General features: G+C 35.8%; 60 protein-coding genes, 4 tRNA genes, 3 rRNA genes, 1 pseudogene and 1 other annotated feature (2 of these 69 cut by a window edge). Of the genes and pseudogenes, 14 read left to right on the top strand and 54 right to left on the bottom strand.

Translation table 11 applies throughout. The features are described 5' to 3' along the window. From J0J69_RS13390 to J0J69_RS13285, 22 genes are all read right to left on the bottom strand, one after another. Window positions 1–940, bottom strand: the 5' portion of a protein-coding gene (locus tag J0J69_RS13390) for a phosphotransferase enzyme family protein (RefSeq protein ID WP_212726173.1). 50 nt of this gene lie to the left of the window's left edge; only the first 940 of its 990 coding nucleotides appear in the window; the start codon lies at window positions 938–940; its stop codon lies off the left edge, out of view. A 68-nt stretch (window positions 941–1,008) separates the two neighbouring features. Beyond that, window positions 1,009–1,731, bottom strand: coding sequence for an amino acid ABC transporter ATP-binding protein (locus J0J69_RS13385; RefSeq protein ID WP_055244650.1), 723 nt, complete (start codon window positions 1,729–1,731; stop codon window positions 1,009–1,011). Continuing rightward, window positions 1,724–2,407, bottom strand: coding sequence for an amino acid ABC transporter permease (locus J0J69_RS13380; RefSeq protein WP_055244647.1), 684 nt, complete (start codon window positions 2,405–2,407; stop codon window positions 1,724–1,726). The genes J0J69_RS13385 and J0J69_RS13380 overlap by 8 nt, the downstream gene beginning before the upstream one ends. A gap of 25 nt (window positions 2,408–2,432) precedes the next feature. After that, the gene (locus J0J69_RS13375; protein WP_055305839.1) at window positions 2,433–3,206 is read right to left on the bottom strand and encodes a transporter substrate-binding domain-containing protein; all 774 of its coding nucleotides are present in this window, start codon (window positions 3,204–3,206) and stop codon (window positions 2,433–2,435) included. A gap of 174 nt (window positions 3,207–3,380) precedes the next feature. Beyond that, window positions 3,381–3,605, bottom strand: a binding site (T-box leader). 387 nt (window positions 3,606–3,992) lie between these two features. Continuing rightward, window positions 3,993–4,589, bottom strand: a complete 597-nt coding sequence (locus tag J0J69_RS13370; RefSeq protein ID WP_212726172.1) for a precorrin-2 dehydrogenase/sirohydrochlorin ferrochelatase family protein — start codon at window positions 4,587–4,589, stop codon at window positions 3,993–3,995. Between the two features lie 77 nt (window positions 4,590–4,666). After that, window positions 4,667–5,644, bottom strand: coding sequence for a porphobilinogen synthase (gene hemB / locus J0J69_RS13365; protein ID WP_212725073.1), 978 nt, complete (start codon window positions 5,642–5,644; stop codon window positions 4,667–4,669). A 16-nt stretch (window positions 5,645–5,660) separates the two neighbouring features. After that, window positions 5,661–7,166 (bottom strand): uroporphyrinogen-III C-methyltransferase, encoded by a 1,506-nt coding sequence (gene cobA / locus J0J69_RS13360; RefSeq protein WP_212725072.1) that lies wholly within the window; start codon window positions 7,164–7,166, stop codon window positions 5,661–5,663. Further along, window positions 7,156–8,061 (bottom strand): hydroxymethylbilane synthase, encoded by a 906-nt coding sequence (gene hemC, locus J0J69_RS13355; RefSeq protein ID WP_055305843.1) that lies wholly within the window; start codon window positions 8,059–8,061, stop codon window positions 7,156–7,158. The genes cobA and hemC overlap by 11 nt, the downstream gene beginning before the upstream one ends. A gap of 80 nt (window positions 8,062–8,141) precedes the next feature. Continuing rightward, the gene (locus J0J69_RS13350) at window positions 8,142–8,933 is read right to left on the bottom strand and encodes a sirohydrochlorin cobaltochelatase (protein ID WP_212726171.1); all 792 of its coding nucleotides are present in this window, start codon (window positions 8,931–8,933) and stop codon (window positions 8,142–8,144) included. Between the two features lie 199 nt (window positions 8,934–9,132). Then, window positions 9,133–10,428, bottom strand: coding sequence for a glutamate-1-semialdehyde 2,1-aminomutase (gene hemL, locus J0J69_RS13345; RefSeq protein ID WP_055275882.1), 1,296 nt, complete (start codon window positions 10,426–10,428; stop codon window positions 9,133–9,135). Window positions 10,429–10,445: 17 nt separating this feature from the next. After that, complete coding sequence (gene hemA / locus J0J69_RS13340; RefSeq protein WP_055275884.1) at window positions 10,446–11,681, bottom strand: glutamyl-tRNA reductase; 1,236 nt, start codon at window positions 11,679–11,681, stop codon at window positions 10,446–10,448. 229 nt (window positions 11,682–11,910) lie between these two features. Then, a tRNA-Gly gene (locus tag J0J69_RS13335) sits at window positions 11,911–11,984 on the bottom strand. Between the two features lie 11 nt (window positions 11,985–11,995). Then, a 5S ribosomal RNA gene (gene rrf / locus J0J69_RS13330) occupies window positions 11,996–12,104 on the bottom strand. 52 nt (window positions 12,105–12,156) lie between these two features. Continuing rightward, window positions 12,157–15,047 (bottom strand): 23S ribosomal RNA (locus J0J69_RS13325). 108 nt (window positions 15,048–15,155) lie between these two features. Then, window positions 15,156–16,672: ribosomal RNA gene (locus tag J0J69_RS13320) — 16S ribosomal RNA — on the bottom strand. The 16S, 23S and 5S rRNA genes sit together here with 4 tRNA genes alongside, the layout of an rRNA operon. A 166-nt stretch (window positions 16,673–16,838) precedes the next feature. Next, window positions 16,839–16,915 (bottom strand) — tRNA-Arg (locus J0J69_RS13315). Between the two features lie 78 nt (window positions 16,916–16,993). Next, window positions 16,994–17,070: transfer RNA gene (locus J0J69_RS13310), tRNA-Arg, on the bottom strand. Between the two features lie 79 nt (window positions 17,071–17,149). Next, a tRNA-Arg gene (locus tag J0J69_RS13305) sits at window positions 17,150–17,226 on the bottom strand. A gap of 180 nt (window positions 17,227–17,406) precedes the next feature. Next, the gene (locus tag J0J69_RS13300; RefSeq protein ID WP_238580575.1) at window positions 17,407–17,649 is read right to left on the bottom strand and encodes a KH domain-containing protein; all 243 of its coding nucleotides are present in this window, start codon (window positions 17,647–17,649) and stop codon (window positions 17,407–17,409) included. Between the two features lie 14 nt (window positions 17,650–17,663). Then, entirely contained in the window at window positions 17,664–17,933 is a 270-nt protein-coding gene (gene rpsP / locus J0J69_RS13295; protein ID WP_237252827.1) for a 30S ribosomal protein S16, read from the bottom strand. A gap of 120 nt (window positions 17,934–18,053) precedes the next feature. Continuing rightward, entirely contained in the window at window positions 18,054–18,275 is a 222-nt protein-coding gene (locus J0J69_RS13290) for a DUF2129 domain-containing protein (RefSeq protein WP_055241088.1), read from the bottom strand. A 19-nt stretch (window positions 18,276–18,294) separates the two neighbouring features. Continuing rightward, the gene (locus tag J0J69_RS13285; RefSeq protein WP_055241091.1) at window positions 18,295–18,696 is read right to left on the bottom strand and encodes a YlbF/YmcA family competence regulator; all 402 of its coding nucleotides are present in this window, start codon (window positions 18,694–18,696) and stop codon (window positions 18,295–18,297) included. Window positions 18,697–18,967: 271 nt separating this feature from the next. Here J0J69_RS13285 and J0J69_RS13280 point away from each other — a divergent pair, with 271 nt between their 5' ends. After that, entirely contained in the window at window positions 18,968–20,272 is a 1,305-nt protein-coding gene (locus tag J0J69_RS13280) for an ISL3 family transposase (RefSeq protein ID WP_070100304.1), read from the top strand. A 146-nt stretch (window positions 20,273–20,418) separates the two neighbouring features. Here J0J69_RS13280 and J0J69_RS13275 read toward each other — a convergent pair whose 3' ends face one another. The 3 genes from J0J69_RS13275 to J0J69_RS13265 form a co-directional block, all read right to left on the bottom strand. Beyond that, window positions 20,419–20,640, bottom strand: coding sequence for a YlbE-like family protein (locus J0J69_RS13275; protein ID WP_055241093.1), 222 nt, complete (start codon window positions 20,638–20,640; stop codon window positions 20,419–20,421). 11 nt (window positions 20,641–20,651) lie between these two features. After that, window positions 20,652–21,116: a spore coat protein YlbD gene (gene ylbD / locus J0J69_RS13270; protein WP_055276400.1), complete on the bottom strand. Its 465-nt coding sequence runs from the start codon at window positions 21,114–21,116 to the stop codon at window positions 20,652–20,654. Between the two features lie 152 nt (window positions 21,117–21,268). Then, window positions 21,269–22,549: an FtsW/RodA/SpoVE family cell cycle protein gene (locus tag J0J69_RS13265; protein ID WP_055241097.1), complete on the bottom strand. Its 1,281-nt coding sequence runs from the start codon at window positions 22,547–22,549 to the stop codon at window positions 21,269–21,271. 169 nt (window positions 22,550–22,718) lie between these two features. On the opposite strand from J0J69_RS13265, the gene J0J69_RS13260 reads away from it, so the two are divergent. From J0J69_RS13260 to def, 6 genes are all read left to right on the top strand, one after another. Next, window positions 22,719–22,934, top strand: coding sequence for a YjcZ family sporulation protein (locus J0J69_RS13260; RefSeq protein ID WP_272875221.1), 216 nt, complete (start codon window positions 22,719–22,721; stop codon window positions 22,932–22,934). 113 nt (window positions 22,935–23,047) lie between these two features. Continuing rightward, a complete protein-coding gene (gene yjcZ, locus J0J69_RS13445) occupies window positions 23,048–23,242 on the top strand; it encodes a sporulation protein YjcZ (protein ID WP_055241101.1) in 195 nt (64 codons plus the stop codon). Window positions 23,243–23,414: 172 nt separating this feature from the next. Next, entirely contained in the window at window positions 23,415–23,609 is a 195-nt protein-coding gene (locus tag J0J69_RS13250; RefSeq protein WP_055241103.1) for a sporulation protein YjcZ, read from the top strand. Between the two features lie 144 nt (window positions 23,610–23,753). Then, window positions 23,754–23,969 carry a hypothetical protein gene (locus J0J69_RS13245; RefSeq protein ID WP_055304983.1) on the top strand — a complete coding sequence of 72 codons (216 nt, stop codon included), beginning with the start codon at window positions 23,754–23,756 and terminating at the stop codon, window positions 23,967–23,969. 96 nt (window positions 23,970–24,065) lie between these two features. Next, window positions 24,066–24,161: a YjcZ family sporulation protein gene (locus J0J69_RS13240; RefSeq protein ID WP_082411225.1), complete on the top strand. Its 96-nt coding sequence runs from the start codon at window positions 24,066–24,068 to the stop codon at window positions 24,159–24,161. A gap of 159 nt (window positions 24,162–24,320) precedes the next feature. Beyond that, entirely contained in the window at window positions 24,321–24,875 is a 555-nt protein-coding gene (gene def, locus J0J69_RS13235) for a peptide deformylase (RefSeq protein WP_055304985.1), read from the top strand. 29 nt (window positions 24,876–24,904) lie between these two features. Here the strand turns inward: def and J0J69_RS13230 are convergent, their stop codons facing one another. Both J0J69_RS13230 and J0J69_RS13225 read right to left on the bottom strand, forming a co-directional pair. After that, window positions 24,905–26,242, bottom strand: coding sequence for a tetratricopeptide repeat protein (locus J0J69_RS13230; protein ID WP_055241110.1), 1,338 nt, complete (start codon window positions 26,240–26,242; stop codon window positions 24,905–24,907). 35 nt (window positions 26,243–26,277) lie between these two features. Next, a complete protein-coding gene (locus J0J69_RS13225) occupies window positions 26,278–27,048 on the bottom strand; it encodes a Cof-type HAD-IIB family hydrolase (protein WP_212725760.1) in 771 nt (256 codons plus the stop codon). A 323-nt stretch (window positions 27,049–27,371) separates the two neighbouring features. Here J0J69_RS13225 and rnjA point away from each other — a divergent pair, with 323 nt between their 5' ends. After that, complete coding sequence (gene rnjA, locus J0J69_RS13220; protein WP_055241114.1) at window positions 27,372–29,066, top strand: ribonuclease J1; 1,695 nt, start codon at window positions 27,372–27,374, stop codon at window positions 29,064–29,066. 96 nt (window positions 29,067–29,162) lie between these two features. Here the strand turns inward: rnjA and J0J69_RS13215 are convergent, their stop codons facing one another. The 3 genes from J0J69_RS13215 to J0J69_RS13205 all read right to left on the bottom strand — a co-directional run bounded on the left by J0J69_RS13215 (window position 29,163) and on the right by J0J69_RS13205 (window position 31,924). Then, window positions 29,163–29,777, bottom strand: a complete 615-nt coding sequence (locus tag J0J69_RS13215) for a hypothetical protein (RefSeq protein ID WP_055241116.1) — start codon at window positions 29,775–29,777, stop codon at window positions 29,163–29,165. Between the two features lie 372 nt (window positions 29,778–30,149). After that, window positions 30,150–30,818 carry a potassium channel family protein gene (locus tag J0J69_RS13210; RefSeq protein ID WP_055241118.1) on the bottom strand — a complete coding sequence of 223 codons (669 nt, stop codon included), beginning with the start codon at window positions 30,816–30,818 and terminating at the stop codon, window positions 30,150–30,152. A gap of 437 nt (window positions 30,819–31,255) precedes the next feature. After that, the gene (locus J0J69_RS13205; RefSeq protein WP_055241120.1) at window positions 31,256–31,924 is read right to left on the bottom strand and encodes a potassium channel family protein; all 669 of its coding nucleotides are present in this window, start codon (window positions 31,922–31,924) and stop codon (window positions 31,256–31,258) included. A 125-nt stretch (window positions 31,925–32,049) separates the two neighbouring features. Between J0J69_RS13205 and pgeF the strand changes: the two genes are divergently transcribed. Further along, the gene (gene pgeF, locus J0J69_RS13200; protein ID WP_055304987.1) at window positions 32,050–32,865 is read left to right on the top strand and encodes a peptidoglycan editing factor PgeF; all 816 of its coding nucleotides are present in this window, start codon (window positions 32,050–32,052) and stop codon (window positions 32,863–32,865) included. Between the two features lie 246 nt (window positions 32,866–33,111). Here the strand turns inward: pgeF and J0J69_RS13195 are convergent, their stop codons facing one another. The 23 genes and pseudogenes from J0J69_RS13195 to J0J69_RS13090 all read right to left on the bottom strand — a co-directional run bounded on the left by J0J69_RS13195 (window position 33,112) and on the right by J0J69_RS13090 (window position 52,004). Then, window positions 33,112–33,450, bottom strand: a complete 339-nt coding sequence (locus tag J0J69_RS13195) for a hypothetical protein (RefSeq protein WP_212724400.1) — start codon at window positions 33,448–33,450, stop codon at window positions 33,112–33,114. Between the two features lie 15 nt (window positions 33,451–33,465). Further along, entirely contained in the window at window positions 33,466–34,032 is a 567-nt protein-coding gene (locus tag J0J69_RS13190; RefSeq protein ID WP_212725759.1) for a GNAT family N-acetyltransferase, read from the bottom strand. 83 nt (window positions 34,033–34,115) lie between these two features. Then, window positions 34,116–34,604, bottom strand: coding sequence for an NUDIX hydrolase (locus J0J69_RS13185; RefSeq protein WP_212725758.1), 489 nt, complete (start codon window positions 34,602–34,604; stop codon window positions 34,116–34,118). Window positions 34,605–34,899: 295 nt separating this feature from the next. Beyond that, window positions 34,900–35,007 (bottom strand): annotated as a pseudogene (locus tag J0J69_RS13580) (GNAT family N-acetyltransferase); the annotation flags it as partial. Window positions 35,008–35,058: 51 nt separating this feature from the next. Next, complete coding sequence (locus J0J69_RS13180; RefSeq protein ID WP_237252530.1) at window positions 35,059–35,202, bottom strand: hypothetical protein; 144 nt, start codon at window positions 35,200–35,202, stop codon at window positions 35,059–35,061. A 120-nt stretch (window positions 35,203–35,322) separates the two neighbouring features. Continuing rightward, window positions 35,323–36,249, bottom strand: a complete 927-nt coding sequence (locus J0J69_RS13175) for a tetratricopeptide repeat protein (protein WP_212725757.1) — start codon at window positions 36,247–36,249, stop codon at window positions 35,323–35,325. 20 nt (window positions 36,250–36,269) lie between these two features. After that, on the bottom strand, window positions 36,270–36,779 hold the full coding sequence (locus J0J69_RS13170) for a YfcE family phosphodiesterase (protein WP_055276379.1): 510 nt from the start codon (window positions 36,777–36,779) through the stop codon (window positions 36,270–36,272). Window positions 36,780–36,790: 11 nt separating this feature from the next. Beyond that, window positions 36,791–37,384 (bottom strand): XTP/dITP diphosphatase, encoded by a 594-nt coding sequence (locus J0J69_RS13165; RefSeq protein WP_055241137.1) that lies wholly within the window; start codon window positions 37,382–37,384, stop codon window positions 36,791–36,793. A 12-nt stretch (window positions 37,385–37,396) separates the two neighbouring features. Further along, complete coding sequence (gene rph, locus J0J69_RS13160) at window positions 37,397–38,107, bottom strand: ribonuclease PH (protein WP_055241139.1); 711 nt, start codon at window positions 38,105–38,107, stop codon at window positions 37,397–37,399. Between the two features lie 56 nt (window positions 38,108–38,163). After that, a complete protein-coding gene (locus tag J0J69_RS13155) occupies window positions 38,164–39,165 on the bottom strand; it encodes a GerMN domain-containing protein (RefSeq protein ID WP_212725756.1) in 1,002 nt (333 codons plus the stop codon). A 144-nt stretch (window positions 39,166–39,309) separates the two neighbouring features. Beyond that, window positions 39,310–40,401, bottom strand: a complete 1,092-nt coding sequence (locus J0J69_RS13150; RefSeq protein ID WP_055276375.1) for a 3'-5' exonuclease — start codon at window positions 40,399–40,401, stop codon at window positions 39,310–39,312. A gap of 574 nt (window positions 40,402–40,975) precedes the next feature. Further along, the gene (locus tag J0J69_RS13145) at window positions 40,976–41,173 is read right to left on the bottom strand and encodes a hypothetical protein (RefSeq protein WP_055241145.1); all 198 of its coding nucleotides are present in this window, start codon (window positions 41,171–41,173) and stop codon (window positions 40,976–40,978) included. A 125-nt stretch (window positions 41,174–41,298) separates the two neighbouring features. Further along, window positions 41,299–41,511 carry a helix-turn-helix domain-containing protein gene (locus tag J0J69_RS13140; RefSeq protein WP_055241147.1) on the bottom strand — a complete coding sequence of 71 codons (213 nt, stop codon included), beginning with the start codon at window positions 41,509–41,511 and terminating at the stop codon, window positions 41,299–41,301. Window positions 41,512–41,643: 132 nt separating this feature from the next. Next, window positions 41,644–43,446, bottom strand: coding sequence for an excinuclease ABC subunit UvrC (gene uvrC, locus J0J69_RS13135; RefSeq protein ID WP_237297082.1), 1,803 nt, complete (start codon window positions 43,444–43,446; stop codon window positions 41,644–41,646). A gap of 105 nt (window positions 43,447–43,551) precedes the next feature. After that, window positions 43,552–44,004 (bottom strand): DUF4362 domain-containing protein, encoded by a 453-nt coding sequence (locus tag J0J69_RS13130; RefSeq protein ID WP_237297080.1) that lies wholly within the window; start codon window positions 44,002–44,004, stop codon window positions 43,552–43,554. 90 nt (window positions 44,005–44,094) lie between these two features. Beyond that, entirely contained in the window at window positions 44,095–45,927 is a 1,833-nt protein-coding gene (locus J0J69_RS13125) for an LTA synthase family protein (RefSeq protein ID WP_212725755.1), read from the bottom strand. 500 nt (window positions 45,928–46,427) lie between these two features. Beyond that, window positions 46,428–46,781, bottom strand: a complete 354-nt coding sequence (gene rbfA / locus J0J69_RS13120) for a 30S ribosome-binding factor RbfA (RefSeq protein WP_055241154.1) — start codon at window positions 46,779–46,781, stop codon at window positions 46,428–46,430. 33 nt (window positions 46,782–46,814) lie between these two features. Continuing rightward, window positions 46,815–48,908 (bottom strand): translation initiation factor IF-2, encoded by a 2,094-nt coding sequence (gene infB / locus J0J69_RS13115; RefSeq protein WP_055276369.1) that lies wholly within the window; start codon window positions 48,906–48,908, stop codon window positions 46,815–46,817. Between the two features lie 26 nt (window positions 48,909–48,934). Beyond that, a complete protein-coding gene (locus J0J69_RS13110; RefSeq protein ID WP_055276367.1) occupies window positions 48,935–49,237 on the bottom strand; it encodes a L7Ae/L30e/S12e/Gadd45 family ribosomal protein in 303 nt (100 codons plus the stop codon). A 9-nt stretch (window positions 49,238–49,246) separates the two neighbouring features. Continuing rightward, complete coding sequence (gene rnpM, locus J0J69_RS13105; RefSeq protein WP_055304997.1) at window positions 49,247–49,519, bottom strand: RNase P modulator RnpM; 273 nt, start codon at window positions 49,517–49,519, stop codon at window positions 49,247–49,249. A gap of 28 nt (window positions 49,520–49,547) precedes the next feature. After that, on the bottom strand, window positions 49,548–50,603 hold the full coding sequence (gene nusA, locus J0J69_RS13100) for a transcription termination factor NusA (RefSeq protein WP_055241162.1): 1,056 nt from the start codon (window positions 50,601–50,603) through the stop codon (window positions 49,548–49,550). 15 nt (window positions 50,604–50,618) lie between these two features. Continuing rightward, window positions 50,619–51,086 (bottom strand): ribosome maturation factor RimP, encoded by a 468-nt coding sequence (gene rimP / locus J0J69_RS13095; protein ID WP_055304999.1) that lies wholly within the window; start codon window positions 51,084–51,086, stop codon window positions 50,619–50,621. A gap of 171 nt (window positions 51,087–51,257) precedes the next feature. Further along, window positions 51,258–52,004, bottom strand: coding sequence for a TrmH family RNA methyltransferase (locus J0J69_RS13090; RefSeq protein ID WP_055241166.1), 747 nt, complete (start codon window positions 52,002–52,004; stop codon window positions 51,258–51,260). Between the two features lie 136 nt (window positions 52,005–52,140). On the opposite strand from J0J69_RS13090, the gene J0J69_RS13085 reads away from it, so the two are divergent. The 5 genes from J0J69_RS13085 (at window position 52,141) to J0J69_RS13065 (ending at window position 53,643) form a co-directional block, all read left to right on the top strand. Then, window positions 52,141–52,338, top strand: coding sequence for an alpha/beta-type small acid-soluble spore protein (locus J0J69_RS13085; protein WP_055241168.1), 198 nt, complete (start codon window positions 52,141–52,143; stop codon window positions 52,336–52,338). A 195-nt stretch (window positions 52,339–52,533) separates the two neighbouring features. Beyond that, entirely contained in the window at window positions 52,534–52,731 is a 198-nt protein-coding gene (locus J0J69_RS13080) for an alpha/beta-type small acid-soluble spore protein (RefSeq protein ID WP_055241169.1), read from the top strand. A 113-nt stretch (window positions 52,732–52,844) separates the two neighbouring features. Continuing rightward, window positions 52,845–53,030 (top strand): alpha/beta-type small acid-soluble spore protein, encoded by a 186-nt coding sequence (locus J0J69_RS13075; protein ID WP_055241172.1) that lies wholly within the window; start codon window positions 52,845–52,847, stop codon window positions 53,028–53,030. A 74-nt stretch (window positions 53,031–53,104) separates the two neighbouring features. After that, on the top strand, window positions 53,105–53,302 hold the full coding sequence (locus tag J0J69_RS13070) for an alpha/beta-type small acid-soluble spore protein (RefSeq protein ID WP_055241174.1): 198 nt from the start codon (window positions 53,105–53,107) through the stop codon (window positions 53,300–53,302). Window positions 53,303–53,427: 125 nt separating this feature from the next. Then, on the top strand, window positions 53,428–53,643 hold the full coding sequence (locus tag J0J69_RS13065; RefSeq protein ID WP_212724393.1) for an alpha/beta-type small acid-soluble spore protein: 216 nt from the start codon (window positions 53,428–53,430) through the stop codon (window positions 53,641–53,643). Window positions 53,644–55,083: 1,440 nt separating this feature from the next. Here the strand turns inward: J0J69_RS13065 and adhE are convergent. Continuing rightward, window positions 55,084–57,671, bottom strand: partial view of a bifunctional acetaldehyde-CoA/alcohol dehydrogenase gene (gene adhE, locus J0J69_RS13060; protein ID WP_212725754.1) — the 3' portion only. The gene runs 10 nt beyond the window's last position; only the last 2,588 of its 2,598 coding nucleotides appear in the window; its start codon lies beyond the right edge, outside the window; its stop codon occupies window positions 55,084–55,086.

Genomic DNA, 57,671 nt, shown 5'->3' with positions numbered 1-57,671 from the left:
TCCAACTCGATTGCTCAACAAGTTTTACAATCTGCTTACTTAAAAATTCACCTTTTCCTACAATTTCCGAGGAAATATTACGTCGATAACGTACGATAAAATGCATGACAACATCTAGTCGACGAAGTAAAATTAATGACGGTAAAACCTCAGTCTCTTCCTTCGTTAATTGCAATGATTGTTTTAATCCTTCGATAAACGCTTCTAACCTCGGCCAAACTTCATCCTGACCTTCAGATAAAATCTCAGACAAACAAATCGCAATCTCCATCGCTCGTAAATCTTTCGTCACAAATTCAAAATCTAAAATGCGTGAAATCATTCCCGCTTCATCCATCAACAAATTTGACGAGTTAATATCCCCATGAATAAGTTGTTGAGGTAACGTCTTAAATCTCTCACTTAAGTTCATTAAGTCCTCATAAACTCTCTCAACCACTTTTAACTCCTCATGTAATGATTCAAACTCTTCGTATGGATGTTGACAAAACTCACAGATTTGATGGTTAGGATATGCCTCATCTAACTCATAATACGGTGAATAGCCCTCTTTATCAACCTCTAACTTTCCTAACGCGCGACTTAGCTTTCCAATCATTTCACCATAATTTTTGTATTGATCCAGCCTCTCTAATTTTAAATCAACCCCCTCCTGATACTCAAATAGTACCGCAATCTTATCATACAAGCGTACTAAATAATCCCCTCTCATTGTCGGCACTAAAACAGGAACTGGGACTCCTTTAATCCTTTTTAAAATCTCTTGCTCGACTTGAACCAAGTTTTCATCACTATGATTTTGATACACACGTAACACATATTTTTTTCCTTCATGTTCAATGAATCGAGTCAAATTATTCATACCCGATGCACCCTGATGAATCTGACAGTCACTTAGAAAATAACAAGCTAAAATCTCTTTTAATTGATTTAATTCCATGACTTCTCCTCCTAAAATATCTTCATTATAACATAGAAAAAATCACTAGTTAAACTAGTGATTTTTGTTTATAAAACTTTCGCTAAAAACTCTTTTGTACGTTCATGTTTTGGAGCAGTAAATAACTGTTCAGGCGTCGTATCTTCAAGCACTTGTCCTTGATCAATAAAGATTGCACGTGTCGCCACTTGACGAGCAAATCCCATCTCATGCGTCACAATGACCATCGTCATGCCACCTTCTCCTAACTCCTTCATCACATCTAAAACTTCTTTCACCATCTCAGGATCTAATGCCGAAGTTGGTTCATCAAATAACATTAACTTTGGATTTAATGCTAGTGAACGAGCGATGGCCACACGTTGCTTTTGTCCCCCTGATAACTTCGATGGATACACATCTATTTTATCGGCTAAGCCTACACGTGTTAATAAATTAAACGCAATTTCCTTAGCTGATTGATCATCCATTTTCTTCAGAAGTTTTAAAGCTAACGTAATATTTTCACCAACCGTTTTATTCGGAAATAGGTTAAAATTTTGGAACACCATCCCGATATGCTCACGAATTTCATTTAAATTCGTTTTGGGGTCTAACAAATTAGTTCCTTCAAACAAAACCTCTCCCGCTTCTGGAACTTCTAACAAATTCATACAACGTAATAAAGTCGATTTTCCCGATCCAGATGGTCCAATAATCGTTACAATTTCCCCTTCTTTAATTTCTAAATCAATCGAATGCAAAACTTGTTTTCCGTGGAAATATTTTGATAATTGATTAATCTTAAGCATCTTGGTCTAATCTCCTTTCAAATACTGATACTAGCTTTGAGCATACTGATGTTAAAATGAAATAAATGAATGCAGCTACAATATAAACCCCAAATGCATTATAAGTTGCTGCCGTCACCTTATCCGCATTATACATTAAATCTGCCAACCCAATCACTGAAACAATTGCTGACTCTTTAATAATGACAACAAACTCATTTCCAAGCGCCGGCAAAATATTTTTAATCGCTTGTGGTAAAATGATGTGCTTTAACGTCTGTTTCTCACTTAATCCAAGTGATCGTCCTGCTTCCATTTGTCCTTTATCAACGGCTTGAATTCCAGCTCTGAAAATTTCTGCCACATATGCCCCTGAGTTAATGGCTAATGCAATAGCTCCAATAATAAACTCTGCTGGAATTGGTCCCACAGGTTTTAGCCTAATATGGAACAACTGAGGAATTCCAAACCAGAAAATAAATAACTGAATCATTAACGGTGTTCCACGGAAAAAGGCAATATAAACATCAGCTAACTTATTTAAGATTTTCCCAAAAAATCCTTTATTATTAAATCTTGTAATGGAAACTAACACTCCTATCAATGTTCCAAAAAGCACTGTTAATAAGGCTAATAAAATAGTGACTCCTGTTCCTTTTAAAAACATAGGATAATAATCAATAATAAAATCAAACATCTCTTCACCTACTTCATTTCTTTAATTATTCATTCGCAATTTTCATTGCTTCTTCTAACATTTCTCCAAGTGTCCCATCTGCTTTTAACTTCGCAATGACTTCATTGACTTTTGCTGTTAACTCATCTGATCCTTTCGGAAGAGCAACAGCCATTGCCTCTTCTGAAGAAATTGTGACATCTGAAACAACAACATTATCAAACTCTTCAGCGTAACGATCTGCAATATCTTTTCCTAGAATAACAGCATCTACATTTCCATTACTTAACTCTAAGACAATTGATTGAGTCGTAGCTAATTCTTTGACACTTGATGTAAATGACTCTGCAATTGGGGTTTGAATACTTCCTAACTGAGTTCCAATTTTAATATCTTTTAAATCAGATTCTGTTTGATACTTAGCTACATCATCTTCTCTAACTAATACTGCATTCTCACCAGTGTAATAGAAATCTGAAAAATCAACTTGTTTAAGACGTGTTTCATTTGGAGACATTCCTGAAATCACCATATCCACTTGCCCTGACTGTAAAGCACCAATTAACGAGTTAAAATCCATGTTTTTAAATTCTACTTCTACCCCTAATTCCTCTGCAATTTTTTCAGCTAACATCACATCAAAACCAACTAATGTCTCTTTTCCATCAATCATTTTGTAGAACTCAAATGGAGGATAATCTCCTGATAATCCAACTAATAACGTTCCCTCTTTTTCGATATCTTCAATTGAGATTCCCTGTTGACCACAACCAACAACGCCCACTAACATTAGCATTAAAACCATTAACATCTTTTTCATAATTTTTCTCCTCCTTATTTTCTCTTTCATTTAATTTGACCCTTTTCGACAAACAAAAAAGACCGCCTCTTTAATCAAGAGGCGATCTTTTACCGCGGTACCACTCTTATTGATACATTCTATTACATCAATTAAAATGGCATATGTTTATAAAAAAAGTCATCTCTTATAAACATAAGAGACGACCTACTGACCGCGTTACCACTCTAATTGATACAACAAACTTGTATCCACTCTGCTCTGTAAGGGGAGTACCCAATTATCATACTCTATACTCATGTATATTTGTGATAATTTCCATAGAAGGGCGTTTCACACATAAGAACTGGCTAGACTCTCACCAACACTAGCTCGCTTGGCAGTTGACCTTATTGCTACTTTCTTCGTCAAAGGATTTATTCAAATCAAATTGTTAGTTACATTTTAAGGCACGATATTTAAAAAATCAAGAGCTTTTTTTAAAATTTTTTTCTGGAGCCTTCTAAGAAATTTTACCACATACTTCCTATTAACCATAAAAATCTTACAACCTTAACATCACTTAAAAGCGTTGTCATTATGATAAAAACAATGATTGTATCCCCACCACAAATCTCTTCTTTTACCTTCGAAAAAAGAGACATCATGCCTCTTTTTCACCCTTAAAATATTTTTTATGTTTGATTATTAACGTCTCTTATTTGCTTTCGTTAGATGAGTTAAAAATATAAATTTTTCCATATCTCATAAGAAGGATGGTCAGAAATCTATAATAATATGACTGCGTAAATTCCAAATCATTGGAGTCTATTCCCCCTCTGACATATACTTTCTACCTTCTTCTTTAAGTGCATCTAAATCGAGTTTAATCAGTTCTTGAATCAACCTTCGTCTGACCTTCACATCCTCATACTGCTCAATAATCTGTTGCCTCACCACACCTAACAGATGCACATATTCCTCATAACTATCATCATATTTTTTTTCCAACTCCATCCGAATCTTTTTTGACAATGATGGACTTTTACCGCCGGTTGAGACACTTAAAAGTAAATCGCCTCTTTTCACATATGATGGTACTGTGTAGTTAGAAAGACTAACACTATCAACTACATTCACAAGTTTTTGATGGAGATGACAATACTCCCCAATAGCTTGATTAATCACTTGATTATCCGTTGCTGCCACTACCATCTGAGCATGTTGAATATATTCTTCTTTATAACTATCCCAGATTAATTCCACATTTTCTAGTTCATAAAATAATTCAATAAATGATGGTGCCACAACCTTAACCGATTTATTAAACTCGCTAAAGTTTTTACACTTTCGATAGGCTACTTCTCCTCCACCAATCACCACAATTTCAACATGATTCAACTCTAAATTAATTGGATAAAGCATCGTAAAAACCTCCCTCCTAACAGACTTAAAAAAGCTGACTACCATTTATCGTAATCAGCTTTTTTTATGCCATACACTTATTTCATCTCTTTTAACATCTTCGCTAAATCTTTTGCAAAATAAGTAATGATAATATCTGCTCCGGCGCGCTTGATTGACATCACTGATTCATAAATCGCCCCTTCAGCTAAAATCCCGTTTTTCACTGCTGATTTTAGCATCGCATATTCACCACTCACATTATACGCTGCCAATGGTAAATCAAAATGATCTTTCACACGTCTAATGACGTCTAAATAAGAAAGAGCTGGTTTGACCATTAAAATGTCTGCCCCTTCTAAGACATCTAACTCTGCTTCTATTAAAGCTTCATTCGAATTAGCAGGGTCCATTTGATACGTTTTACGATCCCCAAACGCTGGTGCTGAATTTGCCGCTTCTCGGAATGGTCCATAGAACGTTGATGCATATTTTACACTATATGACATAATTCCGATATTTTCAAATCCCGCCTCATCTAATCCATCACGAAGTGCCTTAATTCGACCATCCATCATATCTGAAGGTGCCACCATATCAGCCCCTGCTTTCGCATGACTAATCGCAATTTTAGTTAGATAGTCTAAAGTCACATCATTTTTGACATAACCTTGTTCATTTAAAATTCCACAATGGCCATGACTCGTATACTCACACATGCAAACATCCGTAATCACATTCATCTCTGGATCCACTTCTTTAATACGGCGAACGGCACGTTGAATCACACCATTCTCATTAAACCCTTCACTCCCACACTCATCTTTTTCATGATCATGAGGAATCCCAAATAAGATGACGTGCTCAAGACCTAATTCTCTTAACTCCTTAATCTCATCTTCTAACCTATCAACTGAAAAATGATACACATCAGGTAGTGATGAAATTTCTCGTTTAATTCCTTCACCTTCAACAATAAATAGTGGGTAAATAAAATCTTCTACATTTAACTTCGTTTCTCTCACTAAATTTCTAATTGCCTTATTTGCTCTTAAGCGTCGTGGTCTTCTTAACATAATTCAAACCTCCAAATTACTCAACTACAATGGCTTCCACAATCTTCTCAATTGTTGCCTTTTCTGCTTCCTTATATACATCAACATTCAAATCTCTCGCTGTTTTTGATGTGACAGGACCAATCGAAATCACCTTAGAATTTTTAATTTTATCTAAATTTTCTTCTCCAATAATCTCTACAAAATTTTTCACCGTTGAAGAACTTGCAAATGTAATATAATCCACACGTTCTTGATTTAAAATCTCTAAGATTTCATCCTTCTTACTGAGATCAATCACACTCTCATACGTATGAACTTCTTTAACTTCACAAATTTCTCTTAATTTTTCCACTAAGAAATCACGAGCATTCTTCGCTCTTGGAATTAAAATTTTATCTTCAGACGTTAGCTGTTCTTTTAATGCTTCATATAACTCTTCTGCAACAAAACGCTTCGGTATAACATCCGCTCTAATTCCTCTTGCTTTAATCTCTCTTGCTGTTGCCGCTCCAATCGCACAAACCTTTACATGAGCAAGGGCTCTTGCATCCAACTCCATCTCATCTAATTTATCAAAGAAAATATCAACCGCATTCTTACTCGTTAACACTAAATACGTATAATCCTTTAATTCACGGATTTCTTGCTCTAATGCCACATTATTTTCAATCTTTTCAATCTTAATCGTTGGAATCTCAATTGGGTTCCCGCCTAAATCCATAATCTTCTCAACTAATGAACTACTTTGTGTACGACTTCTTGTTATCATGATATTTTTCCCAAACAACGGCTTATTCTCAAAGAAATTCAACGTCTCTCGTAAATTCACAACCGATCCCACCACAATTAATGTCGGTGGCTTTACCTTTTCTCTTACCGCTGTTTCATGAACCTCATCAAGCGTTGAAATAATCACTCTTTGATTTGGTCGCGTCGCCCAACTAATTAAAGCCACTGGCGTATCTTTCGGCTTCCCTTCTTTAATGAGGTTCTCACTAATCTTTTTCAAATTAGCCACTCCCATTAAAAATACAAGCGTCCCTCCCGTATTCGCTAAAGCATTCCAATTAATTTCAGGATTTTCTTTATCATCCGCTCTTAAATGACCAGTAACGACATGAAAAGATGACGCATGGTCTCGGTGGGTAATTGGAATTCCAGCATAGCAAAGCCCACCAATCGCAGACGTAATTCCCGGAACCACTTCAAAATCGATACCTTCAGCTTTTAAAACTTCACCTTCTTCTCCACCTCGACCAAATACATAAGGATCTCCCCCTTTAAGGCGTGTGACAATCTTTCCTTCCTTCGCTTTATCGGCAATGATGCGATTAATCTCTTCTTGGGGAAGTGTATGCTGACTTGATGCCTTCCCAACATAAATAAACTCACAGTTTGATTTTGCCTCTTTTAAATAATTAACATTAGCTAATCGATCATAAACAATAACATCTGCTTCCCTGATACAGTCTAACCCTTTTAACGTTAATAATTTATAATCACCAGGACCTGCCCCTACAAGGTATACTTTACCCTTCATAATTCTCATACTCCTTTAAGACTAATTGGGCTAACTCAACTCCAAGATCAATCGGAGATTCTATACTTCCTTCTAATGTTTTAATAACCAATTTACTTCCCTCTTCATTTCCATACAACCCTGTTAATTTCAACTGATCACCAACAATCTCACAATAAGCTCCCATAGGAACATGGCAACTTCCATTAACACCAATTAAAAAACCTCGTTCAGCAGCTACTCGAACTTGTGTCACTTCATCTTTAATACTATTAACTAAACTCTCAATTTCTAAATCATTCTCACGAATCTCAATGGCTAGTGCTCCTTGTGCAGGGGCTGGAACCATTAAATCAACAGGGAAATAGTAACTGATTTGTTCAGTCATTCCTGCTCGAATCATCCCTGCTGCTGCAAGGACGATTCCATCTAAATTTTCATCTTTAATCTTTTGAATACGTGTATCAATATTCCCTCGAATTGGAACAATCTCTAAATCTGGTCGATACTTTAATAATTGATACTTTCGTCGCTTACTACCTGTCCCAATTTTAGCACCTCGTGGCAAATCATCAATATTCTTGTAACCCTCTTTTAAAATTAAAACATCACGTGGATCTTCTCTTTCAGGCGTTCCAGCAAATCTCAACCCCGCAGGTAAAGTGGAAGGCATATCCTTCATACTATGTACCGCAATATCGATTTCTTTATCTAAAAGTTGTTGCTCAATTTCTTTAACAAATAATCCTTTATCGCCAATTTTATCTAAAGATAAATGTTGAATTAAATCACCTTTCGTTTTAATAATCTTTACTTCAAATTCAACCTGTGGGTTTCGCTCTTTTAATTGATCAATGACCCAATTTGTTTGTGTAAGAGCCAACTTACTTCCTCTTGTTCCAACAACTACTTTCATCATAAATCTCCTTGTATATCGATCTTCTGTACTAATTTCTTTACTATAAGTATATCACTGTTTCATAAACTCATATTTAACTAATTGATAATATTTAATGATTCCAGACATTTCAGCGCACGCTTCACAAATATCTCTTGTATCTTAATATTTTCTCCTAATCCTTGAAGATGAACTTCAACCTCAAATCCTTCTCTTTCCAATACATTCTTCCAAGAATCTTTTTTATCACCAGTCATATCCTTGACCGCATGATAGCCCGCAACTAACATAAGTGGCATTAAATGAACTCTTCTTATATTCTGACAATGCAAATTCTCAATCACCTGTTCTAACTTTAAGTCCCCTTCTAACGTTGCTACATAAGCATTGATTCCATGACCTATTATCATAGACTCTATTTTTGAATACTGTTCATTTGATTGAGTCATCGTACCGTGTCCCATAAATACTAACGCTTCATTTTCTTTCAAATCAGGTAGCTGATCCTCAATCGCCTCTACAACCTCATCATAATTTTCATGATCTACTAGTAAAGGCTTCCCTAAAACAATCTTCTGGAATTTAGATTTATATTGTCTGACCACTTCGCTTAACTCCTGATACTCCTCCCCACAAAGAATATGAAGTGATTGAACAATTACCTCTTGGTACCCCTTTTTATATAAATTTTCTAAAGATTGCTTTGGGGTATCGATATGGATTCCATCCTTGATTTTTATCTTTTCAATGATCTTATCTGAAGTATAAGCATGATAAAAATCATAATCACTTAAACAGTCATGTATTTTCTTTTCACATGCTCTAATGGTTTTATCTCGTGTTTCTTTATAACTTGTTCCAAAACTTACGACGAGTACTGCTTTGTTCATACTTAACCTCCTTATTCATCATCTATTTACTACCTTACTTAGTCTATCTAAATAAAATCGAATTTATTTTTGAGAAAAAAATTAACCTAGCCAAATGGCTAGGTTTTTTTTTGTTATACTTATTCTCAAATGTTTTATGATAAATCTCTTTAAATGATGTAAAATAGAGGATTTTATTTCGTTTAATATTATTCTGCTATTATAAATTATGTGCAACTTTTAATGCTTCATAATTAGCTGCGATTGTTTTTTCAATATCTTCGTCAGTATGAGCATTCGATAAGAACATTGCTTCATATTGACTAGGACCAATTAAAATCCCTCGCTTTAGTAGCTGGGCAAAATACTTATTAAACTTTTCTATATCACATTTTTTTGCATCATCATAGTTCTCAATAGGACCTTTAGCAAAGAATAAGCATACTAGAGAACCTGCTCTAGTCACAGTATAATCTAAATCTAATTTTTCTAAATTAGTATTTATTCCATCCTCTAATTTTTTAGCTTTTCTCTCTAATTCAGTATATATTTGAGGATTATCTCTTAAGATTTCTAAATTCTTTTTCCCCATATACATCGCTAATGGATTCCCAGATAGAGTTCCTGCTTGATAAACAGGCCCAATAGGAGAAACGACACTCATGATTTCTTTTTTTCCACCGTATGCTCCAACAGGAAGACCAGCACCTATAATTTTCCCAAAGCAAACCATATCTGGATTAACACCAAAATAGGCTGGAGAACTATTATAACTTAATCTAAATCCAGTAATAACTTCATCAAATATTAAAACTGCCCCATACTCAGTACATACTTCTCGTAGTAATTCAATAAATTCTTGTTTACCTTTAACTAATCCCATATTTCCAGAGATAGTTTCCACGATGACTGCCGCAATCTCATTCCCTTCTTCTTTAAAAATTTCTCTTACGGCATCTAAGTCATTATACTTACAAACTAATGTATGTTTAACAACATCATCTGGTACACCTGGACTTGTTGGAACCCCATAAGTAATCGTTCCTGAACCTGATTGGACTAGTAGAGAATCGGAATGACCATGATAGCATCCTTCAAACTTTAATATTTTGTTTCTTCCAGTATATCCTCTTGCCACTCGTAATGCACTCATAGTTGCTTCTGTCCCAGAGTTAACCATACGAACTTGATCAATGGCCGGATAAGCCTCAACAATTATTTTTGCCATATCAACTTCTATTTGAGTAGGAACTCCATAGCTTGTTCCCTTTTTGATAACCTCTTCTATTCCCTCACTTAATTCTTTTGGAGAATGGCCTAACATCAGAGGCCCCCATGAACAGATATAATCAATATATTCATTACCATCTACATCATAAATCTTACTTCCATGTGCATGATCAACGAAAATAGGACTTAAACCTACTGATTTAAATGCTCGAACGGGGCTATTAACACCGCCCGGAATATACTCAACCGCTTCTTTGTAAATTTGTTCTGACTTTTCATTTATCATATAGGTACCTCCACAGGTTAAACTTCAAATAATTCTTCGATTAATTTAATATACTCGTCTCTTTTTCCTTTATCTTTAACTTGCTTTAATTTAACAATGGGCTCTCTAATTAATCGCTTAAGAGCAGACTCCATCATGCGATCAACTAATTTCTGTTCTCTTACATCAAGATTTAATTTTCTAAATAAATATTCTAATGAATCTTCTTTAATTTCAAGACATTTTTCATTTAATGACTTAATAGTAGGATCAATGTTCGCTGATTCTAACCATTCTATAAATTCATCAATTTTTTCATGAATTATTTGATATCCTATACCTGCTAATTCATTTCTTTTGACATCATTTTCATCATGAATTTTCTTTAAATCATCTATATCATAAACTACCACATGGTCAAGGGTATTAATATTAGGATCAATATCCCGTGGGAGTGCAATATCCATCATATATATCCTATGATTTAATGTTGGCATTTTATCTAATTTTAATACTGTATGAGGAGCAGCAGTAGCACTAACAACGATATCAACATTTTGTAAGACTTCATACCTTTCATCATATTGAATAGGTATGACATTTTGAAATTGATCGCTTATGTTACTAACTTTACCGTGACTTCTATTAGCTAGGTATATATTTCCTATTCTTTCTTCTTGAAGATAAGTCATTGTTAGTCGACTCATTTTACCATATCCAATTATCAATGCATTTTTATTTTGTAAGCATCCAATTTTTTCTTTTAAAAGTTTCACACCAATGTAACTAATAGAGAGTGGCTGTTCAGAAATCTTTGTTGTCGTTTTAATCTCTTTTGCAGTAGTAACCGCCTCTCTAAAAAGTTTATTAAAAACCTTTTTACTTGAACCCAATTGCATAGCAAATTCATGTGCTTTTTTTACTTGTCCTAAAATTTGATCCTCACCCAATACAATGGAGTCTAAGCCAGCTGTAACCTCGAAAATATGACTGACTGCGTCTCTTCCTATCTTTGAAAATAAATAGTTCTTAATTTCTTTCTCATCAAAAAAATCTTCATAAAAATTAGCTAGAAGATTTATTTTTTCCTGTATATTTTCACATCTAACATAGATTTCACTTCGATTGCATGTAGATAGTATAACAATTTCACTTATATCTTTATCTAATAAGGAGTTTATAGCCTCTATCTTTTTTGTATCTGTAAATGATACTTTTTCTCTTACACTAATGGGTGCCGAATTATGATTGACTCCTATAACTCCTATATTCATAGCTGACCTCCAACAATAATTCTTGATTTATTATCCCATAATAGTATACCCCAATTAAAGTTCATTTGTAAATTTGCATATAGAAAGTTCATGATATTAATTCTAAACATCTAGAAATTTTAATTTCTAAATAATCGAGTTTAAAATACCTCTAGATAACAAAAAAAATGCTCTTTAAGCATCTTCATAAATTATAAAAAAAGCACTCTAAGAGTGCGACTATTCGAATTGGAGCGGGTGAAGAGAATCGAACTCTCACAGTCAGCTTGGAAGGCTGAAGTTCTACCATTAAACTACACCCGCATATAGGTTTGGCCCAGCGACGTCCTACTCTCGCACTTGCGTACTACCCTCGGCGCTAAGGAGCTTAACTTCTGTGTTCGGTATGGGAACAGGTGTGCCCTCCTTGCCATCATCACTAGACCATTGAAAGATGTTGTTAATCTTCCAAAACTAGATATCTTCTTCAGTTTCTTTGGTTAAGTCCTCGATCGATTAGTATCAGTCCGCTCCATGTGTCACCACACTTCCACTCCTGACCTATCAACCTCGTCGTCTTCAAGGGATCTTACTTCTTTCGAATGGGAAATCTCATCTTGAGGGGGGCTTCACGCTTAGATGCTTTCAGCGTTTATCCCGTCCACACGTAGCTACCCAGCTATGCTCCTGGCAGAACAACTGGTACACCAGCGGTGTGTCCATCCCGGTCCTCTCGTACTAAGGACAGCTCCTCTCAAATTTCCTACGCCCACGACGGATAGGGACCGAACTGTCTCACGACGTTCTGAACCCAGCTCGCGTACCGCTTTAATGGGCGAACAGCCCAACCCTTGGGACCGACTACAGCCCCAGGATGCGATGAGCCGACATCGAGGTGCCAAACCTCCCCGTCGATGTGAACTCTTGGGGGAGATCAGCCTGTTATCCCCGGGGTAGCTTTTATCCGTTGAGCGACGGCCCTTCCATTCGGTACCGCCGGATCACTAAGCCCGACTTTCGTCCCTGCTCGACTTGTAGGTCTCGCAGTCAAGCTCCCTTCTGCCTTTACACTCTTCGAATGATTTCCAACCATTCTGAGGGAACCTTTGGGCGCCTCCGTTACTCTTTGGGAGGCGACCGCCCCAGTCAAACTGCCCACCTGACACTGTTCCCTGACCCGATAAGGGCCACGGGTTAGAACCCCAGTGACACAAGGGTAGTATCCCAACAGCGACTCCACCAAGACTGGCGTCCTGGTTTCTTCGTCTCCTACCTATCCTGTACATGTGCCACCAGTGCTCAATATCAAGCTACAGTAAAGCTCCACGGGGTCTTTCCGTCCTGTCGCGGGTAACCTGCATCTTCACAGGTACTATGATTTCACCGAGTCTCTTGTTGAGACAGCGCCCAGATCGTTACGCCTTTCGTGCGGGTCGGAACTTACCCGACAAGGAATTTCGCTACCTTAGGACCGTTATAGTTACGGCCGCCGTTTACTGGGGCTTCAATTCAAAGCTTCGCTTGCGCTAACCTCTCCTCTTAACCTTCCAGCACCGGGCAGGCGTCAGCCCCTATACATCACCTTGCGGTTTAGCAGAGACCTGTGTTTTTGATAAACAGTCGCCTGGGCCTATTCACTGCGGCTTGCTTTCACAAGCACCCCTTCTCCCGAAGTTACGGGGTCATTTTGCCGAGTTCCTTAACAAGAGTTCTCTCGCTCATCTTAGGATTCTCTCCTCGCCTACCTGTGTCGGTTATCGGTACGGGCACTTATTAAATTAACCCTAGAAGCTTTTCTTGGAAGCGTGACGTCAGTTGACTTCGCCATTCGGCTTCGGCATCACAGCTCAATGTTATGCCATGCGGATTTGCCTACATGACCACCTCACTGCTTACACGTGAATCCAATCACACGCTCAACTTAGCCTTCTCCGTCACTCCATCAGTTTAATAAGTGGTACAGGAATATCAACCTGTTGTCCATCGGCTACGCCTTTCGGCCTCACCTTAGGTCCCGACTTACCCAGGGCGGACGAGCCTTCCCCTGGAAACCTTAGGCTTTCGATGGATAGGATTCTCACCTATCTTTCGCTACTCACACCGGCATTCTCACTTCTAACCGCTCCACAGCTCCTTCCGGTACTGCTTCACCGCTGTTAGAACGCTCTCCTACCACTGACTCTAAAGTCAATCCGCAGCTTCGGCGGTCCGTTTAGCCCCGGTACATTTTCGGCGCAGAGTCACTCGACTAGTGAGCTATTACGCACTCTTTAAAGGATGGCTGCTTCTAAGCCAACCTCCTAGTTGTCTGTGCATCTCCACATCCTTTTCCACTTAACGGACACTTGGGGGCCTTAGCTGGCGGTCTGGGCTCTTTCCCTTTTGACCATGGACCTTATCACCCACAGTCTGACTCCCGATTATATCTATCTGGCATTCGGAGTTTGATTGAGATCAGTACCCCGAGGTGGGGCCATCACCCATTCAGTGCTCTACCTCCAGTAGACTTAACATCGAGGCTAGCCCTAAAGCTATTTCGGAGAGAACCAGCTATATCCGTGTTCGATTGGAATTTCACCCCTAGCCACAAGTCATCCAAGCACTTTTCAACGTGCCCTGGTTCGGCCCTCCAGTCAGTGTTACCTGACCTTCAGCCTGCTCATGGCTAGCTCACACGGTTTCGGGTCTACAACATCGTACTCTTCGCCCTATTCAGACTCGCTTTCGCTACGGCTCCGCATCTTCTGCTTAACCTCGCACGATATCGTAACTCGCCGGTTCATTCTACAAAAGGCACGCCATCACCCATTAACGGGCTCTGACTATTTGTAGGCACACGGTTTCAGGTTCTCTTTCACTCCCCTTCCGGGGTTCTTTTCACCTTTCCCTCACGGTACTGGTTCACTATCGGTCACTAGGTAGTATTTAGCCTTACGAGATGGTCCTCGTTGATTCCGACGGGATTCCACGTGTCCCGCCGTACTCAGGATTCCTTCCATGCATCTCACAATTTCACCTACGGGACTCTCACCCCCTACGGTTGGCCTTCCCAGACCATTCGGCTATCATGATTTGTCAATTATGAAGGTCCTACAACCCCGGATAAATCCGGTTTGGGCTCTTCCCACTTCGCTCGCCGCTACTACGGGAATCGATTTTTCTTTCTTTTCCTCCAGGTACTTAGATGTTTCAGTTCCCTGGGTCTGTCTCCTATATGGCTATGTATTCACCATATGGTGCTAGCGTATAACCACTAGCGGGTTTCCCCATTCGGATACCCCCGGATCAATGCTCACTTACAGCTCCCCGAGGCGTTTCGCCGTTTGTCGCGTCCTTCTTCGACTCCTAGTGCCAAGGCATCCTCCGTGCGCCCTTATTCACTTAACCTAAATCAAATCTATTGTTTGTTTCTTCTGAATGAAGATATCTAGTTTTCAAAGATCAACTTTGGAAGAAATTCTTCCAAAACTAAACAGAACGTCTCTTTCTCCATAGAAAGGAGGTGATCCATCCCCACCTTCCGGTAGGGATACCTTGTTACGACTTCACCCCAATCATCTACCCCACCTTAGGCAGCTCCCTCCTTGCGGTTAGGCCACTGACTTCGGGTGTTGTAAACTCTCGTGGTGTGACGGGCGGTGTGTACAAGACCCGGGAACGTATTCACCGCGACATTCTGATTCGCGATTACTAGCGATTCCAACTTCATGTAGGCGAGTTGCAGCCTACAATCCGAACTGAGATTGGCTTTATGAGGTTTGCTCCACGTCACCGCTTCGCTTCTCTTTGTACCAACCATTGTAGCACGTGTGTAGCCCAGGTCATAAGGGGCATGATGATTTGACGTCATCCCCACCTTCCTCCAGTTTGTCACTGGCAGTCTCGTTAGAGTCCCCAACTGAATGCTGGCAACTAACGACAGGGGTTGCGCTCGTTGCGGGACTTAACCCAACATCTCACGACACGAGCTGACGACAACCATGCACCACCTGTATCCATTGTCCCCGAAGGGAAAATCCTATCTCTAGAACGGTCAATGGTATGTCAAGACCTGGTAAGGTTCTTCGCGTTGCTTCGAATTAAACCACATGCTCCACCGCTTGTGCGGGTCCCCGTCAATTCCTTTGAGTTTCAGTCTTGCGACCGTACTCCCCAGGCGGAGTGCTTAATGCGTTAACTTCAGCACTGAGGTTCGACCCCCAACACTTAGCACTCATCGTTTACGGCGTGGACTACCAGGGTATCTAATCCTGTTTGCTCCCCACGCTTTCGCGCCTCAGTGTCAGTTACAGACCAGGAAGCCGCCTTCGCCACTGGTGTTCCTCCATATCTCTACGCATTTCACCGCTACACATGGAATTCCACTTCCCTCTTCTGCACTCAAGTCGACCAGTTTCCAATGACCCTCCACGGTTAAGCCGTGGGCTTTCACATCAGACTTAATCAACCACCTGCGCGCTCTTTACGCCCAATAATTCCGGATAACGCTCGCCACCTACGTATTACCGCGGCTGCTGGCACGTAGTTAGCCGTGGCTTTCTCATAAGGTACCGTCACACTCTAGCCATTTCCTACTAAAGTCGTTCTTCCCTTATAACAGAATTTTACAACCCGAAGGCCTTCATCATTCACGCGGCGTTGCTCGGTCAGGCTTTCGCCCATTGCCGAAGATTCCCTACTGCTGCCTCCCGTAGGAGTCTGGGCCGTGTCTCAGTCCCAGTGTGGCCGTTCACCCTCTCAGGTCGGCTACGCATCGTCGCCTTGGTAGGCCTTTACCCTACCAACTAGCTAATGCGCCGCAGGCTCATCCATCAGCGGTGCCAGAAGCACCTTTAAACTTTCGTCCTATCCGGTATTAGCGATCGTTTCCAATCGTTGTCCCCGTCTGATGGGCAGATCACCTACGTGTTACTCACCCGTTCGCCGCTCACCACCGAAGTGGTTCGCTCGACTTGCATGTATTAGGCACGCCGCCAGCGTTCATCCTGAGCCAGGATCAAACTCTCCATAATTAAATGTTTGTTTTTATCCTAAGCTTCCTTAAGAAACTTAATTCTTAAATAAATGTTTGTTGACGTTCTGTTTAGTTTTCAAAGAACTTCGTGTCACCTTGTTTTGGCGACTTTATTAGTTTATCATGTCTGTCTCTTTCTGTCAAACACTTTTTAAACTTTTTTATGGCGCGCCCAAGAGGAGTCGAACCCCTAACCTTTTGATCCGTAGTCAAACGCTCTATCCAATTGAGCTATGGGCGCTTATTCAATTTGTCTCATCGACTTGTATTAGTTTATCATTATTGTCGAACCTTGTCAAACACTTTTTTAAACTTTTTATGGCGCACCCAAGAGGAGTCGAACCCCTAACCTTTTGATCCGTAGTCAAACGCTCTATCCAATTGAGCTATGGGCGCTTATTCAATTTGTCTCATCGACTTGTATTAGTTTATCACTGTTGTCGAACCTTGTCAAACACTTTTCAAACTTTTTTTATGGCGCGCCCAAGAGGAGTCGAACTCCTAACCTTTTGATCCGTAGTCAAACGCTCTATCCAATTGAGCTATGGGCGCTTATTTAATTTGTCTCATCGACTTGTATTAGTAGTTTATCACTGTCGTTGAATTTTGTTAAAGCTTTTTCCTCAATCTATTATTGGCACTTTTATAAATCTTATACCACCTATTATTTATTATTACTATTTTCATAATAAAAAAACACTCTAAGAATAGTTATCCTTAGAGTGGTAGCTATTAATAAGAATCAAAATTGATTTTTATCTTTTTATGTTGTTGAGATCCCGCTGCATAAGCAATTGTACGAACTGCATTTGCTATCTTTCCTTGTTTACCAATAACACGTCCTAAATCTTCTTCATTAACCATGACTTGAAATAAAATGTATTCTGCCTCACTTGGAAATTCTTTTATACGTAGATCCTCTTGATGTTGAATAAGCGGGCGAATCAAGTTTTCAATTAATGAAATATAGTTCACCGTTGCTTTCATCATTATTTAGAGTATTTTTCGTTGTGGAATTTAGTCATAATTCCTTCAGCTGAGAATAAAGCACGAACTGTATCAGTTGGTTGTGCTCCATTACGTAACCATTTCATTGCTAATTCTTCGTTGATTGAAACGATAGCTGGTTGGGCAACTGGGTTATATGTCCCGATTACTTCGATGAAACGTCCGTCACGTGGACTTACTGAGTTAGATGCTACGATACGGTAGAAAGGTTTTTTCTTAGAACCCATACGAGTTAAACGTAATTTTACCATTATATATTCCTCCAATTATATTCAAATTTATACTGTTAAGCATTTTCCCTTAACACGACATTTATGATTATAACAGGATGAAAAAAAAGTGTCAAGTTTTTTTACTTAACACCTTTAAATTTATTTTATTGCTTCTAAAACCTCAGGTCCTAGTTCAATTTTCTGAATGCCATGAAGATTTTTAATTTTAGATATAATGCTATCTTTTTGTTTTTCATTAATATATAAGCACACATAATTCATCTTTTTCGACACATAAACTACATGCCCAAATTGCGATAATTTCTGTTGTACACTTGATTTTCTTGTATACACAATAACTTGAATTCGTCTTTGATCCAATTCCTTTTCCTCCTAAAGTTTAGCGTGAACAATTCCCGCTACCACATCCACATGCCTTATTCTTCTTTTCAATTTTGAATTCTATTGTTTGAGAGATATGTTTTGCTATTTCATCTAAAATTGATTGAATCTCTTTCTCACATGCTTTAAATGCTTTAATAGAAGGATTTTGAAACAAGTTAGATTTCGCCTCAATCAACCTTTCTGAAACGTCTTTATAGTCAGGATGATATTTACCTCCATATCTTTCTACATCTGCATAACTTACTTTTGCTTTTTCAAATTCGTTTATTAATTGAAGAATCTCTAGATTATTGTTTATTTCATGTTGTAGTTTTTTATAGGTTTGACAAATTGGAAGTGATAAGATTTCATCACCTATTGCTTCACATAATTCTATGTATTCACTATTATTTAACAATTTAACCACCGTCTTTAATTATATCATAACCCTATTATATTGACTAATTAATTGTATTTTACTAATCATCTCTTTTAAATGTGAAATCTAAAAACAAAAAATCATGTTAATTAATGAATCACTTATACAAAAAACGGTTCTATAATATTTGGTGTGGGTGATTCCCACACTTCTTTTATTTGGAATAAAAAATAAGTATAAAAAAAGAGACATCACGTCCCAAATTCTATACCATGTAATTGACCAAAAAAAACACGAAAGGATTGGGTTTATGTCTCACAATAATTGTATCTTAACTTTACTCGATTTAAAAGATAAAAATATTACTTTTTCAGAAAATTGGATGGAAGATGTTCAGATTAACGGGATCCGCTCTAAGGTCATTTCTGGTATCCTCTCTTTTCAACCGACCCATTGTTACAACTGTGGTCATCTCTTTGACTCACAAATCATTAAACACGGCTTCAAAACCTCTCGTATTAAGATGATGAAACTCTCTGGCTTTGATACCTATCTCGATTTAAAAAAGCAACGCTATAAATGCCGTCATTGTGATCGTACCTTTACGCTTAAAACCTCTCTCGTAGAATCTAATTGTTACCTTTCTAATCCCCTTAAACAAGCCATTTTCCTAGAGGCTAGCCATAAAAAATCCGAGTCAGATATTGCCCGTGAACTCAACGTATCCCATTCAACGGTCAATCGGATCATTCATACATCGTACGAGGAACAACCCCTTCATTTTAACTCTCTTCCAAAGGTGCTTTGTTTTGATGAGTTTAAGTCGGTCAAATCAGCGGAAGGGGCTATGTCATTCATTTTTTGTGATGCTTCTAATGGGAAGTTAATTGATATCGTTGAAGACCGTCGTCTAAGCACTTTAAAACCTTATTTCATGCGATTTTCTAAGGAGGCCCGTGAAGGTGTAACTCACGTTGTTATTGATATGTATGCTCCGTATATGACACTCATTAAAGAGGTGTTTCCCAACGCTAAAATTGTTTTAGATAAGTTCCACGTCGTTCAACTTTTATCTCGTGCCCTCAATAAAACTCGTATTCGCTTCATGAACCAAAACAAAGAATTCTACAATAAATTCAAACATTATTGGCGCCTTTTATTAAAAGCCCAAGAGGATATCCATTCTACCCACTACTTCTATTCTAACTGTTTCAAAAAGCAGATTTCTCAACAAGAAATCATCGACTTTTTACTCGCTTTAGATCCGGAATTAAAAGCCACTTATGACTTCTATCAAACCATCAAACAGGCCATCAAACTTCGCAACTTTGATGCTTTTCATCATGCCATTCAAAACCCCTCTGACTTACTTTCACCTGAAATGAAAACAGCTTTAAAAACATTAACTAACTACCAAGATTATATCAAAAATACGATTGAAACATCTTATACCAATGGAGTGCTTGAAGGGATTAATAACAAGATTAAAGTGATTAAACGCATGGCCTTTGGATACCGTAGTTTCTATCATTTCAAAGCTAGAATTTTGATTATCCATAAGTACACCTTTGAACAAAAAAATAAAAGGAATCAAACTGCTCAACGAGCAGCTTAATCCCTCACGATTACAGGTATAAAATTTCTTCACCCACACCAGTTGACAAAGAGCCCAAAAAACGTCTAATTAAAAATTAGACGTTTTTTGTATACTTTGCTTCCCTTATCCTCGTCCCAAATGTGTTGCTGGAATTTCCTAAATATCTATTTATTATTAATCATTTTCAACATAAATTGTGCAAAATTAAGTTGTTTTTCAAATTTTTGAAGCCTAGTTGGTTGAGATTGTTTTTTTATTGTTTCAATCTCATTCACAAATTCTTGATATCTCTCCGGATTACGATTTAACTCCTTATACCATAACGGATACATTCGAATATAGTCTCGTTGTTCAATATTATTTACAATCTGATACATAATATCCATATCTTCATCTCCTAATCATCAAACTTTGAAAATAATCCAGGGAATGATTGTCTTTGACTTGCTGCTGCGCCTAAAGATGCACCAGCTCCTCCACTGTTACCACCTTGTAATGACTGGAAGATTTGTATAAATTTTTGAACGGTGCCCATTGTTTGTTGAACTTTATTCATATCCATTTTTTGAAGATATTGAAAAGCCTGTGTCATCATCTCTGCACCGGTCATCGTACTATTACCGGATGATTTTGTTTCGGTGTTTGTTTTTGCGTTGTTACTATTATTATTCGTAGCTGGCGTTGTCGAGTTACTAGATTCATTCGGAACTTCTTTGTATTTTTCCCACTGGCTATCTTCTTCGCCGTATAGATACCATTCTTCATAGATTGATTGCCATGTAGCTTTTCCATTTCGAACATCATATTTTAATCCTGGATATTTACGCACGAATTGTTTAAATTCATCTAATTGACTGTCCACTTTATTTCACCTCGCTACACTTAGTCACTATATTATATATAGTTTAACAATTATTAAGTGACTGTAATTTGATTATTCTTAAGAACAATCGCCTCCTCTTACCATTATCATATGAAAAAAGCCTTAGTCTGTGACTAAGGCAATTAAGATATTTAAGCTTTAGGAAAAGGAACAACTTTCATTTTTAAATCGTGTTGCTTTTTCTCTTTTAATTTTTTTTCTTTAGCAGCTCTTTCCATTGAAATATTCAGGTAAATACCAATTCCTATGAAAAGAGAAACTAAACTGGAACCTCCATAACTAATAAATGGCAAGGTTACCCCAGTTAATGGAAATGCTCCACTTGCTCCACCTAAGTTAATAAGGGGTTGTACTAAGAAAATAGCTCCAATACCAATACTTGCAATTGAGCCATAGAGCTCTTTACACTTGATAGCTGTGAAGAAGCAACGCATCGCAATGAAAAAATAAATGACCATAACGACTAAAATCATCCATACCCCTAATTCTTCTGCTAAGATGGTTGAGATCATATCATTGTGAGGTTCTAACACATAACCATATTTCTGTGTACTATTTCCAACCCCTACGCCGGTCATTCCACCTAAAGCAATCGCTGTATATCCCATGACATTTTGGAACCCTTTAGCATGATTAAATGGATCTTTCCAGACAGCAAAACGCTCTAATTGATAAGGAAATACTTTTGACATGATGATAAATCCTATTACTAATAAACATACTCCGAAGTAAAAGATAGGTTTAAACGCTTTCCATTTAACCCCTGTCGATAAAAACATAATCAGGCCTATAAATCCAATAATAAGAGCTGATCCGAAATCTGGTTGAATTAAGACTAAACCAGTACATAATCCAATGTAACAGATGACAAAAATAAAGCTTTGCCAAGTAATAGACCAATTAATCCCTTTACACGTTTTTAAATAATAGGTTCCTTTTCTCACACGATGATCTACTAACCAAGCGACTGCCATGATCATACCAATCTTTACAAATTCTGCAGGTTGTAATTTGAAGGATCCAATTTGGAACCAACTCTTTACATCTGAATTCTCAGATCCTCCTGCAAATAAAAAAGTCACGACTAAAATAAGTGGACAGAAAATAGCTGCCAATATACTTAAATTTTTCAAAGTACGATATGGAATCGCTATAACACATAACATTGCTATCATTCCTGCAATCCCCATAATTAATGTTTTTATAAATAAATTAGAGGGATCGCCCTTTACTCCGTTATAGATAGAAATACTCGTAATACTATATACCATGATTAGACCTATTCCAAATAAGATGGCGACTAGAATTAAGGTGATTCGATCTATTCCCTTTATACGTTCAAAGAAATCAGTACTATAATCCTTTAATATTTGAAGTGGCTTTTTTTTAATTCTATTTTTTTTAAAATTCATCCAACCTCTCCTCCTAATGTAAATAACTACATATGCTGTAATAATATTCTATCACGATTAGGGCTTTAAAAAAACTTTATCTTTCGACAACAATTAGGTATTTAGCATGAACCAACTTTGAATTCGAGCGTATAATACAGTGTAATCAGTAATGAAGGAGGGATAAATGATGTACAATTACGGAACAGGATGTACCTATAACTACGGAGGATATATTGGTGGATATGGTTATGGTGGATATGCACCTGTTGCTTATCAAGTACCTACTACTAATGGAAGAGGTCACAATTTTGCTCTTATCCTCGTATTATTCATTCTATTAGCGATCATCGGATGTTGTGGTGGATTCGGTGGAAACAATACTGGCTGCGGTTTTGGATTCTAAATCATCCTTTGTAAACTGATTGAATCGTCAAAAATGATTAATAAAAAATATTAACCATTTTGAGGGTATTACGTATGATATATTGAGGTAATCATCTAAAGGAGGAAATTTAAATGTATAATTATGGATATAACTGCTATACACCTTGCTATTCTGGAGTTAACTATGGTGGAGGTGCTGGATATGGCGGAGGTTGCGGTTTCGCTTTCATCTTAGTATTATTCATCTTATTAGCAATCATTTGTAGCTGTGGTGGATTTGGATTCGGTGGAGGTTGCGGAAACGGCGGATGCGGTTGTGGATGCTAATCCATCCAATTCACTGAGTTAAATGACATATAGTGGGGTAAAGGCTCTCTTCCGAGAGCCTTTTTATTTTTATCAATGATTAAAAATATGTCTTTTTCCTAAAATTTATTAACCACTGTCGACATTTTTGCGTATGATATCTTGAAGTCAACAGAATGAAAGGAGAATATATATGTATAATTATGGATATAATTGCTATGCACCTTGTGCTCCAGTAGCACCAGTGTTAAATAACTGTGGTAGAGGTTGTGGCGGATTTGCCTTCATCTTAGTGTTATTCATCTTGTTAGCGATCATCTGTGGTTGTGGATGCTTCAACGGCGGAGGTTGCGATGGATTTAATAACAACTGTGGTTGTGGGTGCTAATTAAGTGCCCCTCCCTCTTTTAGAGGGGCATGTAGCGACTTGGTCCGTTTAATCATTTTTATTTGAATGATTTAGTTTGCACTAACCTTTTACTTCCTCTTACGTATGATATAGTGAGCCCTAAATAAAAAGGAGGAATTACTCATGTATTACAATGGAGTAGGTTATGGCTGTGCTCAACCTTGCGTACCTGTCGTACCAGTTGCAGGATATGGAGGAGGATGTAGTGGAGGTTGCGGTTTCGGTGGATGTTGCTGTGCTTTCATTTTAGTTCTCTTTATTCTAATCATCCTCTGTGGTTGCGGATGTGGCTTCGGATGTGGTGGCTGTGGTTGCGGCGGATGCGGTTGTGGCTATTAATTCATAAATGAATCATTCTAATTCATTAGAAATGATGAACGAAATTAATCAAACAGCGTATTATATATTAGGTGTACAAACAAGGAGGTATGTAAAATGTGCTGTGGAGAAAATAATTTTGGTAATGGATGTGCATTTTTCCTAGTTCTCTTTATTTTACTTGTTATTATCGGATGCTGCTGCTGCCGTTAATTTCTTAATAGTGTGAGTAAGGGAAAAGATAATTAATTATGATAAATAAGAGGTGTTTCGGCACCTCTTTTGTTTTATTTTAATTTCCTTTTTTGTCCCATTAGCCAAATAACTATTTGTTTGTTATAATAGAAACTAAGTTAGAATGGAGGGTTCTTAATGATCACTATGAAAGACATTATTCGCGAGGGACATCCAACATTAGCAAAAGTAGCTACTGAAGTACCAATCCCGTTAAGCAAAGAAGATGTTAAATTAATGAATGACATGCTACAATTTATTATTAACAGTCAAACACCTGAGATTGCTGAAAAGTATCAATTACGTGAAAGTGTTGGTTTAGCAGCACCTCAGTTAAACTTAGATAAGCGTATTATTGCTGTGCATACAGAAGATGAAAAAGGAAAACTTTATTCATTAGCATTAGCTAATCCTAAAATCGTTAGCTACTCAGAAGAAATGACTTATTTACCAATGGGTGAAGGATGTTTATCTGTTGACCGCGAGGTTGAAGGATTAGTTCCTCGTTACCGCCGCATCACTATTCAAGGGTATAATGCGAAAGGTCAACTAATTAAATTCCGTTTACGTGATTATGTGTCAATTGTCTTCCAACATGAAATTGATCACTTAAATGGTCATTTATTCATTGATCGTATTAATCAAGATCAACCTTTAGCACCAATCCCAAATGCAAAACCATTAGAATTCTAAAAAAAAGACCGATGAAGAATCGGTCTTTTTTAATGTACACGTTGTGGTTTCTTTACGTATAATGTCATTAGTTTTTTCTCAGCATTTTTATCTTTTCCATATGAGACTGCTTTTTCATAAGCCTCCATCGCATGATAGTCATCTGCTAAGTAATTTTCATAAATTACCCCCAGGTTATAATATAATTCACCGGCATATTTCACTGGGGTTCCTCGTTTTTCAATCAAGGCGTCTGCTTTTAAGTAATACAATTTAGCAGATTTATAGTCTGATAAGTGATAGAAGTAAAGATGGCCAATATTCACATAAGTACTTGGTGTTTGATCATCAATTTCTAACACGCGAAGATAGTAATCTAAAGCCGCTAAATAATTTTTAAAAATTTCTACATTTAAATAAGCGAGTGCATTTAGCGCTAAAAGGTTATTCGGGTTAATCTCTAAGACGCGTTCATAGTAGTGAACAGCTTGTTTATGGTTATCTAATTCAAAATCATAGATATTGGCGATTTCTAATACAAGCCCTTCTTCATTTTTAAAATAAGGTAAGGCTGAAATCAGGACTTCTACCCCACTCTTTGGATCGTGTAAGTCATGGGCATATAACGAGCGTAACCCATGATAAGAAACTAAAGAGTATGGATCGAGTTTAATCGCTTGTCGATAATATTCAATAGCTTCTTCATAAGCTTTGAAATGATGTCTTAAAATATGGGCATAGTTATGACAAACGAGTGTATTGTCTGGCTCTAATCGAAGTGATTCTTCATACGCTTCTTTCGCGTCATCAAATCGATCAGCACGAACGTAAGCATCCGCTAAGTTGGCCAGTGCTGTAGCGGGATTCGTTGATAAGCTCACTGATTTTTCAAAGTATGGAATAGCAGTTTCTGCATCTTGCTTATATTTAATATAAAGACAGCCTAAGTTATTTAAGTTACGTGCATGATCGGGCTCAAGCTCCTCTACTTTTTCGCTACATTTAAAAGCTAGTTCAACATCATCATTTAAATCAATGCAAAGTTCAGCTAAATTGAGATAGGCATCTACATACTTCGGGTCGAGGTCAATCGCTTTTTCATAACATGTGATGGCCTCTAACGGCTGATTTAAAAATTGTTCATATAAAATTGCTAGATTAAAATATAGCGTCGGTGAATCTTCATGATAGGTAATCGCTTGACGATAATACTTCTCTGCTCGTCTGTAATCTTGATACGATTCAATAGAAATAATGGCTAACGCATTATAGACAGCGGCTAGGTTTGTTTGACGATCGAGTTGCTCGAGAAGCAGGGATTCTGCTTCATCAAAGCGTTGTTCGTCTAATAGTTGTTCAATGTATTCTAATGGCGTCGGTTCACTCATGATGAATTGCCCTCTTCTTTCCTTATTATATAGTATTAAAATAAACCTAGTGTTTCACAGGCATAATAGATTCCATTTTCATCGATTCTTTTTGTGACAAAGTCAGCATGCGCTTTAACTTCATCGCTTGCATTTCCCATCGCTACTCCGATGTCAGCTAGTTGTAACATTTCGATGTCGTTATGACCATCGCCAAAAGCAATGATTTGTTCTGGCTTCTCTGATAAATGGTTGATTAATTGTTTAATTCCTTCAGCTTTTGATCCATTTAGTGGCACAATATCAGCTCCAAAACTTAACCAAGGAACGAAACGAAGGTCGTTTTTGAATGTTTCAGGTAGATGCTTGAAATCATCTGAGAAGTACCATGCTTGAAGAATAGCCTCTTTCTGATGAATGTTTTCAATGATTTCGGGTAATGGCATTGAAACCCGTTTAAACGATTCAATCACATCATCATTCATTCCTGTGACAGTTGATCGAGTGGCTGATAATAATCCAATGACCATCTCTAATTTATTTGTTTCTTGAATTAAATTTTCAACAACTTCAGTTGGAATGGCATTTTCATAAACGACTTCCCCATGATGTGTAATATGTTGTCCATTGGCCGTCACAAATGTACTAAACGGTAACTGTCTAATACGTTCGTCTACTAAAAATAAAGCACGTCCTGTAGCAACGGCTAATTCATGTCCTGCTTCTTTTAATTTTTGGATGGCCTCAATCGTGCTCACTGGAATTTGATTGATGTCACTTTGTAAGAGTGTACCATCGATATCAAATAAAATTAAACTTTTCTTCATCTTATCTCACATCCTTCATGTTAGTATGTCAAAATTTTGTACTGTTTCATTCATCATAGTAAATTTATTACATAATTTCAAGTCCTAATCTGTTATATTGACCCGATGTAATGGTATAATAAGTAATGTTGGTTGTAGACTTTAATAAGATTTTGATTTGAAGATTATTTTTTCGACCTTTTATGAATCTCGTGTTATAATGTTAGCAGGATGTCCAAACTAAGTTAAGGACCAGAGACGTTTTAGGGAACTATTAATTTGCGTAAAAATGGATTAATTTTTTTGAAGAAATAACAATTACATTTAATGAGAGGGCGTGTACTATGAGTCAACGTAAAAAGAGCTCTCACTTTAAGCCAAATGATGTGGCAATTTTCGCACTTGGTGGTTTAGGTGAAGTTGGGAAAAATATGTACTGTGTTCAGTACAAAGATGAAATTTGTATTATTGATGCGGGAATCAAGTTCCCTGAAGATTATTTATTAGGAGTCGATTACGTGATTCCAGATTATCAATATTTAATTGATAATCAAGATAAAATTGTCGGTTTATTTATTACTCATGGTCATGAAGATCATATCGGTGGGATCCCATTTTTATTACGTCAATTAAAACTTCCTAAAATTTATGCTGGTAAATTAGCAATCGGACTTATTAAAAATAAATTAGAAGAACGTAAATTATTGCGTCAAGCCAACATTGTTGAGTTTAATTCTGAAACGGTCATTAAATCAAAACACTTTACATTTGAATTCTTCCGCACGAATCATAGTATTCCAGATTCTTACGGGATTGCGATTAAAACACCTCATGGAACCATCGTTCATACAGGAGATTTTAAATTCGACTTTACCCCAATCGGACCACCAGCAGATTATGCTAAAATGGCACGTTTAGGTGAAGAAGGTGTCCTATGTCTTTTATCAGATAGTACGAATAGTGAATTACCAATTTTCACGATTTCTGAACGTCGTGTTGGAGAGAATTTAGGAGATACGTTTAAAAAGATTAAAGGGCGTATTATTATTGCGACCTTTGCATCAAACGTTCACCGTGTTCAACAGATTGTTGAGGCTTGTGTGGCTACGAATCGTAAAATTGCCATTTTCGGTCGTAGTATGGAAGCCACAATTAAAATCGGTTTAGAATATGGTTATATTCATTGTCCAGAAGATACGTTTATCTCAGCTAATGAAATTAAGCATTTACCACAAGAGGAAGTCACAATTTTATGTACTGGTTCTCAAGGGGAGCCTTTAGCTGCACTTTCTCGTATTGCGAATGGAACACATCGTCAAATTCAAATTATTCCAGGTGATACAGTGATTTTCTCATCTTCACCAATTCCAGGAAATGCTTTAAGTGTTGGTCGTACGATTAACGCGTTATACCGTGCTGGAGCTGAAGTTATTACTCATAGCCCATTAACGGATATTCATACATCAGGTCATGCAGGACAAGAAGAGTTAAAATTAATGTTAAGCTTAATGCGTCCAAAATACTTCTTACCAATTCACGGGGAATATCGTATGTTAAGTGTCCATGCTCAACTTGGAATGCAATGTGGTGTTCCTGAAGAGAATTGCTTCGTGATGAATAATGGTGAAGTCTTAGCGTTTAATCAACATGGTGCTCGCTTGGCAGGCCGTGTTCCATCAGGAACGGTTTATACTGATAATAGTGGTTTAGGAGATGTCGGAACTGAAATTATCCGTGATCGTAAAATTTTATCAGAAGATGGTCTTGTTATTGTGGCGGTTTCAATTAAACGCTCTGAAAAACGTTTATTAAACGGACCAAATGTCGTTTCTCGTGGATTCGTTTATATGAAAGAATCTGAAGATTTAATTAAAAATACGGAGATTGCTGTTCGCGAAGTTGTTTTACATAAATTACAATCTTCAAAACATTTCTCAACTGAGGAATTAAAGTCAGCGATTTGTGATGTGGTTTCACCATTCTTATTTAATAAAACACAACGTCGTCCAATGATTTTACCAATCATTATGGAGATTTAATCATTAGGCTCTCATCTTTCGGTGAGAGCTTTTTTCTTTCGTTTTTTAAGTAGCTTTAACAGAAAAAGCGTTGCTAAAAATAGCAACGCTTTTGTTTTATTTTTGAGTAATATTGGCCTTAACAACAGATACTGTATTGTAGTTTGCCACCTCATCTTGATATGTCTCGAGATTAATGGCAGCTGATCCACCTGTTGTATAAGCTGCTAAAACAACATCTTGATTTAATGCTCCACCATATTGTTCAATAGCCACACGGTTTTCAAAGTTGATAGCCGGTGCATCTGTTTTTACTGCTTTATATTCTGGATTTTTATCGTTTGTTGTTTTTTCTTTATCGACTTCCGCAATAGAGAAAATTGATTTTACATCACCTTGTCCGATGTTTAAGATCATATGAACAATTGAGTTTTTCTCCATTGTTTCTGTTGTATACGTCGGAATATCAATCGTATTGACTAATTCACCATTTTCATATTGTTCAACTGTCATGTTAATGTCATAAGATGATCCAGTTGGTAAAAGCATGGATGCAACAGTACTTTGGTTTGGTCCATAATCTGCTGACTCTAATAATAATCCAATAACTCCTGATACTTCTTGATTCACGATTTTAACGTCACCTTCTGGTAAATTGGCTGCTCCACACCCAGCTAATCCTACTGTGACAAGTAATGCTGAAACCATTAAGCCTACTTTTTTGAATGTCATATCTATCCCTCGCTTGAATCTTGAAACTAATTTTGATAATGAAGTTAGTATATCATAATCTGCTTGTTAGTTCTTTATTTTTTTGTGTACAGTATATATTTTTCACTTTTTTTCCACACCATATTCATAATTTTGATAAACTTTAAATGCTCCTAGATTAGAAGAAGATGAACTCATGTGCGCTATCAAATGAATGGATGAGTTGTTGATTAACTAAAAAGGATAAATTAGTAGCGGGTGCAATGAACAAGTGCTTTAATTAAAGGCTCTATTATGTTTTTCTTCGATTAAATTGATCCACAATAATATCAATTAATCACTTGTTTGTGTTTTAACATAGAGAGTAAAAAAAGAGTCCATAAATGAACTCTTTTAGCTATGCAAAAGCCAGTGATCAAATTCACTGATATCTTTATTTTCTCCAATGACTAATAAGACATCGCCTTCTTTAATTTCTGTGTTCGCTTGTGGAACGACGATGTTATAGTTACGTTTAATAGCAGCAATGTTGATACCAAAACGTTGAGGAATATTTAAATCAATTAAGGTTTGACCAATGATAGGTCCCGCTGCTAGTAATTCAACGATACTATAGGTATCTGATAGCACTAAATAATCTAAAACAAAGTCGGATAACATTTGATGTGCTAGACGTTTTCCTGTATCTTTTTCTGGTTGAATGACTGAGTCAGCTCCAATTTTTAAAATTACTTTTTTATGATAATCATTCACAACTTTTACGGTTACTTTATTCACACCAATTTCTTTTAGCAGTAAAACTGTTAAGATACTTGCTTGAATATTTTGCCCAATTCCCACAATCACGTGGTCAATATTACGAATTCCGATACTTCTTAATGCTTCCTCATCTGTTGAATCTAAAATAATGGCTTGTGTTGCAATGTTAACATATTTTTTAATCACTTCTTCATTACAATCAATCGCTAAGACGTCTGCTCCTTGACGAGCTAATTCTTCAACGACACTCCCACCAAATTGTCCACACCCAATGACGGCAAATGTTGTATCTTTCTTGTCCATAAAAAATCCCTCTTTATTATTGGTCGTCCCTTTTTCACTTGAAGGTCGACGATTTATTTTGATCACCACGGATCAATTTTTTATATTCTAGATTATTTTAACATGATTAGACGAATTTTTCTATGCTATTATTGTAGAGTTTTTGTGCGTGTTTTAAATCAGCAGCATAAATAGTATCTTTAATCAAGCTCACTTTTTCAAACTAATCATCACCTTTTACTCTCAACTATATGTGCCAATTGGCGATTAGTTACCTATCTTTTAGTTTATCATTGATTTAAACGTAGATCACTGATTGAGATAACAAAGAGATAGATTATTATTTTTCTTACATGATTTATACTACAATCTATGTGAATGAAATCAAAGTGCTTAAGCATCTGATAAAAAACGTAGTAATAAAAATAGACTTCCATTTGGAAGTCTATTTTTTTAGATTAGTCATCTAATAACCAATGATTAAATTCAGTTAAATCTTTGTTTTCACCGATAACAAGTAATCTATCACCAGTAATAATTGAGGTATTTGCTTGTGGAACGATAATACTATTTTGGCGTTTAATCGCGGTAATATTAATCCTAAATCGTGTGGGAATATTTAATTCTATCAATGTATGATCAATCACTGGTCCAACAGCTAGGATTTCAATGATACTGTAGTTATCTGCTAAGACAATATAATCTAGAATCCGGTCTGAAAGCATTTGATGTGCGAGACGCTTCCCAGTATCTTTTTCAGGCTGAATGACGTTATCTACACCAATCTTTAAGATGACTTTTTTATGATAATCATTCACAACTTTCACTGTTACTTTATTGACGCCAATTTCTTTTAATAAAAGAGCTGTTAAGATACTTCCTTGAATATCTTGACCGATTCCAATAATCACGTGGTCAACATTACGAATTCCGATGCTTCTTAATGATTCTTCATCGGTTGAATCTAAGACAATAGTATGTGTCGCAATGTTGACATATTTTTTTATTACATCTTCATTTCGATCAATGGCAATGACGTCTGCTCCTTGGCTAGCTAACTCTGAAACGACACTTCCTCCAAATTGTCCGCATCCAATGACGGCAAAGGTTGTATTTTTCTTTTTCATAACTTTATTCCTCTTCATGATTAATTATTTATTAGTTTAACCTAATGAAGGGAATCTATGTGAAGAGTTTATCTTTTTTTACATCTTTTTCTTGTGCTCTGTTATAATAATGATGAGGTGATATGATGAAAGAACCATTTATTTTAAAGGAAAATCTATTGTTCATTGAATCATGGATGAATAAAAATGAGAATTTAATTGCTGGATTTACGACAATTAAGGGTGGAACATCGATTGATAAATTTGAAGGCTTAAATATTGCTTATCATGTTGGAGATGAACCAGAAGCCGTTTTAAAAAATCGTCAAGTGGTTGCTGATGCGATTGAGATGCCATTAGAAAAATGGGTATTTGCAGAACAGATGCATACAACCGCTGTTCATAAAGTGACATCAGCTGATTTAGGAGCTGGTGTTCATAGTTTTGAATCTGGAATTAAAGCGACAGATGGATTATATACAACAGAAAAAGACGTTGTGTTAGCGACGTTCTATGCGGACTGTACTCCTCTTTACTTCTATGCCCCTAAACATGAATTAATTGGAGTCGCTCATGCAGGATGGCGTGGGACAGTAGATGGCATGATGCATGAAATGTTACGTACTTTAAAAGAGGTTGAACAGATTGATGCGACTGATATTTATGTGGCGATTGGTCCATGCATTGGGCGTGATGCTTACCGCGTGGATGATACCGTGATTAATGAAGTGAAAAAATCAAAAGTTGAGGGTTGGGATGAAACATTTATTGAATTAGGAAATGGACAATATAAATTTGACCCTAAATTATTAAACTATAAACAAGCCATTCACGAAGGGGTTCCAGCTGAAAATATCGTGATGACTTCTTATTGTACTTACACAGATGAAGATTTATTCTATAGCTTCCGTAAAAATAATCAAACAGGACGCATGATGAACTTCATGTGCCTGAAAAAATAGTTAAAAAGACCAATTTTGTTGGTCTTTTTTTGTTATATTTAATTAAAGTTCAAGATTTTATTGATCATTTTTCATATATTAGCTTAATGTGATAATATGTCGCAAAAAGTATCGAAAAATAACGGAGTCTTAACATGAAAATAATAGTAAAACAGCTTGATAGAGCAATAAAAAGTATGACTATAAAAATCATCATATCTTTAAATAAAATTTTTAATTCATCCCAAAACTGAATGAACTATCAGATTAGAGTGATTCACTTTTTTGAATCAGTTCGATAGTATCTATTGATTCAATTCGGATAATTTTGAGTTTACGTTCACCTTTTTTAGTCGTGTATGAGATTTTCACCCACTCATCATCGGCCTCTAAGATAGTATAAACGCCATCATTACTTCCCCACAGCTCTTCTGTCTTAATCATACACTCTTGATTGATTAATGAATTTAAAATTTTTGACATACTCTCCTCTCCCTTTAATTGTCGCTTTAATTTCTTCACTTGATTTTCTAGCTTTCTAACTCGTCCAGGGTATCCTGAATAGGCAATCATAATGATAAAGCAAAGCCATACCCACCACTGCAAGTGTTATCCCTCCTTTTATTTTGAACACGGATACTCATCTTTCAAGATAGAGTAATAGCAACAGTCAACAAATTCTCCTTGGGTATTTTTCTCTACTTTACGTAGTGTCCCTTCATAACTTAGTCCACATTTTCGCATAACCCTTCCTGAAGCCGAGTTATTGATATGATGACGTGCCACTAATCGTTCGATGCCAATCTCATTTAAACAAAAGGGGATGAGTGCCTGAAAAGCTTCTGTTACGATTCCTTGGTTCCAATACCGACGTCCAATGCAATATCCTATCTCACCACATTCCTTTTCATCATCTACGTTCATTAAACTAATACTTCCGATGGCCTGATGATTCTCTTTCAGCTCAATTGCCCATTGATAATAGCGACTGTCTTCATAGGCTGCCACCCATGAATCAATAATCATTTGGCTAACTTCAATAGATGAATGCGTCGGCCATGTCAAATACTTTGTCACCTCATCATCACTTGCCCAGTTTTTAAACATATCATTAGCATCGGATAACTTAAACGGTCTTAAAATCAGACGCTCGGTTTCAATCCGTTGTGTTCCTTTATGAGCTAACATTTACATTCCTTCTCTCTTTATAATTTTAATCAGTATACCACGTTTGGAATATAATGTAAATTACAGTAAGTTATCCACATCTATTATGACTTTTTATCATAAGTTATGATATGTTTAGGGAATTCTGGTAATTGATAAATAGCCTCTTTTAAAAATTCGGGGTAAATCATCACCTGATCAAGTCGGCTTAATGGTATCCAATCAAAAGACAAATACCAATCCTTATTCTCTTCCATTACAAAATGATTGGGACTACTTTCTAAAAATTCTTTTGGTAAATCGATAAGGTAATAAAAGCAAATTTCATGAAACGGCTCATTTAATATTTGTTCGTAAAAAAAGTTTTCATGAATCCAAAGCAAACGATTAACTTTTCCCTCTACTTGAAGTTCTTCTTTGATTTCGCGTAAAATAGCGCATGTACTCGTTTCATGAAGGTTCACACGTCCACCTGGTAAATAATAATAAGGAGCACGATGATCTTTCATGATGAGTAGTTTATTTTCATGAATCATAACCCCCGCCACTCGATAATTAAAGCGTCCTTCTTTTGTTTTAAAGGTTAAATCCATCCTATTCCCCTCCTGTAACATTCTATTATCTCATCTCTTCTGTTAATCCTTAAATGCTAATTATTTCTTTTTTACTTAAGATAACGGTCACGTTGTGTAAACATGAGACTAATTCATTAATAATCAGAGCTTCAATAAAGTTTCATTCGTAAAACTCGCCAGTTCCTAATGAGGTCGTTTGTGTCTTTGTAGCGATAATTTTGAATCCTTGAGCTTCATAACAACGAATGGCACGTTTATTCCAAGTACGAACTTCTAGATGTAGCGGTTTCTGGCCATAACGACGGATACTTTCTTACTTAGCCAATGCAATAATTTGTTGACCGATTCCCTTCGAGCAGTAATCTGGATGAACACCAATCCCAAAGAAGACATGCTCATCTTCATTTAATAAATTGACAAAACCAACTAACTTTTATAAACAAATTATTTAAGCCCTACCAATGGAAGATACCTAAGATCTTAATCTTTGGACCCACCCTTCCTCACACATCTCTTCCCATGATGATAAATTATAAAGATCGTAAGGTGCTTCATAGCACCAAGTACAAATTTGCTTCGCGAACTCTTCTGTTAATTCGGTTTGTTTAAGTTTCATAAAATCTCCCCCTTCAGTAGATTCCTTATTTTACTATACGCCCTCAAACTTATCCACACCTATTATTTAAACTTAACATAAAAAAGACAGCTCCCGCTGCAGAAGGAGCTGTCTTTTTTGTTATTCATTATAAATCGCTTGATATTCTGGCATTTGTCTAATGTCAGACAATTCATCATCTGTTTTCATATACTCAATTAAACTAGGACTTAATTGAGTTGAAAATTTAATATCTTCTAACGCCTTTTCATTCTCGTGTAATAAGGCATAGCAACACGCACGATTATAATAAAGAACTGAAACCTCAGGATTATATTTAATCCCCTCGGTATATAACGCGATACTCTCTTGATAATCTTCAAATACTTCTTTATATAAAATAGCTAAATTTAAGTATGTGAATGAATACTCTGGATTGCTGTTTAATGATTTACGATAATAGCGAATAGATTCTTTAATTTGTCCTAATTTTCGGCAGGCCACGCCTAAATTAAATAGTGCCATGTAATCGGCTGGATCGACTTGATGCGCACGATAGAAATAATGATAAGCTTTTAAGTTCTTATCTTCAGCCTCATAGATACATCCTAAGTTAATATAAGCATAATAGTAGGCTGGCTCAATTTCAATCGTTTTCTCATAATGATAAATAGCTTTTTCATTTTCTCCTAATTCATCATAGATATTAGCTAAGAAAAAATGTGCAGCTTCATAATTCGGATCAAGTTCAATTGTTTTTTTGTAGTAATAAATGGCTTTCTCATAATCTTCATTATCATCATAAATCGTCGCTAATCCATAATAAGAGGTTGGAAACTCTGGATCTAATTTAATCATGTCATAAAAGAGCTGAATGGCGTTTTTCTGCTCATCAACTTCATCATATAAAAAAGCTAATTCAAGCATTAAATCTAAATCCTCTATTCCAAAGGGTGTTTGGTAGGCATTAATAAAATGTTCTAATGCTTTTGAAACATTCCCGAGCTCTAAATAGTGTGCAGCCACTGTTTTTTGATTTAAATAGTATTGGTAAGTTTGTTCTGGCATTAGATCCCCTACCTTTCTTCTTAACGATTAAATGTTTGGCGAATCAAGGCATCGCCTGTGCTTACCTCTAAATAAATGACCTCTAACTCATCAGTTTCAGCTGTAATAATGGCATACGTCTTCTCTTTTGTATTGCGCGGTAAAACGACACTTCCGGGATTTAAGAAGAGAATGCCTTCATTCATTTCTGCTCCTATACAATGAGAGTGGCCATAGCAAACGATGCTAGCTCCAACTTCTAAAGCTTTATAGTAAAGACGTTGCATTGAATATTTAACATCATACTGGTGTCCGTGTGTCATAAATAAGGTTTCTCGATGATTGAGTTTCTCAACACGATGAAGAGGATACTGCTGATCGAGGTCACAATTTCCACGTACGGTTAAGTAACCTTGAATATCCGGATGATTACTCATGAGCTGAGAATCTCCACAATGAATAAATAAATCTGCGTCGTGTAAATGGCGCTCACGAATGAGTTTTAAACTTTTTACATCCGCATGACTATCACTAACAACTACGATTTTCATGGCTCATCCCTCTACACTAAATTCATTAAAATAGTTTGTAATTTCGCAAAGGCATCCGCACGATGGCTTAATACATTCTTTTGATGCTTCGGAATTTGTGCCATTGTCTTTTCAAGTTCCGGTAAGTAGAAGATTGGATCGTATCCGAACCCTTCACTTCCTAAACACTCTGTCAAGATTTGTCCTTCACACGTTCCACGAACGACTGACTCCTCTCCTTCAGGTGTCACTAAAGCTAATGCACAAACAAAGCGAGCCCCACGTTGTTCAGTTGGAATACCTTCTAACTCACTTAATACTTTTTTAATATTCGCTTGATCATCGCGGCCTTCTCCTGCATAACGCGCACTATAAACGCCAGGACGTCCATGAAGTGCATCGACTTCTAAACCTGAATCATCAGCAATCACAACTTGATTAAATTGTTTCGCAATTGCACGCGCCTTAATTAAGGCATTCTCTTCAAACGTTTCTCCGTCTTCTACGATATCTTCGATTTCTTCAAAATCAAGTAACGATTTGACAGTAATATGATATTGACTGAAAATGTGTTCAAATTCTTTAGCTTTTCCAGCATTTTTAGTAGCAATAATAACTTCTTTCATTCTCTAGACTCCTTAGCTAATTTGTTTTTGCATCGCGATTAATTGTTGAATTCCTTGACTTGCTACGTCTAACATTTCAAGTAACTGTGCATGAGAATATGTTGCTTCCTCACCTGTTCCTTGAATTTCAACAAATTGACCACTTTCTGTCATAATCACGTTCATATCCACTTCAGCTGCTGAATCTTCTTCATAATTTAAGTCTAAAATGACTTCACCATTTAAAATTCCAACCGAAATGGCGGCTAAATATTCTTTTAATGGAGACTCAGCAATCGTCCCATCAGCCACTAATTTATCAAACGCTAATTTCATCGCTACCATTGCTCCTGTAATCGATGCAGTACGTGTTCCACCATCGGCTTGAATCACATCACAATCAATCCAAATCGTACGTTCTCCTAATTTTTCTAAATCAACAGCTGCACGAAGTGAGCGACCAATTAAACGTTGGATTTCCATCGTACGTCCACTCACTTTTCCGCGTGCTGCTTCACGAATATTACGTGTATTAGTTGCGCGTGGTAACATTGAATATTCAGCTGTAATCCAACCTTTTCCTTGTCCACGCATAAATGGCGGTAACTTATGTTCAATCGTTGCTGTACAGATTACTTTTGTATTTCCGAATGAGACAAGGACGGCTCCTTCAGGATTAATTATATAATGGGGAATAAATTCTACCGATCTTAGTTCATTATTCTTACGTTCGTTTGCTCTCATATTTATCACCTTACTTGATTAAAACTTTCATCCCCTATTATAACATAATCTCTTTTTTATTGGGCTTCAATTAATGATTCAAAATCGAATCGACTCGTTGGTACCGCAATAGAATGATCTACCTCATCCATCACTTTAATATTTCCGTTGATTGAAACCGAAACCATTTCAATATCATCTAATTCTGTTAATGTCATCACCAATTGTTTTAACATCGTGGATGAAACTTTTGTTTGTTGACTGTCATAGTATAACTCAGAACTGAAATTTAATGAAACTAATCCATCACTAATAACTGGATCACTCAATAATGTCGTCTCTTGATCAAAAACACTCACATAATTTTGATTCACAGGACCTTGAATTAAAGCAGAGACAGCATAAGTAACTGGATCAGTTGAAGCTGGAATGAGACGTGTGACTGGAACCAGCAATCCATCTTTACTATCATCTGTTACAAAATAAAGCGTCACAAGCTGCGTTTCATCAAAGTTTGTTGTATCTAATTCTAAATTAATTCCCATTGATCGGTCAAGTCCACGACTGACTGGCAATGTTCCATTTAAATTAGACACTGGTTCCCCATCAATCTCAAACTTCACTTTATCGACATCAACTAATTCAGTATACGTCCAAACAAGAGAAGATAACAAATCTTGTTCTTCATCAGCTGTATAATCTAAAAATTCCGGTGAGACATTGAGTGTCAGGATCCCATTTTCTAAGTGGTAATCATTTAAAGTAGCCATAGGTGAGACTAAAGAAGTGGTTCCAACAGGCAGCTGATTTGATTTAGTTGTTAAGATTTCAAATATTGCTTGAATTGGATTACTTTCTTCACCTTTTTTTACGTATGTTTTGACAAGATTGTCTGACTCATGTAAGGCATAAACTGCATAATACTCTTCTGACGAATAGACGATTTGTTCTTGCGATGTTTGTTCACTCATCGTATTGACTAGGTTTCTTGCTGCAGGATCTTCAGATCTACTAGCATAATAAATAAACAACATTGCGAGGACTGGTAATGTTAATTTTTTTACCCATTTCGTTTCCATTTCTTTTCACCTCTTCTTAAATATATAGCTACTATATGAAGGGGTAAAAAAAAAGATAACCTTTACCGCAAGTTATCTAAAGAGTCGAGAATAGATGTCAATTCTTTAAATCATTCGATAAAAATTATCTTGTTCGTTGCATGGTTAGCGATTATTCATGATATTTTGATAGTTTTCTTTAAATGGATATTTCTCATTCGATAAAATAATTGATTTAAATTTATAAAAAATATTATGTAAAACAAGCGCATCCACAATCGCATCATGAATTTGTGTCCCCGTAAAAATTTCATAACTTTTAATGGCATTATATAGTCCAATATCTTGTCCAATTTGGTAATATTGTCGATGAACACGTTGTAAATCAATAAGTTGATCGGTTTCAAATAAAGGCTCAACCTGATTTAATAAATAAGAGTTTTCTAGAATGAAACCATCTGAAACTCCCCAAACCAAGAAGATTGGGTTATATCGTGCAATAACTTCTTTAATATAATCATAGAAGTCTTGATAGCTCATTCCATAAGCTATCGCTGATTCGGTAATTTTTAAGAATTCTTGTGTTTTTCCTGAAACATGCGGGAATAAGGTTGGTTTCACATAAGCAGAGAATTTCTCTACTAGATTTCCTTCTGCATCTGCAATGATTAAACCGAATTGAATAATTTCAGGGTGAAACTTCATCCCTCGGTATTCAGGACCACTCATCGAAAACTCTAAATCTAAAAAGGCATAATAGTTCGAATCTAATAACGTATTAATTGTTTGTCTTAATTCGTGCTTAATAACTTGAGGATTTTCAGCTTTCTTACGATTTTCGTTTTTAATCGCTGTAATCGCAAAATAACTAGATTTTCCAATTTTGAATTCCATTGGGTTATACGTAAACTGAAGAAAATCTCCAGGTTTATATTGATATTTAATAACATTAAAATGTTTGGGCGTAATATAAAAATGAATCAATTGCCCACCTGTATGTAACGAAATACGCGGAATCGATAAATTCAAAGATTGAATTTTCCCTTTTAATTCTTTACATTTTTGCATCGTTAACTCAAGATGATTAATTTTCTTCTTCCCACTTAAGCTATATTGCACGGACTGTCCAATCATGGACGTTGATACCGTTAGCTTAGGGTCGAATGAAAACCACGTCTCATTCATTAAGATTTTATGTTCGTCTAAATTTATTTTTAAAATCACTCCGGTATGTCCGAGCATTCTGACCACTTCCATCAAACAGTTTCATCATATCTACATGATGCCTTAAACTTTTTTCTTTAAAATTACTGAAGTTTAAATCTTCATCATTCTATATTATTATAATACACTTTCTCCCTTTAATCTACTCGCACATTATTTTTTTATATTCTCACAACCTCTGAGCAATCATTTTTTTCGACGTCATTAATGACGTAAATTTATATACGTCACGATAAAATTTCTATAGGGAAAATTTTAAGCCCTATCAGTGGTGGATTCATTTCGGTTAGAAATGGTCCATGATCCATCGTTACTATAGTCCGTCTTAATATCCAAGTATTTTAAGAAATAAGCTTAACTTGAAATATCTAGTTTTTTCGCTTTACATATAGATAAAATTTTAAATCTGGCTGATGATTTCAAAGCTTAACCTACAATAACTACCACATTTAACTCCTAAATCTAGTCGTCATTCCATGAAGCTCATCTATTTCAAAAAGGGATAGCATTTGTTGATTAATAATCTATTATATGCTTTGGATAATTAGCTTTATGACTGGCTAGCACCTCCCAACCCATCTTTTATAAAAAATTAAAACAGTGATAACTATTGACCATTACTAGTTTGCTGTTGTTTTAATAAATCTAAAATTTGTTTCATTCGATCGAGTAGCACACCGAATCCATATAAAAATACAATCAAAATGATATGAAGCGCAATAGATGTCACCATTTGATTTCCAAGTCCTAAAATAACAACAAGCATCACTAGACTTAATAATTGAAAAAACTGTCCCAACGTCATTAAAATTCCTCCACCTAACAATGATAACCTTATTTTATCATACACTTACCTAAGCAACAATCTAATAACTAATAATGACTTGATATAAAAATACGTAAAAAAACCACCTTTAAAGGTGGTGATTTTTATAGTTTAATGACACCCAATCTTAATAGCTCAATAATCGCCTGTGAGCGTCCTTTGACGTTAAGTTTTAAGATCACATTTGAAATATGATTTCTAACCGTTTTTTCGCTAATTTTCAACTCCTCAGCAATTTCACCCGTAGTCATATTGTGAACGAGTAAGTCGAAAATTTCTTGTTCTCTCTTCGTTAAAATTGACTGACCTTTGTTCAACCTTTCTACCCCCTATTCTTTTGAGGTAGTCATTATCCTCGTTGATACGACGGTTATTGCCACCGTATCTAGTATATCTTATGTATCAAGTCATGATTAGTGCCACTTAATCAGTCAAAACCGTGCGAATTGTTATTGTTTTTTCTGTAGTTCTTCTCCAATAAATAGTTTCACACGACGAATGAGTTCTGGAGCAAATCCAAGTTGTTCATAGGCTGAGTCATCTGCTTCTAGCATCTTTTCAAGTGATCCAAAATTTTGAATTAATAATCGTTTTCGTTTAGGTCCAATGCCTGGAATCTCATCTAAAATCGATGTTAATTGACGATTTTGTGCCGTTTGATGATGAAAACTTAAAACAAAGCGGTGAACCTCGTCTTGAATACGGGTTAATAAATTGAAAACATTTGCTCGACCTTTTTTCTTTAAATTAATTTCTTCCATATCACGGCCATCAAGTAAAAACGCTGTTCGATGCTTTTCATCTTTAACCAATCCCACAACCGGAATAGATAGATTTAATGATTCAAGTACTTCCATCGCAACATTCACTTGTCCTTTCCCACCATCAATGACGATTAAATCTGGAGCTGGTAATCCTTCATTAAGTACTTTGAAGTAACGACGATAAATAACCTCTTTCATCGCTTGATAATCGTCACCTTCTGACGTCGTCGTAATTTTATATTTACGATACTCTTTCTTATCTGGACGACCATCCGTGAATACAACCATTGCCGAAACCGTATCCATTCCTTGATGATGAGAATTATCAAAGGCTTCAATTCGATGGGGCGTTGGAAGACTTAATAACTCCCCTAATTTTTCAACGGCTTTTAACGTACGTTCTTCTTGCTTTTCAATCAATTGAAGTTTTTCATTCAGCGCCATCTCTGCGTTCTTCATCGCTAAATCAACAAGTTCTTTTTTATCTCCCTGTTTTGGAACCATCACTTTCACATCAAGCAACTGAGACAATAACTCTTGATCTAATGTTGAAGGAATAAAAATTTCTTTTGGCTTTAAGGTATTATTACTTTGATAGAAGCGTCCAATAAACGTTAACACAGCTTCTTCGACATCATCGATTCCGTCAAAAATCGATACTTCACGCTCAATCACTTTTCCTTGACGAATAAAAAAGACCTGAACGCAGACTCGTCCCTCAACTTCAGCATAACCAAAGACATCTCGATCAATAAAATCATTTAATGTCATCTTTTGCTTTTCAACGGTTGCTTCAATATGAAAGATTAAATCGCGATATTCTTTAGCACGCTCAAACTCTAAATTTTCAGCTGCTGCTTCCATTCGTTTCACTAAATCGGCTTTTACCTTTGAATAGTCACCTTTTAAGAAGCGGGAAATTTCCTCAATATACGGTTTATAATCTTGGGTTGGGATTTCATATTCACACGGTCCTAAGCACTGATGAATATGATAATAGAGACAAACTTTTTTCGGAATCGTATGACATTTTCTTAATGGGTATAATTTATTTAATAAACGAATCGTTTCATTAGCTGCCGTTGCATTTGGATAAGGTCCAAAATACTTTCCACCATCTTTTTTTATTTTTCGTGTTGTTACGAGTCGTGGATGGGTTTCATTCGTAATTTTAATATATGGATAGTGCTTATCATCCGTTAACATTATATTATATTTGGGATCATATTTTTTGATTAAGTTGATTTCTAAGACGAGCGCTTCAAGTTCACTCGATGTGATAATATATTCAAAATCGACAATTTCACGAACTAAACGTGCCGTTTTTCCATTATGTGAACCTGTAAAATAGGATTTGACACGATTTTTTAAACGTTTAGCTTTTCCCACATAAATGACTTGACCCTTAGCATCCTTCATTAAGTAACACCCAGGATTCATCGGTAATAAAGATAGTTTATCTTTTAATAATTGATTCAAGCGTTTCACCTCTTACTTCCTTTGAAACGTTATCGTTTTGCAATAAAAAATCCTAGTCTTCATTTATTTTTAAACGAAGATTCCTAGGATTAGTTTGGCTCATTGCCCACATCATTATTTTAGATTATATGATAAAAACGAACGTTCTTCTTGACCATTAATTAAAATATAAGTGACCTGGTCTTGCTTATAAATTTTCTTCATTGAATCATAAACCTTCACTTTATACTCTTTTCTTCCTTGGCCATCTTCAATAATATCATAGTAAAGCTTTAACTTTCCATTTGAAACATGTAACTCATATAACTCATATTTTTGGCTTGATTGGGGAATGGCAACTGTAATATGATCATCATTATTTCGCTTCACCTGTTTATAGAACTGTTCTAATCGAGAAAGATTAATAATTTTAGTCTCAGCTTGGATGACATCTCCATCCGTTTCTCCTTGCATGACATCATATGTATCATGGGCATTCACTTGTAAATTAAAATCTCCCCAAATAAAATATCCGCTGAGTACCACTAACACTATTAAAACTCCAAAACTAATACTTGTTTTTTTCACCAAATCCCACCACCTATTATGTCAATTATGGTGTTATTTTATCATCTTTTTTATGTCGAAAACAAGAGAATGCTCAGTTTTTTAATCTGATTATTGGAATCTTAATAAATCCTTATTCAAAATCAAATCAGAATAGTATAAATCTTGTACAGCCACCTTTTCTAGTGACTCACAAAAACTTTGATCAACCAACTCACCTGAATCAGAACGTAGGCATGTTGAATCAGCATATCGATACTCACTTCCAATAAAACTTCCATCTCGTAACACAATCAATTCACGACGATCAGCGGCAAATAAATCCTGTCCAAAATTGATGTACGCATTCACCGGTAATCCAACTAAATTTAAAAGTGTCGGCTTCATATCAATCTGTCCTGAAACCGTAGAAACCACTTCTCCTTCTTCTTGATTCGGCAAATGAATAATAAATGGCACGCGTTGTAAATCTAAGTGTCGATTTAATGTAATTTCTTCTTCCTGAAGTAATATCGCTAAATCCTCATAATAACTTTCTGATAATCCATAATGATCACCATACATCACAATTATTGTGTTGTCATAAAGGCCACTTTCTTTTAAGTTCGTGATAAAAGATTTGAGTGCTTCATCTAAGTAACGAACGGTCGTAATATAGTGGTTTACAATCTCATTATTTGTCTCTCCTGGCGAAATGTACTGATACTGCTCTGGAATTTCAAATGGATAATGATTCGTGAGCGTTAGTAACTTTGCATAAAAAGGTTGGGGCAGTCCTTTCAGATAATCTAACGTCTGTTCAAAGAAAGCTTCGTCGGTTAATCCCCATCCAAAACTATTTTCTTCGTTGACTAAAAACGCAGATTCATCAAAGAAATGATCAAATCCAAGTGCTTCATACATCGTCTCACGATTCCAAAACTCCTTCTCATTGGCGTGAAAGACAGCCGTATAATAACCTTGCCCCTTCAAAATAGAAGCGAGACTTTCATATTGATTTTGCGATTTCGCATAAAAAGCTGATCCACGATCAGCAGCATATAATGAGTTTTCAGTAATAAATTCAGCGTCTGATGTTTTCCCTTGTGACGTTTGCTGATAAAAGTTATTAAAATAATAACACTCTTGAATGAACTGATTTAAAAATGGCGTTACCTCTTCCCCATTGACTTCTAAATTAATTGCAAATTCTTGTAACGATTCCAATGAAATGACAATAATATTTTGATCTTTTGCCACTCCAAACAACTCGGAATTAGGGTTAATTTGATTGGATTTGACATAGTTACTCACTTCAATAAATTCATTATTCTCAGCAAGCGCATAGTCAATTGGTGTGGTTAAACTTAAATAAATATCATAAAGGCCATATTGATAGATGCCCAATGTTTTAATCATAACTTCACGATTATATGGAACGTTAAACATCGGTAATCCACTCAAATACGATAACCCAAACGTTAAAAGATAAGCTCCAATCATTGAAATAAAATATTTCTTATAAAAGTGAGGAGTACCCTTAGTTGAATCTTTTAGTCGTCGGTTTGCTACCATTAAAATAGGTAAGTTCATAATTAGAAATAATACTTTAAAATCAATTAAGTTCATCACACTACTTCCTAACCCTCCTGTATTATCCATTTGAAGTAAAATAGGTAGCGTCATGATATCATCATAAAATTTATAAAACAATGTATTTGCAATCATAATGACTGAGAAAAGCGCTGATACTCCGATAATTGCAAAACTTCTTTTTGAGGGTTTTAAAAAATAGATTGATTCATAAATTAATAAGATAGGTCCAATTGAATTAATAACAATTAAGATCTCTTCCCCTAAAGATACCAACGATAGTCGGAAAAAAAATTTATAAACAATATATGTTTGTAGCCATGTCATGAAACTAGCGATAAACATTAATTTTTGATTTTTAGTTAAACTCATTGTTTGTTTCCCCCTTATCTACTTAAATAATCTACCATAATAAGGATTTATGTCAATATTTCTCTTTACTTATGCCTCACTCGAGAACTTAAAAAGCATTGATCTCATCATATTTTAATCTTTTTTTACTACCCTAAAATGCAAGCTTAATTAAACAAAATTGTTAAAAAAGTTTGCATTTGATGAGAAATGGTCGATTTGAAAAATCGTAAACTTTGTCAGATTATTCTAATATCATTCTAATAAATGGTTTTAAAATAACGCTTTCGGTTCATTTAGTGTTGGTAACATATTATTGTACAAAATAATATGTTACCGATTGAGCCCTCCCTAATTCAAATTTTCTGTCAAATAAAAATGCTTATAAGTATTACTTCTCCTCTTCTATCTTCATTTAAAAATGATTGTTAAATTAGCTTAATCTTCATCCATATACCTCTGCTATTTCTCACAAAAAAAGAGCCACCTCATTTTGAGATGACCCCTTTCACCTAATATGATTACATTTTACCTTGACGGCGTAAATCTGCTAACATCATATCAATTTTATTACCATATTCAATTGATTCATCAATTTCAAAAATTAAATCTGGAACTTTACGTGTCGACATACGTTTCCCTAACTCACTACGGATAAATCCTTTTGCACGTAATAAGGCTTTTGTTGCCGCTTCACGACGATTTTCTCCACCTAAAACAGAATAGTAAATCTTACAGAATGATAAGTCACTCGTTACTTCTGCTCCTGTTACCGTAACAAATCCCACTTTTGTATCTTTAATTTCATTCATGATGATATCCGTTACATCACGTTCAATTTGTTTTGAAAGTTTTTGTACTCGAATTTGTGACATCCTGAATCACCCTTTTTTATATAATTCCGTTTATTAAGCGCGTTTTACTTCTTCCATTACGTACGCTTCAATGATATCTCCTTCTTTGATATCGTTGTAGCGTTCGATCGTGATACCACACTCATAACCGTAGTTAACTTCTTTAACTTCGTCTTTGAATCGTTTTAATGAACCTAATTCACCTTCAAAGACGACGATTCCATCACGGATAACACGTACACTTGCATTACGTGATACAGAACCATCTGTTACATAACATCCAGCAATTGTACCAACTTTTGATACCTTGAATGTTTGACGAACTTCTAATTGTCCTGTTACTTTTTCTTCGAAGATTGGATCTAACATCCCTTTCATCGCTGCTTCGATTTCTTCAATCACTTTGTAGATGATTGAATGTAAACGAATATCTACCCCTTCGTTAGCTGCTTGCTGACGAGTCGTTGATGATGGACGTACGTTGAATCCGATGATGATTGCTCCTGAAGCTGCCGCTAATGTTACGTCAGTTTCAGTGATTGTTCCAACTGATGCACGGATAATGTTAATTTTAACACCTTCAACATCGATTTTTTGTAATGATCCACTTAAAGCTTCAACTGAACCTTGAACGTCACCTTTGATGATAACATTTAATTCTTTCATTTCTCCTTCTTGGATTTGAGAGAATAAGTCATCTAATGAAACGGCTTTACCTGGTTTATTTCCAAGTTCACGAGCATTTGCTGTACGTTGATCAGCAATTTGACGTGCTTCTTTTTCACTCGGGAATACCATGAAGCGATCTCCTGCTTGAGGAACATCATTTAATCCAGTGATTTCGATTGGTGTTGATGGTCCTGCAGCTTCAATACGTTGATTTAAATCATTAACCATTGCACGAACACGACCGTGAGTATTACCTACAACGATAGCATCTCCAATACGTAATGTTCCATTTTCAACTAATAATGTTGCAACTGGTCCACGACCTTTATCTAATTTAGCTTCAATCACTGTACCTGTTGCTAAACGTTTAGGGTTCGCTTTGTACTCGTTCATTTCAGAAACTAAATTAATCATTTCTAATAAGTCATCAATTCCTTCACCTTGTAAAGCAGATAACTTAACGTAGATTGTATCTCCACCCCACTCCTCAGGAACTAATGAGAATTCAAGTAATTCTTGCATGACGCGTTCTGGGTTAGCCGTTGGTTTATCCATTTTGTTGATAGCAACAATGATTGGAACTCCAGCAGCTTTAGCATGATCGATTGCTTCTTTTGTTTGTGGCATAACACCGTCATCTGATGCAACAACAAGAACACAGATATCTGTCACTTGTGCACCGCGAGCACGCATTGATGTAAACGCAGCATGTCCTGGTGTATCTAAGAATGTAATGACACTTCCACCGTGGTTCACTTGGTATGCACCGATATGTTGCGTGATTCCTCCCGCTTCTCCTGTTACGACACGTGAGTTACGAATTGCATCTAATAACGTTGTTTTACCATGGTCAACGTGCCCCATGATTGTAACAACTGGTGGACGTTTTTCTAAATCTTCTTCTGAATCTTCAATCACGATTTTTTCGAATTCTGTTACATCAGTGAAGATTTTATCTTTTACTTCGAATCCAGCTTCCTCAGCTAATAATTCAACTGTTTCACGATCTAATGTTTGGTTAACTGTCGCCATCATTCCAAGCATTAATAATTGCTTAACGATTTCTCCAGTTGATTTTCCAAGACGCTCAGCTAAATCCCCTACTGTTAACTCATCGCTATAGTAAACGATAGCAGCATCTTTGTCTTCTTTAACAGGAACGTTTGCAATACGATCGCTCTTATCATTTTTACTTTTCTTTTGATTTGCTTTTTTCTTTTTTGTAATTTTAGGACGTTTTACTTCAACATACTCATCATATTTGAATAAATCGTCTGTATCATTTGTAGAGTCCTTTTCATTGCTTACTTGTGACTCCATTTTAGTTTTTTCATTTTTAAAATTTTTATCTAACATCAATATAACATCGTCTCCTAACACTGACATGTGACTTTTAACTGAGAGGTTGTTGTCTGATAAAAACTGCAACACCTCTTTACTAGAAAGATTTAATTGTTTTGCATATTCATGTACTCTCATTTCGTCACCTCACTTAATGTATGCATTTACGCATTAATTTTATTTTTTAAAGCTTTTGCAAAATTAGGATCGGTAATCCCAACAACTTTTCTAAAGTCTTTACCTAATGCATGACCTAGTTCATCACTACCTGCTTTTTGTACCCATTCGACACCATAAAACTTACATTTATCAGTGACCTTTTTAAATGTATTCGCTCCTGTGTCTTCTGCTATGATAACAAAGTGTACTTTTTTACTTTGAATAGCCCCAACTACAAGTTGTTCTCCTGTAATCACAGCACCGGCGCTTAATGCTAAGCCTAAAAAATTCAACCATTGTTGATTCATCTTCATCACCTATTTCGTTTGTTTCTGTGCTAATTCAGCTAATTCTTCATAAATAGCTTCAGGAACTTCAACTTCAAGGTGACGACTTAAAATATTTTTCTTTTTAGCTAATGCAACAACTTCGGGTGTTAAGTGTAAATAGACGCCACGACCATTCTTCTTACCAGTTGTATCAACTGATACTTCACCATCAGTCCCACGAACAATTCGAATTAATTCTTTTTTAGGTTTTTGTTCACCTGTAATGACACATTTACGCATAGGGATTTTCTTTTGTTTCATACAATGACCTCCTTGCGTGATTTTTTTATTATAGTTCAATTCCTAAATTTTCAGCTTCAGATTCAGGTTTAATATCGATTTTCCATCCAGTTAATTGAGCTGCTAAACGAGCATTTTGTCCACGTTTACCAATAGCTAATGATAATTGGTTATCTGGAACTAAAACAACTGTTGCTTTTTTCGCTTCATCCACTACTACTTTTGTTACTTGCGCTGGACTTAATGCATTTGCAACTAATACTTCTGGGTCTTTAGAGAATTGAATGATATCAATTTTTTCACCGTTTAATTCATCCACGATGTTTTGTACACGTTGTCCTGATGGACCAACACATGCTCCAACTGGATCCACGTTTGGATCTTCTGAAGCCACACAAATTTTTGTACGATCTCCAGCATCACGAGCAACTGACATGATTTCAACTGTTCCATCATAAATTTCTGGTACTTCTAATTCAAATAAACGTTTAATTAAGTTTGGATCTTTACGTGAAACGTAAACAACTGGTCCTTTATTTTTAGATTCAATTTTACTAATATAAACTTTAATACGTGAATTTGGTTTGATTTCATCTGGGTTCATAATTTCGCGCATTGGTAATAATGCTTCAATTTTTCCTAAGTCAACGAAAACATGTTTACCATCATCTTTTACCACAATGCCTGTGACAATTTCTCCTTCGCGATCTTTAAATTCTTGGAATAAATTATCACGTTCTGCTTGACGAATACGTTGTTTAACAACTTGTTTCGCTGTTTGTGTTGCAATACGTCCGAAATCTTTAGGTGTTACTTCGAAGTTAATGATATCTCCTTCTTCATAATGAGGGTTGATACGCATCGCTTCAGCTAAACTAATTTGTTCTTGAGGACGCGTTACATCTTCAGTGACTGTTTTTTGTTGATATAATTTAACTGTTCCAGTATGTTCATTGATTTCAACTTTAACATTTGTTGCTTGGTTAAAGTTTTTCTTATATGCACTAATTAATGCATGTTCAAAAGCTTCAATAATAATATCTTTTGAAATACCTTTTTCTTTTTCAAGTAATTCAAGAGCAGCAAAAAACTCTTTCGTGTTCATCCTTATATATCCTCCTTAAAACTTAATCGCAAGTCGAACCTTAGATGCCATATCATAAGGGATTTCAACTGTTTTTTTGCGAGTTTTAACTAATACTTCAAGTGTCATGATATCATTTTCGAATTGTGTTAAATAACCTTCGAATTCTTTTTGATTATCAATCGCTTTGTACGTTCTTACATTAACATAAGCTCCGATAGACTGTGCCACCTCTTCTTTTGTTTTTAATGGGCGCTCAGCACCTGGTGATGAAACCTCTAACATGTATTCATCTTCGATATAATCATGCTGATCTAATTTTTCACTTAATGCTTCGGCAATTGTCGCACATTGGTCAATATCAATTCCTTCTGGTGTATCAACATACACACGTAAGAAGAAAACTTGCCCCTCTTTCACATACTCAACATCAACTAAGTCAACTTGAGCTGCCTCGCAAATCGGTTTAACTAATTCTTCTGTTTTAGCTACGATATTTGACATTAGGATTTCACCTCTTTCAAACATTTTAACCATAATACAAAAGAGTGGGAAGTCCCACTCTTACACGAAATACTATGTGAAATTATTTTAACACAATTTAATTAGCTAGTAAAGTCATTCATGAATAATTGTGTTCTTCCAGTATTTTTACCATGTGGCCCATCATCTTTATTATAGACGAAAACGGTACATTATAATACTACCCGCAATCGAAACATTTAAAGATTCAATATTTTGTGTCATTTCAATAAAAATATTTCGATTTGTTGTGGATAGTAATTCTGGATTAACTCCTTGACCTTCATTGCCTAAAATAAACGCCATTTGAGAATCCTCTTCGATTTCTCCTAACGGCTGTCCATTTTCTAAGCTTGTTCCATAAACTTTAACACCATTCGCTTGAAGCATTGGCACATATTCTTTTAATGAATGAAACTCGATTGGAATTTTAAAAATCGCACCTTGTGTTGAACGGATGACCTTTTCATTGTACACATCGACACATCCATCTCCTAAAATGACACCATCAAAACCAAACGCGACAGCACTTCTTAAAAGGGTTCCTAAATTTCCTGGATCTTGAACACGATCTAACAATAATAAACGATTGTGACGTTCAATTGTTTTTGACTTCATTTCACAGACCGCCATGATTGGTTGTGGTGTTTCAGTAGAAGCAATTTGAGTAAATAAGTTTTCTTTTAAAATATAAACCGGTTGTTTTCCATTAAAAGCCGGATTTAAATGAACCGTTGATCCTTCTTTAACTAAAATTTCTTTAACAACATTTGAATTCATTGCTTCTAATACTAAGTGTTCACCTTCAACAATGAACTCATTTGATTGATATCGGTATTTTTTTTGTTTTAACTTCATCCATTTTTTAACTTTAGGATTACTACTTGATTCAATTAACATGTCATCACCTATAAATTATTTTAGAATTCTTCTTTACTATACACTATTTTGTTTTCTGTCACCTCATATTTTTAAATTTTTTTGTGTATTATTTTGTCGAATGCGGGCAAATTATGATTGTCAGGAGGTGACAAATATGGCCAGTCGTAATAAATTAGTTGTTCCTGGTGCTCAAAATGCTATCGACCAAATGAAAGCTGAGATCGCTCATGAATTTGGCGTAACTCTTGGCCCAGATACATCAGCTCGTCAAAATGGTTCTGTTGGTGGTGAAATCACTAAACGTTTAGTGAAACAAGCTCAACAACAATTAGGTTCTCAAAACCAACAATAATATAAGAAGAAACAATTTTTAAGAGGCAATCAGATGGTTGCCTCTTTCTATATCTCCCCTTAAGAGACTGATTAGTATTCTAGCTTTTTGCACTACTCTTCATTAATTAAATCGAAAATAAATTTCAAAAAAATCATTTTTTGTGTATTATTTTGTCGAATATGTGCAAATTATGATTGTCAGGAGGTGACAATCATGGCAAATCAATCAGGTCGTAATAAATTAGTTGTTCCTGGTGCCGAAAATGCAATCAATCAAATGAAAGCTGAGATTGCTAATGAGTTCGGTGTTCATCTTGGTCCTGATGCGACAGCGCGCCAAAATGGTTCTGTTGGTGGCGAAATTACTAAACGTTTAGTCGCTATGGCCCAACAACAATTAGGTTCAAAATAAGAAACTAAGTCACGACTTCTGATGAAGTAATAAACTTAGCTTCGACTTGTAAGAAAAGTTTCTTATGTTGAGGTCAAACAAATAAACTCAACATAAGATCAGGAGGTCACATCATGGCAACACGAAATAAATTAATTGTGCCAGGTGCTCAAGAAGCAGTTGATCAATTAAAAATGGAAATTGCAAATGAACTTGGTGTTAACTTCGGTCGTAAAGCAACTGCTGAAGAAAACGGGGCTGTAGGTGGCGAAATTACTAGACGACTTATTGCCCAAGCTAAACAAAGCTTAATAAAATAGTTCCAACTCTAATCTGTACAGTGTTTAAAAATTACATTCTACCTTAATGGTACCAATGTCAGGAGGTTATTAATATGTCAAGACGTAATAAATTAGTTGTTCCTGGTGCTCAAAATGCAATTGATCAAATGAAATATGAGATTGCTCGAGAATTTGGTGTAAATTTAGGCCCTGATACATCTTCACGCCAAAACGGTTCTGTTGGTGGCGAAATCACTAAACGTCTCGTTGCAATGGCTCAACAACAATTAGGTGGAACATCTCAAAAATAACTAAAGAATTTTAAGTTATAGATAAAACGTATCCATTAGAGTGTCTTTGGTTAATTTTACCATCTATTTTTAAGAATGATTTTGTTCATTAGGGACACTCTAATGATTGTTAGGAGGTGAACAAAATGGCTAACAACTCAAATAACTCAAACAGTAACAAACTTCTTGTTCCAGGAGCACAAAATGCTATTGATCAAATGAAATATGAGATCGCTAGTGAACAAGGCGTTCAATTAGGTGCAGATGCAACTGCTCGTCAAAATGGTTCTGTTGGTGGTGAAATCACTAAACGTTTAGTGAAACAAGCTCAACAACAATTAGGTTCTCAAAACCAACAATAACAATTGGGTTTTAGCATCATGTACAAACCTGTAACACAATTGTTTTAAATAAACATGAATGTGAGGGAATGCCATGAATACTAATCCGCCAACTATACGGAGTTCACGTTAAATTCTAATGAAACGTGAGGGATCAATGATGGAAGCTAATCCACCAAAGCGTATTTAACATAACGTATTACTGTGAATTAATTGCACCAAACGCTTTAAATTCTATTTGAAACGTGAGGGATTGACAATGGAAACTAATCCACCAAAGCATTTATTTTCGGTCTCAGATTCACTTTCTAATTCTAGAACATTAAAAATGTGAGGGATTAATCATGAAAGTTAATCCACCAAAAAATAAATCAGATAGTCACAATCAATTACAAAAGATACGTGAGGGATAAATATGAGATCCAATCCACCAACTATGAGTTAATCACACTTAAATATCATCAATGTTATGATAAATAAGGTGTTTTCATTGGAGTGATTTAAGTTTTAAATCCTACTGCTTTTATTAACTATTCGTTGATAAATGAGGTGTTTCCGTTGGAGCGATTTAAGTTTTAAATCCTACTGATTCTATTAACTATTCGTTAATAAATGAGGTGTTTCCGTTGGAGCGATTTAAGTTTTAAATCCTACTGATTCTATTAACTATTCGTTAATAAATGAGGTGTTTCCGTTGGAGCGATTTAAGTTTTAAATCCTACTGATTCTATTAACTATTCGTTAATAAATGAGGTGTTTCCGTTGGAGCAGATAAACTCATAGTAAATAAAGTAGCACTTCGGTGCTACTTTTTTATATTCTTAGAATATAGTATTTACCTTAACTATTCTATAAGTCCAGATAAGTTTTTCCAATTGTAAAAAACTTTTACCCCCCCCTAGCAGTTGAGGATTAGATTGTCTTCGACAATCTGTCAGGTGTGCCCTGGACTATAGTTTACCTTACACGGCATGACTATCACACATTTAGGTTAATATACTAAATGTAGAAAACCTTTCTGTTTCTATTTAGAAAAGTTGTCGTAATAGTTAACTTTTTTATATTCATTCATTTTAATTCAATTCATATTTTTTGTATAAACTATCGATTACTTGTTATAAGGTATCTCTTTCAAATATATACTGTAGTATCCCTGTATTTTAAATAGAATAAAGCGATGTGAGTTTTTATTCTATTTAAAATTCATAAATCATTAATACTAATCACATCAAAGTTAAAATCTTAAAACTTCATGAACACAGGCTAGCTATCTAGCAATAAGACTGCTTCTTCTATCATTAAAACTATTTTTATGCCATGATTTGATTAACCCCCTTTCAATGATGAATGCAGTAATCCTATCTTATCTTAAAATAGTAAAAAGCACCCTGTCAAAAAGGACAGAGTGCTTTGGTCACTGTTTGGAGTTTTAAATTAGTGTATGCGTAGATTGGTGATTAATTATTTTGTTTCGCCGTAGAATGCATTTAAGTATAATTGTTTGATATCTTCAATTAATGGGTAACGTGGGTTAGCAGGCGTACATTGATCATCGAATGCTTCAACTGCTAATTCATCTACTGCTGCTAAGAAGTCAGCTTCTGATACACCACATTCTGAAATACTCATCGGAATATTGATTTCACGTTTTAATTCATCAATTTTATTTAATAACGCTTGAACCTTTTCTTCATTCGTACGTCCTGTTAATCCTACATACTCTGCAGCTTTAGCATAACGTTCGATTGCTTGAGGAGTTTCATATTGAGGGAATGTTCCTTGTTTGAATGGTGCATCTGTTGCATTATATTTGATAACTTCATTAATTAATAATGCATTTGCAATACCATGAGGAATATGGAATTTAGCCCCTAATTTATGAGCCATTGAGTGGCATAATCCAAGCATTGCATTAGAGAAGGCCATCCCTGCCATACATGAAGCGTTAGCCATTTTTTCTTTAGCTACTTTTGCTTCTGCTCCACCATGATAAGATTCTGGTAAGTAATCAAAGACTAATTTAGCTGATTCTAATGATAATGGAATTGTATATTCTGTTGCTACTGTTGCTACTAATGATTCTAAAGCATGAGTTAATACATCGATACCTGAAGCAGCACATAATCCTTTTGGCATGGATAACATTAAGACTGGGTCAACAATTGCCATTGTTGGAGTTAATTCGTAGTCAGCTAATGGATATTTAATTCCTGTTTCATCATCTGTGATTACAGCGAAAGGAGTGACTTCTGAACCTGTACCAGCTGAAGTTGCAATACATACTAAGCTAGCTTTTTTACCCATTTGAGGGAAGCGATAGATACGTTTACGAACGTCCATGAAACGCATTGCTAGATCTTGGAAGTTAGTTTCAGGGTGTTCATATAATACCCACATAATTTTTGCTGCATCCATAGCAGATCCTCCACCTAAGGCGATGATGACATCTGGTTTGAAGTTGGCCATTGCTTCAGCACCTTTTTTAGCATCTGATAGTAATGGATCTGGATGAACATCTGTGAACATTGTATATTGAATTCCGTAACGATCTAACTCATCCGTGACTTGTTTTGTATATCCTAAATCAAATAACACTTTATCTGTTACAATAAATGCACGTTTTTTACCATCGAAGTTTAAGTCTTCTAATGCAACTGGTAAGCATCCAAATTTATAATAAACTTTTGATGGAACTTTAAACCAAAGCATATTCTCTCTCCTTTTAGCAACCGTTTTAATATTAATTAAATGTTTTGGTCCTACATTTTCTGATACTGAGTTATTCCCCCAAGAACCACAACCTAAAGTTAATGATGGCGCTAAAGCAAAGTTAAAGATATCTCCAATTCCTCCATGTGCTGTTGGTTGATTAATTAAGAATGTTGTTGTACGCATACGAGATGCCATCGCTTGAATATCAGCTTCAGCACGTAACTCATCTGCATAAATAGCTGAAGTATGCCCTAGACCACTATGGTTAACTAATGTTTCAGCCATATCCACTGCTTCCGCATGATTAGATGATTTGTACATTGCTAAGACAACTGATAATTTTTCATGAGCGAATGGTTCCTCTAATGAAGTATCAGTCACTTCACCAACTAAAACTTTTGTATCCTTAGGAACTTCAAATCCTGCTAATTCAGCAATTTTCCATGCTGGTTGTCCAACAATTTTAGCATTTAATGCGCCATTGACAATGATTGTCTTACGAACAGCCTCTAATTGCTCTGGATTTAATAATAAAGCTCCACGCTTTGTAAGTTCAGTCTTAACTGCATCATAGATTGACTCATCAACAATGATTGACTGTTCTGATGCACAGATGACACCGTAGTCAAATGTTTTTGATAATAATAATGAGTTAACAGCCATTGGGATGTTACATGTTTTATGGAAAATAACTGGTGTATTACCTGCCCCTACTCCAATTGCTGGTGTTCCTGAAGAGTATGCTGCTTTAACCATTCCTGGTCCACCCGTTGCTAAGATTAAATCGACTTCACGCATAACTGTATTTGTTAATTCAATACTTGGTGCATCGATCCATGCAATTAATCCTTTTGGAGCTCCTGCTGCTTCAATTGTTTCACGAATCACTTGGGCTGTATAGTTTGTACAATTTTTAGCACGTGGATGGGCTGAAATAACAATTGCATTACGAGTTTTAATTGCCATTAAACATTTAAAACATGCTGTAGATGTTGGATTTGTTGTTGGAATTACTGCTCCGATTACCCCTACTGGCTCAGCAACTTTTTGAATTCCGAACGATAAATCTTCAGATAAAACCCCACATGTTTTTTCATTACGATATTTATTATAGATATATTCTGAAGCGTAATGATTTTTAATAACTTTATCTTCAACTAATCCCATTCCCGTTTCTTCTACTGCCATTTGTGCTAACGGAATACGTAAATTATTAATTGCCATTGCCGCTTTGTAGAATAATTCATCAACTTGTTCTTGTGTAAATGTGGCAAACTCACGTTGAGCTGCGCGCATTGTTTCAAGAGTTGACATTAACTCCTCAACATTTGTAATTT

The sequence above is a fragment of the Turicibacter bilis genome, assembly GCF_024499055.1.
GTDB lineage: Bacteria > Bacillota_I > Bacilli_A > MOL361 > Turicibacteraceae > Turicibacter > Turicibacter bilis.
This window is presented reverse-complemented; position numbering and strand designations above follow the sequence as displayed.

Bases quoted from the DNA above. Each gene is read 5' to 3' on its own strand.
- J0J69_RS13385 (WP_055244650.1), bottom strand. From the start codon at position 1,731: ATGCTTAAGATTAATCAATTATCAAAATATTTCCACGGAAAACAAGTT.
- J0J69_RS13380 (WP_055244647.1), bottom strand. From the start codon at position 2,407: ATGTTTGATTTTATTATTGATTATTATCCTATGTTTTTAAAAGGAACA.
- J0J69_RS13375 (WP_055305839.1), bottom strand. From the start codon at position 3,206: ATGAAAAAGATGTTAATGGTTTTAATGCTAATGTTAGTGGGCGTTGTT.
- J0J69_RS13370 (WP_212726172.1), bottom strand. From the start codon at position 4,589: ATGCTTTATCCAATTAATTTAGAGTTGAATCATGTTGAAATTGTGGTG.
- hemB (WP_212725073.1), bottom strand. From the start codon at position 5,644: ATGTTAAGAAGACCACGACGCTTAAGAGCAAATAAGGCAATTAGAAAT.
- cobA (WP_212725072.1), bottom strand. From the start codon at position 7,166: ATGAAGGGTAAAGTATACCTTGTAGGGGCAGGTCCTGGTGATTATAAA.
- hemC (WP_055305843.1), bottom strand. From the start codon at position 8,061: ATGAAAGTAGTTGTTGGAACAAGAGGAAGTAAGTTGGCTCTTACACAA.
- J0J69_RS13350 (WP_212726171.1), bottom strand. From the start codon at position 8,933: ATGAACAAAGCAGTACTCGTCGTAAGTTTTGGAACAAGTTATAAAGAA.
- hemL (WP_055275882.1), bottom strand. From the start codon at position 10,428: ATGATAAATGAAAAGTCAGAACAAATTTACAAAGAAGCGGTTGAGTAT.
- hemA (WP_055275884.1), bottom strand. From the start codon at position 11,681: ATGAATATAGGAGTTATAGGAGTCAATCATAATTCGGCACCCATTAGT.
- rpsP (WP_237252827.1), bottom strand. From the start codon at position 17,933: ATGGTAAAATTACGTTTAACTCGTATGGGTTCTAAGAAAAAACCTTTC.
- J0J69_RS13280 (WP_070100304.1), top strand. From the start codon at position 18,968: ATGTCTCACAATAATTGTATCTTAACTTTACTCGATTTAAAAGATAAA.
- J0J69_RS13275 (WP_055241093.1), bottom strand. From the start codon at position 20,640: ATGGATATTATGTATCAGATTGTAAATAATATTGAACAACGAGACTAT.
- J0J69_RS13265 (WP_055241097.1), bottom strand. From the start codon at position 22,549: ATGAATTTTAAAAAAAATAGAATTAAAAAAAAGCCACTTCAAATATTA.
- J0J69_RS13260 (WP_272875221.1), top strand. From the start codon at position 22,719: ATGTACAATTACGGAACAGGATGTACCTATAACTACGGAGGATATATT.
- yjcZ (WP_055241101.1), top strand. From the start codon at position 23,048: ATGTATAATTATGGATATAACTGCTATACACCTTGCTATTCTGGAGTT.
- J0J69_RS13250 (WP_055241103.1), top strand. From the start codon at position 23,415: ATGTATAATTATGGATATAATTGCTATGCACCTTGTGCTCCAGTAGCA.
- J0J69_RS13245 (WP_055304983.1), top strand. From the start codon at position 23,754: ATGTATTACAATGGAGTAGGTTATGGCTGTGCTCAACCTTGCGTACCT.
- J0J69_RS13240 (WP_082411225.1), top strand. From the start codon at position 24,066: ATGTGCTGTGGAGAAAATAATTTTGGTAATGGATGTGCATTTTTCCTA.
- def (WP_055304985.1), top strand. From the start codon at position 24,321: ATGATCACTATGAAAGACATTATTCGCGAGGGACATCCAACATTAGCA.
- J0J69_RS13230 (WP_055241110.1), bottom strand. From the start codon at position 26,242: ATGAGTGAACCGACGCCATTAGAATACATTGAACAACTATTAGACGAA.
- J0J69_RS13225 (WP_212725760.1), bottom strand. From the start codon at position 27,048: ATGAAGAAAAGTTTAATTTTATTTGATATCGATGGTACACTCTTACAA.
- rnjA (WP_055241114.1), top strand. From the start codon at position 27,372: ATGAGTCAACGTAAAAAGAGCTCTCACTTTAAGCCAAATGATGTGGCA.
- J0J69_RS13215 (WP_055241116.1), bottom strand. From the start codon at position 29,777: ATGACATTCAAAAAAGTAGGCTTAATGGTTTCAGCATTACTTGTCACA.
- J0J69_RS13210 (WP_055241118.1), bottom strand. From the start codon at position 30,818: ATGGACAAGAAAGATACAACATTTGCCGTCATTGGGTGTGGACAATTT.
- J0J69_RS13205 (WP_055241120.1), bottom strand. From the start codon at position 31,924: ATGAAAAAGAAAAATACAACCTTTGCCGTCATTGGATGCGGACAATTT.
- pgeF (WP_055304987.1), top strand. From the start codon at position 32,050: ATGAAAGAACCATTTATTTTAAAGGAAAATCTATTGTTCATTGAATCA.
- J0J69_RS13190 (WP_212725759.1), bottom strand. From the start codon at position 34,032: ATGTTAGCTCATAAAGGAACACAACGGATTGAAACCGAGCGTCTGATT.
- J0J69_RS13185 (WP_212725758.1), bottom strand. From the start codon at position 34,604: ATGGATTTAACCTTTAAAACAAAAGAAGGACGCTTTAATTATCGAGTG.
- J0J69_RS13180 (WP_237252530.1), bottom strand. From the start codon at position 35,202: ATGAAACTTAAACAAACCGAATTAACAGAAGAGTTCGCGAAGCAAATT.
- J0J69_RS13175 (WP_212725757.1), bottom strand. From the start codon at position 36,249: ATGCCAGAACAAACTTACCAATACTATTTAAATCAAAAAACAGTGGCT.
- J0J69_RS13170 (WP_055276379.1), bottom strand. From the start codon at position 36,779: ATGAAAATCGTAGTTGTTAGTGATAGTCATGCGGATGTAAAAAGTTTA.
- J0J69_RS13165 (WP_055241137.1), bottom strand. From the start codon at position 37,384: ATGAAAGAAGTTATTATTGCTACTAAAAATGCTGGAAAAGCTAAAGAA.
- rph (WP_055241139.1), bottom strand. From the start codon at position 38,107: ATGAGAGCAAACGAACGTAAGAATAATGAACTAAGATCGGTAGAATTT.
- J0J69_RS13155 (WP_212725756.1), bottom strand. From the start codon at position 39,165: ATGGAAACGAAATGGGTAAAAAAATTAACATTACCAGTCCTCGCAATG.
- J0J69_RS13150 (WP_055276375.1), bottom strand. From the start codon at position 40,401: ATGGAAGTGGTCAGAATGCTCGGACATACCGGAGTGATTTTAAAAATA.
- J0J69_RS13145 (WP_055241145.1), bottom strand. From the start codon at position 41,173: ATGACGTTGGGACAGTTTTTTCAATTATTAAGTCTAGTGATGCTTGTT.
- J0J69_RS13125 (WP_212725755.1), bottom strand. From the start codon at position 45,927: ATGAGTTTAACTAAAAATCAAAAATTAATGTTTATCGCTAGTTTCATG.
- rbfA (WP_055241154.1), bottom strand. From the start codon at position 46,781: ATGTCACAAATTCGAGTACAAAAACTTTCAAAACAAATTGAACGTGAT.
- infB (WP_055276369.1), bottom strand. From the start codon at position 48,908: ATGAGAGTACATGAATATGCAAAACAATTAAATCTTTCTAGTAAAGAG.
- J0J69_RS13110 (WP_055276367.1), bottom strand. From the start codon at position 49,237: ATGAATCAACAATGGTTGAATTTTTTAGGCTTAGCATTAAGCGCCGGT.
- rnpM (WP_055304997.1), bottom strand. From the start codon at position 49,519: ATGAAACAAAAGAAAATCCCTATGCGTAAATGTGTCATTACAGGTGAA.
- nusA (WP_055241162.1), bottom strand. From the start codon at position 50,603: ATGAACACGAAAGAGTTTTTTGCTGCTCTTGAATTACTTGAAAAAGAA.
- rimP (WP_055304999.1), bottom strand. From the start codon at position 51,086: ATGTCAAATATCGTAGCTAAAACAGAAGAATTAGTTAAACCGATTTGC.
- J0J69_RS13090 (WP_055241166.1), bottom strand. From the start codon at position 52,004: ATGTTAATTGAATCAAGTAGTAATCCTAAAGTTAAAAAATGGATGAAG.
- J0J69_RS13085 (WP_055241168.1), top strand. From the start codon at position 52,141: ATGGCCAGTCGTAATAAATTAGTTGTTCCTGGTGCTCAAAATGCTATC.
- J0J69_RS13080 (WP_055241169.1), top strand. From the start codon at position 52,534: ATGGCAAATCAATCAGGTCGTAATAAATTAGTTGTTCCTGGTGCCGAA.
- J0J69_RS13075 (WP_055241172.1), top strand. From the start codon at position 52,845: ATGGCAACACGAAATAAATTAATTGTGCCAGGTGCTCAAGAAGCAGTT.
- J0J69_RS13070 (WP_055241174.1), top strand. From the start codon at position 53,105: ATGTCAAGACGTAATAAATTAGTTGTTCCTGGTGCTCAAAATGCAATT.
- J0J69_RS13065 (WP_212724393.1), top strand. From the start codon at position 53,428: ATGGCTAACAACTCAAATAACTCAAACAGTAACAAACTTCTTGTTCCA.